41 protein-coding genes, 1 tRNA gene and 3 pseudogenes (1 of these 45 running past the window's edge) are annotated in these 57,671 nt (G+C 70.3%); 25 read left to right on the top strand and 20 right to left on the bottom strand.

What is annotated here, in order from left to right; translation table 11 throughout:
* Positions 1 to 1,048, top strand: partial view of a phosphatidylinositol-specific phospholipase C domain-containing protein gene (locus ACIQVD_RS18135; RefSeq protein WP_402290182.1) — the 3' portion only. Its footprint begins 5 nt before the window's first position; only the last 1,048 of its 1,053 coding nucleotides appear in the window; the start codon falls outside the window, past its left edge; its stop codon occupies positions 1,046 to 1,048.
* 54 nt (positions 1,049 to 1,102) lie between these two features.
* The gene (locus ACIQVD_RS18130) at positions 1,103 to 2,299 is read left to right on the top strand and encodes a spore photoproduct lyase family protein (protein WP_402290179.1); all 1,197 of its coding nucleotides are present in this window, start codon (positions 1,103 to 1,105) and stop codon (positions 2,297 to 2,299) included.
* 62 nt (positions 2,300 to 2,361) lie between these two features.
* On the opposite strand, the gene ACIQVD_RS18125 is transcribed toward ACIQVD_RS18130, so the two are convergent.
* The 8 genes and pseudogenes from ACIQVD_RS18125 to ACIQVD_RS18090 all read right to left on the bottom strand — a co-directional run.
* Positions 2,362 to 4,158 carry an acyl-CoA dehydrogenase gene (locus ACIQVD_RS18125; protein WP_402290177.1) on the bottom strand — a complete coding sequence of 599 codons (1,797 nt, stop codon included), beginning with the start codon at positions 4,156 to 4,158 and terminating at the stop codon, positions 2,362 to 2,364.
* Between the two features lie 280 nt (positions 4,159 to 4,438).
* On the bottom strand, positions 4,439 to 4,975 hold the full coding sequence (locus tag ACIQVD_RS18120; RefSeq protein WP_400681472.1) for a ferritin-like domain-containing protein: 537 nt from the start codon (positions 4,973 to 4,975) through the stop codon (positions 4,439 to 4,441).
* Between the two features lie 139 nt (positions 4,976 to 5,114).
* Entirely contained in the window at positions 5,115 to 5,831 is a 717-nt protein-coding gene (locus ACIQVD_RS18115; protein ID WP_400681474.1) for a glycosyltransferase, read from the bottom strand.
* Positions 5,828 to 6,493 carry a methyltransferase domain-containing protein gene (locus ACIQVD_RS18110; protein ID WP_400681475.1) on the bottom strand — a complete coding sequence of 222 codons (666 nt, stop codon included), beginning with the start codon at positions 6,491 to 6,493 and terminating at the stop codon, positions 5,828 to 5,830. The genes ACIQVD_RS18115 and ACIQVD_RS18110 overlap by 4 nt, the downstream gene beginning before the upstream one ends.
* Positions 6,490 to 7,302 (bottom strand): PIG-L deacetylase family protein, encoded by an 813-nt coding sequence (locus ACIQVD_RS18105; protein ID WP_402290173.1) that lies wholly within the window; start codon positions 7,300 to 7,302, stop codon positions 6,490 to 6,492. The genes ACIQVD_RS18110 and ACIQVD_RS18105 overlap by 4 nt, the downstream gene beginning before the upstream one ends.
* Positions 7,299 to 8,348 (bottom strand): acyl-CoA dehydrogenase, encoded by a 1,050-nt coding sequence (locus tag ACIQVD_RS18100; RefSeq protein WP_402290170.1) that lies wholly within the window; start codon positions 8,346 to 8,348, stop codon positions 7,299 to 7,301. The genes ACIQVD_RS18105 and ACIQVD_RS18100 overlap by 4 nt, the downstream gene beginning before the upstream one ends.
* A 559-nt stretch (positions 8,349 to 8,907) precedes the next feature.
* A complete protein-coding gene (locus tag ACIQVD_RS18095) occupies positions 8,908 to 9,762 on the bottom strand; it encodes an NAD(P)H-binding protein (protein ID WP_402290644.1) in 855 nt (284 codons plus the stop codon).
* Between the two features lie 213 nt (positions 9,763 to 9,975).
* Positions 9,976 to 10,629 (bottom strand): annotated as a pseudogene (locus ACIQVD_RS18090) (IS5 family transposase); the annotation flags it as partial.
* Between the two features lie 567 nt (positions 10,630 to 11,196).
* On the opposite strand from ACIQVD_RS18090, the gene ACIQVD_RS18085 reads away from it, so the two are divergent.
* Positions 11,197 to 11,649, top strand: a complete 453-nt coding sequence (locus tag ACIQVD_RS18085; protein WP_402290168.1) for a hypothetical protein — start codon at positions 11,197 to 11,199, stop codon at positions 11,647 to 11,649.
* 482 nt (positions 11,650 to 12,131) lie between these two features.
* Here ACIQVD_RS18085 and ACIQVD_RS18080 read toward each other — a convergent pair whose 3' ends face one another.
* Entirely contained in the window at positions 12,132 to 12,692 is a 561-nt protein-coding gene (locus ACIQVD_RS18080) for a hypothetical protein (RefSeq protein ID WP_402290165.1), read from the bottom strand.
* Between the two features lie 17 nt (positions 12,693 to 12,709).
* On the opposite strand from ACIQVD_RS18080, the gene ACIQVD_RS18075 reads away from it, so the two are divergent.
* Positions 12,710 to 13,252 carry a hypothetical protein gene (locus tag ACIQVD_RS18075; RefSeq protein WP_402290163.1) on the top strand — a complete coding sequence of 181 codons (543 nt, stop codon included), beginning with the start codon at positions 12,710 to 12,712 and terminating at the stop codon, positions 13,250 to 13,252.
* Positions 13,253 to 13,951: 699 nt separating this feature from the next.
* The gene (locus ACIQVD_RS18070; protein WP_402290160.1) at positions 13,952 to 14,590 is read left to right on the top strand and encodes a phosphotransferase; all 639 of its coding nucleotides are present in this window, start codon (positions 13,952 to 13,954) and stop codon (positions 14,588 to 14,590) included.
* On the opposite strand, the gene ACIQVD_RS18065 is transcribed toward ACIQVD_RS18070, so the two are convergent.
* Complete coding sequence (locus ACIQVD_RS18065; protein WP_402290159.1) at positions 14,493 to 14,861, bottom strand: VOC family protein; 369 nt, start codon at positions 14,859 to 14,861, stop codon at positions 14,493 to 14,495. The genes ACIQVD_RS18070 and ACIQVD_RS18065 overlap by 98 nt on opposite strands.
* Before the next feature lie 94 nt (positions 14,862 to 14,955).
* On the opposite strand from ACIQVD_RS18065, the gene ACIQVD_RS18060 reads away from it, so the two are divergent.
* Together ACIQVD_RS18060 and ACIQVD_RS18055 are read left to right on the top strand one after the other, a co-directional pair.
* A complete protein-coding gene (locus ACIQVD_RS18060; RefSeq protein ID WP_402290156.1) occupies positions 14,956 to 15,924 on the top strand; it encodes a helix-turn-helix transcriptional regulator in 969 nt (322 codons plus the stop codon).
* A gap of 9 nt (positions 15,925 to 15,933) precedes the next feature.
* Positions 15,934 to 16,671: pseudogene (locus ACIQVD_RS18055) on the top strand (transposase).
* A 132-nt stretch (positions 16,672 to 16,803) separates the two neighbouring features.
* Here the strand turns inward: ACIQVD_RS18055 and ACIQVD_RS18050 are convergent.
* Both ACIQVD_RS18050 and ACIQVD_RS18045 read right to left on the bottom strand, forming a co-directional pair.
* Positions 16,804 to 18,090, bottom strand: coding sequence for an IS256 family transposase (locus tag ACIQVD_RS18050; RefSeq protein ID WP_402290641.1), 1,287 nt, complete (start codon positions 18,088 to 18,090; stop codon positions 16,804 to 16,806).
* A 568-nt stretch (positions 18,091 to 18,658) separates the two neighbouring features.
* On the bottom strand, positions 18,659 to 22,558 hold the full coding sequence (locus tag ACIQVD_RS18045) for a LamG-like jellyroll fold domain-containing protein (RefSeq protein ID WP_402290154.1): 3,900 nt from the start codon (positions 22,556 to 22,558) through the stop codon (positions 18,659 to 18,661).
* A 499-nt stretch (positions 22,559 to 23,057) separates the two neighbouring features.
* Between ACIQVD_RS18045 and ACIQVD_RS18040 the strand changes: the two genes are divergently transcribed.
* Both ACIQVD_RS18040 and ACIQVD_RS18035 read left to right on the top strand, forming a co-directional pair.
* Positions 23,058 to 30,566 carry a polymorphic toxin-type HINT domain-containing protein gene (locus ACIQVD_RS18040; RefSeq protein ID WP_402290151.1) on the top strand — a complete coding sequence of 2,503 codons (7,509 nt, stop codon included), beginning with the start codon at positions 23,058 to 23,060 and terminating at the stop codon, positions 30,564 to 30,566.
* Between the two features lie 627 nt (positions 30,567 to 31,193).
* A complete protein-coding gene (locus ACIQVD_RS18035) occupies positions 31,194 to 31,478 on the top strand; it encodes a helix-turn-helix domain-containing protein (RefSeq protein ID WP_402290148.1) in 285 nt (94 codons plus the stop codon).
* Between the two features lie 47 nt (positions 31,479 to 31,525).
* Here the strand turns inward: ACIQVD_RS18035 and ACIQVD_RS18030 are convergent, their stop codons facing one another.
* Positions 31,526 to 31,831 (bottom strand): hypothetical protein, encoded by a 306-nt coding sequence (locus ACIQVD_RS18030; RefSeq protein WP_402290145.1) that lies wholly within the window; start codon positions 31,829 to 31,831, stop codon positions 31,526 to 31,528.
* A 148-nt stretch (positions 31,832 to 31,979) separates the two neighbouring features.
* Between ACIQVD_RS18030 and ACIQVD_RS18025 the strand changes: the two genes are divergently transcribed.
* The 5 genes and pseudogenes from ACIQVD_RS18025 to ACIQVD_RS18005 all read left to right on the top strand — a co-directional run bounded on the left by ACIQVD_RS18025 (position 31,980) and on the right by ACIQVD_RS18005 (position 36,809).
* Positions 31,980 to 32,747: a transposase gene (locus ACIQVD_RS18025; protein ID WP_402290142.1), complete on the top strand. Its 768-nt coding sequence runs from the start codon at positions 31,980 to 31,982 to the stop codon at positions 32,745 to 32,747.
* 78 nt (positions 32,748 to 32,825) lie between these two features.
* Positions 32,826 to 33,333 (top strand): annotated as a pseudogene (locus ACIQVD_RS18020) (DUF2199 domain-containing protein).
* A gap of 273 nt (positions 33,334 to 33,606) precedes the next feature.
* Positions 33,607 to 33,894 carry a hypothetical protein gene (locus tag ACIQVD_RS18015; RefSeq protein WP_402290140.1) on the top strand — a complete coding sequence of 96 codons (288 nt, stop codon included), beginning with the start codon at positions 33,607 to 33,609 and terminating at the stop codon, positions 33,892 to 33,894.
* 362 nt (positions 33,895 to 34,256) lie between these two features.
* Positions 34,257 to 34,721, top strand: a complete 465-nt coding sequence (locus ACIQVD_RS18010; protein ID WP_402290137.1) for a hypothetical protein — start codon at positions 34,257 to 34,259, stop codon at positions 34,719 to 34,721.
* Positions 34,722 to 36,437: 1,716 nt separating this feature from the next.
* Positions 36,438 to 36,809 (top strand): STAS domain-containing protein, encoded by a 372-nt coding sequence (locus ACIQVD_RS18005; RefSeq protein ID WP_402290639.1) that lies wholly within the window; start codon positions 36,438 to 36,440, stop codon positions 36,807 to 36,809.
* A gap of 691 nt (positions 36,810 to 37,500) precedes the next feature.
* Here ACIQVD_RS18005 and ACIQVD_RS18000 read toward each other — a convergent pair.
* The 3 genes from ACIQVD_RS18000 to ACIQVD_RS17990 form a co-directional block, all read right to left on the bottom strand.
* Positions 37,501 to 39,861, bottom strand: coding sequence for a caspase domain-containing protein (locus tag ACIQVD_RS18000; RefSeq protein ID WP_402290134.1), 2,361 nt, complete (start codon positions 39,859 to 39,861; stop codon positions 37,501 to 37,503).
* Positions 39,858 to 40,190, bottom strand: a complete 333-nt coding sequence (locus tag ACIQVD_RS17995) for a hypothetical protein (protein ID WP_402290131.1) — start codon at positions 40,188 to 40,190, stop codon at positions 39,858 to 39,860. Before ACIQVD_RS17995 ends, ACIQVD_RS18000 begins: the two co-directional genes overlap by 4 nt.
* Positions 40,191 to 40,532: 342 nt before the next feature.
* Positions 40,533 to 41,045 (bottom strand): hypothetical protein, encoded by a 513-nt coding sequence (locus tag ACIQVD_RS17990; RefSeq protein WP_402290128.1) that lies wholly within the window; start codon positions 41,043 to 41,045, stop codon positions 40,533 to 40,535.
* Between the two features lie 600 nt (positions 41,046 to 41,645).
* Here ACIQVD_RS17990 and ACIQVD_RS17985 point away from each other — a divergent pair.
* On the top strand, positions 41,646 to 42,716 hold the full coding sequence (locus ACIQVD_RS17985) for a hypothetical protein (protein WP_402290126.1): 1,071 nt from the start codon (positions 41,646 to 41,648) through the stop codon (positions 42,714 to 42,716).
* A 360-nt stretch (positions 42,717 to 43,076) separates the two neighbouring features.
* On the opposite strand, the gene ACIQVD_RS17980 is transcribed toward ACIQVD_RS17985, so the two are convergent.
* Positions 43,077 to 44,048 (bottom strand): LuxR C-terminal-related transcriptional regulator, encoded by a 972-nt coding sequence (locus ACIQVD_RS17980; RefSeq protein ID WP_402290124.1) that lies wholly within the window; start codon positions 44,046 to 44,048, stop codon positions 43,077 to 43,079.
* Between the two features lie 362 nt (positions 44,049 to 44,410).
* Between ACIQVD_RS17980 and ACIQVD_RS17975 the strand changes: the two genes are divergently transcribed.
* From ACIQVD_RS17975 to ACIQVD_RS17965, 3 genes are all read left to right on the top strand, one after another.
* Positions 44,411 to 44,575: a hypothetical protein gene (locus ACIQVD_RS17975; protein WP_402290122.1), complete on the top strand. Its 165-nt coding sequence runs from the start codon at positions 44,411 to 44,413 to the stop codon at positions 44,573 to 44,575.
* Between the two features lie 6 nt (positions 44,576 to 44,581).
* A complete protein-coding gene (locus ACIQVD_RS17970; protein ID WP_402290119.1) occupies positions 44,582 to 44,926 on the top strand; it encodes a hypothetical protein in 345 nt (114 codons plus the stop codon).
* Positions 44,927 to 45,783: 857 nt separating this feature from the next.
* Positions 45,784 to 47,058 (top strand): hypothetical protein, encoded by a 1,275-nt coding sequence (locus tag ACIQVD_RS17965; protein WP_402290117.1) that lies wholly within the window; start codon positions 45,784 to 45,786, stop codon positions 47,056 to 47,058.
* Positions 47,059 to 47,849: 791 nt separating this feature from the next.
* On the opposite strand, the gene ACIQVD_RS17960 is transcribed toward ACIQVD_RS17965, so the two are convergent.
* Positions 47,850 to 48,950 (bottom strand): Gfo/Idh/MocA family protein, encoded by a 1,101-nt coding sequence (locus ACIQVD_RS17960; protein ID WP_402290114.1) that lies wholly within the window; start codon positions 48,948 to 48,950, stop codon positions 47,850 to 47,852.
* A 92-nt stretch (positions 48,951 to 49,042) separates the two neighbouring features.
* Between ACIQVD_RS17960 and ACIQVD_RS17955 the strand changes: the two genes are divergently transcribed.
* The 4 genes from ACIQVD_RS17955 to ACIQVD_RS17940 all read left to right on the top strand — a co-directional run bounded on the left by ACIQVD_RS17955 (position 49,043) and on the right by ACIQVD_RS17940 (position 52,173).
* Positions 49,043 to 49,474, top strand: a complete 432-nt coding sequence (locus ACIQVD_RS17955; protein ID WP_402290111.1) for a winged helix-turn-helix transcriptional regulator — start codon at positions 49,043 to 49,045, stop codon at positions 49,472 to 49,474.
* Between the two features lie 353 nt (positions 49,475 to 49,827).
* Entirely contained in the window at positions 49,828 to 50,526 is a 699-nt protein-coding gene (locus ACIQVD_RS17950; RefSeq protein ID WP_402290108.1) for a DUF6234 family protein, read from the top strand.
* A 639-nt stretch (positions 50,527 to 51,165) separates the two neighbouring features.
* Positions 51,166 to 51,555 carry a hypothetical protein gene (locus ACIQVD_RS17945; RefSeq protein ID WP_402290637.1) on the top strand — a complete coding sequence of 130 codons (390 nt, stop codon included), beginning with the start codon at positions 51,166 to 51,168 and terminating at the stop codon, positions 51,553 to 51,555.
* Positions 51,556 to 52,102: 547 nt separating this feature from the next.
* Positions 52,103 to 52,173: transfer RNA gene (locus ACIQVD_RS17940), tRNA-Cys, on the top strand.
* A 157-nt stretch (positions 52,174 to 52,330) separates the two neighbouring features.
* Here the strand turns inward: ACIQVD_RS17940 and ACIQVD_RS17935 are convergent.
* A complete protein-coding gene (locus ACIQVD_RS17935; RefSeq protein WP_402290105.1) occupies positions 52,331 to 52,765 on the bottom strand; it encodes a hypothetical protein in 435 nt (144 codons plus the stop codon).
* A gap of 108 nt (positions 52,766 to 52,873) precedes the next feature.
* On the opposite strand from ACIQVD_RS17935, the gene ACIQVD_RS17930 reads away from it, so the two are divergent.
* Positions 52,874 to 53,482 (top strand): helicase associated domain-containing protein, encoded by a 609-nt coding sequence (locus ACIQVD_RS17930; protein WP_402290103.1) that lies wholly within the window; start codon positions 52,874 to 52,876, stop codon positions 53,480 to 53,482.
* A 5-nt stretch (positions 53,483 to 53,487) separates the two neighbouring features.
* Here the strand turns inward: ACIQVD_RS17930 and ACIQVD_RS17925 are convergent.
* Positions 53,488 to 54,740, bottom strand: a protein-coding gene (locus tag ACIQVD_RS17925; RefSeq protein WP_402290100.1) for an IS3 family transposase whose coding sequence is annotated in 2 segments (ribosomal slippage) — positions 53,488 to 54,458 and positions 54,458 to 54,740 — 1,254 coding nt in all. Because the reading frame shifts where the segments join, the coding sequence is not laid out codon by codon here.
* Between the two features lie 254 nt (positions 54,741 to 54,994).
* Here ACIQVD_RS17925 and ACIQVD_RS17920 point away from each other — a divergent pair.
* Together ACIQVD_RS17920 and ACIQVD_RS17915 are read left to right on the top strand one after the other, a co-directional pair.
* A complete protein-coding gene (locus ACIQVD_RS17920) occupies positions 54,995 to 55,750 on the top strand; it encodes a hypothetical protein (RefSeq protein WP_402290098.1) in 756 nt (251 codons plus the stop codon).
* A gap of 1,596 nt (positions 55,751 to 57,346) precedes the next feature.
* Positions 57,347 to 57,577 (top strand): hypothetical protein, encoded by a 231-nt coding sequence (locus tag ACIQVD_RS17915; RefSeq protein WP_402290096.1) that lies wholly within the window; start codon positions 57,347 to 57,349, stop codon positions 57,575 to 57,577.
* Positions 57,578 to 57,671 lie beyond the last annotated feature (94 nt).

Below are 57,671 nucleotides of genomic sequence, written 5' to 3'. Positions count from 1 at the left end.
CCTCCGCCGCACCGCCGCCGCAGCCGCACTCACCGCGGCCCTCACGGCCACCACCCAGCTCGGCGCCGCCGCCGGCGCCGCCACCCCCGCCGAACTGCCGTTCGCCTCCACCAGCTCCGTGGGCATCCACAACACCTACGACCCGGCCGCCTTCGGATTCCTGGCCCAGGCGCTGGACACCGGCACCTCGATGATCGAGCTGGACGCCTGGACCGACACCGTCACCAAGGAGTGGAAGGTCAGCCACTCCAACCCGCTGGGCAACTCAAACAACTGCGTCAACGCCTCCTCCCCGGCGCAGCTGTACACCGGCGGCGCCAACAAGAACCTGGAGAGCTGCCTGGACGACGTCCGGGTCTGGCTGGCCGCGCACCCCGCGGCGGGCCCGCTGACGGTCAAACTGGAACTCAAGGGCGGCTTCGCGGCCAACAGCGGCATGGGCCCCGCCCAGCTCGACGCGCTGATCGCCGCCCACCTGGGCAGCGCCGCCTTCCGCCCCGCCGACCTGCTGGCCAAGCCCGGCGGGGGGAGCTACCCGACCCTGGACGACGCCGCCAGGGCCGGCAACTGGCCCGGCCGGTCGAGCCTGGCCGGCCGCGCGATCGTCTACGTCATCCCCGGCACCGTGGAGGAGGGCAACCCCTTCGACACCCTGCACACCGACGTCGAGTACGCCCGCCACCTGCGCGACCTGGCCGCGGCCGGCCGGATCGGCGACGCCCGGGTCTTCCCCGCCGTCCACGGCGCCGCCGCCGGCGACCCGCGTACCGGGTACCCGGAGACGGACATCCGCCCCTGGTTCGTGGTCTTCGACGGGGACGCCGCCACCTACCTGAACGGCGTCGACACCTCCTGGTACGACACCCGCCACTACCTGCTCAGCATGACCGACGCGCAGAACGTCGCCCCCGCGATCAGCGCCACCGACCCGACCGCGGACCAGGCCCGCGCCCGCGTGGTCCAACTCGCCGGCGCCCACGCCACCCTGGTCTCCGCCGACTGGCGCCACCTGCCCGAGGTCCAGTCCATGGTCCTGCCGCGCGGCTGACACCCCGCCGGCGTCGCGTCCCCGCGCCCCGGCCCTCCTCCGTACACTGGTGACATGCGACAGCGTCCCGGAGGGCCGGGAGACGGGGCCGAGGGCCTGTTCGACCTGGACGAGCTCATCGCCGCCGCCGCGCCGCCCGGCGAATCCCCCGACGGCGAACCCCCCGAGCGGCCGTTCCGCGACGGGGAGCAGGCGCGCAGGCTGCTCGACATCACCGAGATCCACGCCGAACCCGCCGCCGCGCGGTCCTGGCGGGGCCGGCAGATCATCGCCCGCTTCCCCGGCGCCCGGATCGTCGAGACCGCCTCCCACTGGCGCATCCCCGACCTGCACGGCAACGCGGGCAACGTGGAGCGCTGGGTGCGGACCAAGCGCGGCACCCTGGTCCTCGGCGAGCGCAAGTCCTTCGGCATCCGCCCCAACGGGCGGTCGGCCGACTGGATCGCCCCCGGCCTCTCCAACGGCTGCGCCATGGCCTGCGCCTACTGCTACGTCCCGCGCCGCAAGGGCTTCGCCAACCCCATCACCGTCTTCACCAACACCGAGCGCGTCCTGGCCGCCCTGGAACGGCACGTCGCGGCCAACGGCCCCAAGCGCGAGCCCAACCAGTGCGACGAGCGCGCCTGGGTCTACGACATCGGGGAGAACGGCGACTGCTCGGTCGACGACCTGATCGGCGACGGCACCGCCGACCTGGTCCGGGCCTTCCGCCGCCTGCCCACCGCCAAGGCGTCCTTCGCCACCAAGTTCGTCAACCCCGACCTGCTGCGGCTCGACCCGCAGGGCCGCACCCGCATCCGCTTCTCCGTCATGCCGCCCGACGACTCCAGGCACCTCGACATCCGCACCAGCCCGGTCCCCGAACGCCTCGCGGCCGCCGCCGACTTCCTCGACGCCGGCTACGAGGTGCACTTCAACCTCTCCCCGGTGGTCATCCGCCCGGGCTGGGAGCACGACTGGGGCGAACTGCTGCGGGCCATGGACGACACGCTCCCGGAGCGGGTCAAGGACCAGGCCGCCGCGGAGGTCATCATGCTCACCCACAACCGGGACCTGCACGAGGTCAACCTCGGCTGGCACCCCCGCGCGGAGGAGGTCCTGTGGCGCCCGGACCTCCAGCAGCCGAAACGCTCCGAGAACGGCGGCTGGAACGTGCGCTACCGCACCGGCGTCAAGGCCGCCGCCCTCGAGACGCTGCGCGAGCTGATCGGCGCCCGCGCCCCCTGGCTGCGGATCCGCTACGCCTTCTGACACACCGTCCGCACGCACCGGGCCCGGCGGCCCGGTGCGTGCGCGTGCGCGTGCGCGGGCGCTCAGAACCAGTCGGGGCGGGTGTCGGCCGCCGTCCGGTCCAGGCCGGTCAGCAGGTCGAACTGCGGTCCGGTGCGGGGGAGTTCGACGCGGAAGAAGTAGCGGGCGGCCTGCCGCTTGCCCTGGTGGAAGGCGTCCCCGCCGTCGGGGAGGGCGAGGAACTGCTCCAGCCAGATCCAGGCGACCACCACGTGTCCGACCGCCTCCAGGTAGAGGGAGGCGTTGGCCAGCGCGGTGTCCGGGTCGCCGCCCGCCCACAGGGCGGCGGTGGTGCGCTCGACCCGGGTGGCGGCGGCGGCCAACTCTGCGGCCAGGACGGCGGCTTCGCCCCCGGTGTCCGCGGCCCGGCGGACGGTGGCGCCGATGGTCTCCAGCAGCAGCCGCAGGCCCGCCCCGCCGCCCATGACGACCTTGCGGCCGAGCAGGTCGAGGCCCTGGATGCCGTGGGTGCCCTCGTGGATGGGGTTGAGCCGGTTGTCGCGGTAGAACTGCTCGACGTCGTACTCGCGGGTGTACCCGTAACCGCCGTGGACCTGGATGGCGAGGTCGTTGGCGGCCAGGCACCACTGCGAGGGCCAGCTCTTGGCGATCGGGGTCAGCACGTCGAGCAGCAGCCGGGCCCGGTCCCGTTCGGCCTGCTGCCCGGCGGTGCGCTCCTCGTCCAGCAGGCGGCTGCAGTACAGGCTCAGCGCGAGGCCACCCTCGACGTAGCTCTTCTGGGCCAGCAGCATCCGCCTGACGTCGGCGTGCTCGATGATCGGCACCTGCGGGGCGGCGGGGTCCTTGGCGCCGGGCGGACGCCCCTGGGTGCGGGTGCGGGCGTAGTCGAGGGCGTGCAGGTAGCCGGTGTAGCCGAGCGCGGCGGCGCCCAGGCCGACGCCGATCCGGGCCTCGTTCATCATGTGGAACATGTACGCCAGGCCGTGGTGCGGCTCGCCGACCAGGAAGCCGACCGCGCCCGGCGCGCCCGCCGGCGTGTGCCGTCCCTCGCCGAAGTTGAGGAGCGTGTTGGCCGTGCCCCGGTAGCCCATCTTGTGGTTCAGGCCCGCCAGGACCACGTCGTTGCGCTCGCCCGGTGAACCGTCCGGCGCCACCAGGTACTTGGGGACGACGAAGAGCGAGATGCCCTTCACGCCCGCCGGGCCGCCGGGGATCTTGGCGAGCACCAGGTGGACGATGTTCTCGCTCAGGTCGTGGTCGCCGCCGGAGATCCACATCTTGGTGCCGGTGATCCGGTACGTGCCGTCGGGCTGCGGCACCGCCCGGGTGGTGATGTCGGTCAGCGAGGAGCCCGCCTGCGGCTCGGAGAGGCACATGGTGCCGAAGAAGCGGCCCTCGACCATGGGCCGCACGTAGGTGTCGACCTGCTCCGCGCTGCCGTGGGCCAGCAGCAGGTTGGCGTTGGCCACCGTCAGGAACGGGTAGGCCGCGGTGCCGACGTTGGCCGCCTGGAACCAGGCCGTGCAGGCGTGGGCGACCACCTGCGGCAGCTGCTGCCCGCCCACCGCGTGGTCCATCGCCGCACCGACCAGACCGGACTCGGCGAAGACCCGCAGCGCCCGCCCGACCTCCGGGATGATGTGCACCCGCTCGCCGTCGAAGGTCGGTTCCTGGGCGTCGTTCTTCTTGTTGTGCGGGGCGAAGTGCTCGGCCGCGATCCGCGCACTGAGGTCGAGCACCGCGTCGATCGTGTCCCGGTCGTGCTCGGCGTAGCGCTCGCGCGCGGTCAGGGCGGTGACGTCCAGCCAGTCGTGCAGCAGGAAGTCCAGGTCGCGGCGGGACAGCAGGAGGGAGGCCATGGCGGGTGCGTCCAATCGGGCGGCCGGTCTGCGGGCAGGCCCCATTCTCCGCCGTGCCCGCGCGCGGACGCGGGCGGGGTCGACCGGGCACCGTCCGCGACGACCCGGGCGCCCCGGAGCCCCCCGCCCCCGCCCGGGGCGGGCGGCTCCGGCCGTTCCGGGCCCCGCACGGCTTCGGCCCGACGTGCGGGCGCGCTCCCGCCCCCGTTCTCCACCGGAACCCGGCGGCGCGCGGAGACCGGCGGGCGGAGAACGGCGGACGTGCGGCCCAGGGACGCGGTCAGGTGGCGAGCAGGTCGGTGAGGTCGTCGGCGTGCTCTTCCTCCTCCTCGAGGATGGATTCGATGAGCCGGCGGGTGGTGGGGTCGTGCTCGCCGAGCCAGCGGGCGATCTCCTGGTAGGTGGAGATGACGATGCGCTCGGCGAGCAGGTTGTCCTCCAGCATCGTCTTGAGGTCCGTCTCGCCGGGAGTGGTGTAGTCGGTGTGGGCGCGTCGGACGAGGGTGGCGGGGTCGAAGTCGGGCTCGCCGCCGAGCTGGGAGATCCGTTCGGCGGCGCGCAGGGCGTGCTGCATCTCCTCGGCGGCGTGTTCGGTGAACTCGGCCGCGACCTGCGCGCGATCGATGCCGGTGGCCGAGATCGCGTGCCGGGTGTAGCGCAGCCAGCACACCACCTCGGTGGCGACCACGTCGTTCAGGACGGCGATCACCTTCGCGGCGTCCAGGCCGTAGGTGGCCGTCAGGGCGCCGTCGGACATCTTCTGCCGGGCTTCGTCCCGGATCCGGGTCACGTCGATGACGAAATCGTCGCCAGCCATGCGGTACTCCCAGGTGGTGGGGGGTGAGAACGGTTCTCCCACCGATTCCCGCAGCCGGCGGCGGCGACACGGACGGGCCCGCGACACCACCGGTCTGCACCAGCGCGAGCACGCGGACGCCCGGTCCGGGCGGGGCGCGTCAGCGGGCGAGGGAGTCGAGGCCGCGCAGGAAGTCGCCGAAGCCGCCGGGGGCGCGGGGGTCGCGTCGTGCGGAGGTGGTGACGGGGGTGTCGGGGGTCCGTTTGACGCGGTGGCCGGCGGCCTCCAGGGCCGCGACCAGGGCGCGGTCCTCGCCGACGGGCAGAGGTGCGAAACCGCCGACCGCGCGGTAGGCGTCGGCACGGACGGCGAGGTTGGCCCCGTGGACGTGGCGGTGGCCCCCGGCGCCCGCCGGGTGCCGGTAGTGCCGCCGGAAGGCCCCGGCGGTGGCCTGCCGGTGGCCGGTCCAGTCCGTGACGCGGACGGTGCCGACGACCGCGTGCCATCCGAGAGCCGCGTGGTCGAGCTGGCGGGCGAGCCACTCGGACGGCACCCGGGAGTCCGCGTCGGTGTGGGCCAGCCACACCCCGGCCGGGGCGAGGGCGGACCCGGTGGCGAGGGCGAGGTCCACGGCCCGTTCGCTGCCCGCCGCGCGGGCCGCCCCGACGTTGCCGGCCGCCAGCTCCAGCACCTGCGCGCCGTACCGGCGGGCCACGTCCGCGGTGGCGTCCGTGCAGGCGTCCGCCACCACGACCACCCGGTGCGGCAGCGCCCGTACCCGAGGGTGGCGCAGCGCCCGGTGCAGTGCGGTCAGGCAGCTGCCGAGCAGCCCCTCCTCGTCGCGGGCGGGGACGACGACGGCCACCGCGCGGATCACGTCAGGCCCTCGGCGGCGGCGACGGACAGGCCGGCGGCCGGGGTGCCGGGCCGGTCCGGGCGGACGAAGACGTCCAGCAGGAAGTCCGGTTCGGCGTGCGCGGCGATCCGCACGAGGGCCGGGTGGGCGCGGGCCTGTCCGTGGACGGCCTCGGCGCTGCGGGCGTGGTCCGGGACGGGGTGGCGCCAGTGGACCAGCAGGAGCGTGCCGCCGGGCTCCAACGCGTGCACGGCCCGCTCCAGGACGTCCGCGGCGTCGGCGGCGGTGAAGTAGTACAGCAGCTCGGACAGGACGACGAGGTCGAAGGCGCCGTCGGGCCAGTCGTCCGGCAGCCGGCGGTGCTCCACCCGCACGTGCGGCGCCCGCGCGAGGCGGGCCCGGGCCCGGGCCACGGCGCGCTCCTCCCGGTCGCACGCGAGCAGGGCGTCGCAGCGTTCGGCCAGCAGCGCGGACAGGACGCCGACCGAGCAGCCCGGCTCGAACGCGCTGCGGTAGCGCGGCTCGGGGAGCGCCGCGAGGGTCAGGGCGTACTTCCGCCGCTCGTACCAGCGCTCGGCCAGCCGCCAGGGGTCGTCCTGCTCGGCGTACATGCCGGCGAAGTAGGCGGCGGGGGTGGCGGCGCCGGTCGGGCGCCCTGCCGCGGGGCGAGGGGGGGTGGTCATCGCCAGATCACCTCGAAGTCGCGCTGGAAGTGGGCGAGTTCGTCCGGGGGCAGGATCGCCCCGTCGCCCGGTCCGTCGCCGAGCGGCTCGATCTGGCTGCGGAAGCACCGCAGTGCCGCGCGCTTGCGGGCCCGGGCGGCCGGGGGCAGCGCGATGCGCGCCGCCCGGCTCCAGGGCAGCCGCGGATCGCCCGGCACCGCCCAGTGCCACGCCCACACCGGGTACTCCCACACCGGAACCCCCCGCGCGGCCCCGGCCGCCAGCGCCGCGCGTCCCGCGGCTTCGTGGTCCGGGTGCAGGTCCGCGCCGAACGGCGCCACGCACAGGTCGCAGTCCGCGAGCAGCCCGGTCAGCTCGGCGGCCAGCGCCGGTTCGTGGCGGGCCACGCCGCTGTCGGGCAGCCCCAGCCGCACCGCCGGCACGTCCGCCCCCAACTCGCGTGTCGCCCGGCGCAGTTCCCGGGCGCGCACGGCTGCCAGGTCGCGGGCCGCGGCAGTGGTGCTGTGCGGATGGGACGCCTCGCCGTCGGTGACGGACACCAGGCGCACCTGGACACCGGCCGCGGCGAGGACGGCGATCGTGCCGCCGAAGCCGAGGACCTCGTCGTCGGGGTGCGCCGCCACGATCAGGACGACGGGCGGGCCGTCCGGACGGGCGGGCAGGCAGGCGAGCGGGTCGACGGCGGGGAGGCGGTGCAGCGGCGCCCACGCCCGCCAGTCCTGCTCCGGCGTCCCGGGCGCCTGGATCGGGTCGGCCGCGGCCCGCCGCCCGGGGCCGGGAGCCGCCGTCGGGACCGGACGGTCCGTCATCCGTCCTCCCACTCCAGGCGGGCGTCGCGGGCCGCCGCGCCGAGACCGGCCAGATCGCGCTCCGCGTGGTGCTGGCGCAGGTAGACGGTCAGGTCGGCGACGGCCTGCGCGTGCACGGCGTCGTGGCCCAGCGGGGCGGCGCCCAGCGACCGGCCGACCCGGGCCAGCACGTCCCCGGCGGCGTGCTCGACGGCGGCCCGCACCCGCATCGTGCGGCGGCGCGAGGTACCGGCCGCGTCGAGGGGGTCGGCGTCGACGGCGGCGGCCGCGCCCTCCAGCAGGGCGTCCACGGTGGCGAGGTGCGCGTCGACGGCACCGAGATGGGCCAGGGCGTGCGGGCCCAGGTCCCACTTGCGCGCGGCCTCCAGCAGCGTGCGGGCGACCGCTCGGGCCCCGCCGTGCCAGCAGGCGGCGACGCCGATCCCGCCGTGGTGGAAACCGGGGCGCTCCAGGTACGCGCCCGGCTCACCGACCGGGACGGCCCGGACGTCCTCCAGCACCACGTCCAGCGTGTCGCTGCCCGCCATGCCCGGCCCGGGCCAGCTGTCCGGCAGCGGGACGAGACCCGGCTGCGCCACCTCGACGGCGAACAGCCGCCGCCGCTCCCCGTCGCGGGCGGTCACCAGCGCGTGGGTGCACACCCGGGCCCCCGAGCAGAACGGCTTCACCCCGGACAACCGCCAGCCGTCCGAACCGCGGCGCGCCTCCAGGCGGTACCCCGGCGGCTCGGCCGCCCACACCCCCCAGCGCGACCCCGCTCCGCCGTCCAGCGCGAACTCCGAACTCCGGGCCCCGAGTTCGGCGAGGATCGCGACGGCGTCCGCATGGCCCTCACCGAGCCGGGCCAGGGACAGGTCCTGCTGCGCCCACCGGGTCAGCGCCGCCCAGCGCTCCGCGGTCCGCCCGGCACCGGGCAGCGGAAGGTCCAACTCCCCGTCGGCCGCCATCCGGGTGAACGCCTCGGCGATCGTCCGGCGGTGGCCCGCCGTGGCGCAGACCTCCCCGGCGGACCCGTCCGGGGCGCGGCCGTGCACGGTGGTGCTCACGGACTGCCGGCCCGGTCGGACGGGTGGGGGCCCTGCTGCCGCGGCACCCGGACGGGCCAGGGCGGCAGGGTGGAAGGCCGGAAGGACGGTCCAGCGAACACGTTGAGCTCCTCACCATCGCACCGGACGATTCGACGGCCGCCCGGCATCGCCCCCGACTCTGCCTCCCGCACCGGACGCCCGCACCCCGACCGCGCTCCCGGCCCGCCCCCGCCGGAGGACTCCCGGCGTCCGGCCGCCCGCGTCGACCACCTGCGTCGACCACCCGCTGACCAGCCCCGGCGGACCCTGCGGCCGCAGGGAGGAGGCGCCCACCCACGGGTGAAGGCCCTCCGCTCGACGGCCCGATCCTCCCGGACGTCGTCGACGCGCCCCTCGTGCCGGTCCGGCTCGATCCGGTCCCGACTCCGTTCCCGCGGTGCCTGACCGGGCACCGCGGACGGTCCGCGCCCGGGCCGTTCACGTCTCATCACGCCCGGAGGGTACGGGCCGGGCCGGGGGAGGCGGCCGGGGGAGGTGCGGCCGTCCGCTGCGGGGCTCTTCCGCCGAGGTGCCTGGGTCAGGGGCGCAGGGCGGTGGCGACGGCGTGGGCGAGGGGAGTGGTGGGGCGGCCGGTGAGGCGGGAGAGGTCGCCGCTGCGGGTGGCGCATTCGCCGTCGGCGACGTTCAGGTCGAGGGCGGCGACGGCGTGGGCGATCGGCTGGGGCAGGCCCGTGGCGGTGAGGAGTTCCTCGTAGTGGTCGGCGGTCACCGGCCGGTAGACGACGCTGGTGCCGGACTGCCGGGAGATTTCTTCGGCGAGTTCGGCGAAGCTCCACGCGGTGTCGCCGCCGAGTTCGTAGCTGGCGCCTTCGTGGCCGGTGCCGGTCAGGACGGCGGCAGCCGCGGCGGCGTAGTCGGCGCGCGAGGCGGAGGCGACGCGGCCCTGTCCGGCGGCGCGGACGATCGCGCCGGTGCGCAGGGCGGGGGCCACGGCGTCGGTGGCCATCTCGTGGTAGAGGCCGTTGCGCAGCAGGGTGTGGGGCAGGCCGCGGGCGCGCAGGGCGGCCTCGGTCCTGCGGTGGTTGACGGAGACGGGGCCGCTGATGGTGCCCAGCAGGCTGGTGTAGGCGAGCAGGGCGACGTCGGCCCGGGCGGCGGCGTCGATGACGACCTGGTGCTGGGCGACGATGTCGCGGTGGAACTCGTTGCCGGAGATCAGCAGCACCTTGTCGCCGGCCCGGAGGAGACCGTCGAAGGAGGCGGGGTCGTTGTAGTCGCCGAGTACGACAGTGACGCCCCGCCCGGCGAGGTCGGCCGCCTTGCCGGGGGTGCGGACCACGGCGGTGATCTCGCGGGCGGGTACGGTGCGCAGGAGTTCGGCGACGGTCAGGCGGCCGAGCCGGCCGTTGGCGCCGGTGACGACGATGCTCATGGTGCGGGGTTCCTCCCCTGTACGGGCGGGTGGGCGGCTGCGGTGCGCGGAACGGGGACGCGACGGCGGCCCGTGGGCCGCGCTTCGCCGGCGTGGGGGCGCTGGTCGGCGGTGCGGCCCGCCAGGGGCCGGGCGGTGGGGCCGGCGACTCATGACCATGGTCATCGACCAGCGGCTCACCGCCTCGGAGGCGTCGGTGCGCCTCTCGTAGTCGCGGGCCAGACGGCGCGAGTGCACCAGCCACGCGAATGTCCTCTCCACCAGCCGCCTTTTCGCCAGCACCACGAAGCCCGTCGTGTCATCCGTCCGCCTGATCACGGTCAGCGCGATCCGCAGCACGTCACGGGCGATGTCGACCAGGCGTCCGGTGTAGCCGCCGTCGGCCCACACCAGCGAGATCCGCCAGTGCCGCATCCGCAGCCGCTCCAGGAGCGTCCGGCCGTCCTCGCGGTCAGTGACGGATGCGGCGGTGACCATCACGGCCAGCAGCAGCCCGACGGTGTCCACGACGATGTGCCTCTTGCGGCCGTTCACCTTCTTCCCGCCGTCGAACCCCCGGCTCGTGGCCGGCACCGACGCCGCCGCCTTCACCGGCTGGGCGTCGATGATCCCGGCGGTCGGCTCCGGATCACGGCCCGCTGCCTCGCGGGCCCGCTCCCGCAGCCTGTCGCGGAACTCGCCGACCAGGCCCTTGTCCCGCCAGCGCCGGAAGAACGCGTAGACGCGGTCCCAGGCGGGGAAGTCCGCGGGCACCGCCCTCCAGGCGATGCCGCCCGCGACCAGGTAGCGCACCGCGTCGACCAACTGCCGGTGGCAGTAGCCCTCCGGCCGCCCACCCCTTCCCTCCAGCCAGGCGGGCACCGGCATCGCGTCCCGCACGACGGCCCATTCCGCGTCGCTCATGTCCGAGGGGTACCTCGGTCGCCTGTGCGGGCGGTCCCCGGCGTTCCCGAACCGGTGAGCGAGGCAATCACACGACAGGGAACGGAGTTGGACGACAGCGGCACGGACACGGAAGACTGCAGCACCAGGGGCCTCCTGTTGCTCGGCTGGATTCGACACCCACGAGCTGCACGGACCCCGCCTTCATGCCCAGCCGACCAGAAGATCACCCGACCGGGTCGGCAACGTCGAACTCACGCCCACGAAGTTCGATGGAGCAACGGCTGGTAAGGCACGTAGTCGGGCCTCCGGTGAGTGCTGTCCTGTGCCACCAACCTTGCTCGATTGCCGCTGAAGTTGGACTACTGCCCGGTTCGTGTTGTCGAACCTTGACCGCCCTGGTCGGACCGGCTCTGAACTTCCCCGGCACTTGGGGGCATTCCGCGCTTCCCACCCGGATGGCCGGCACCGGATGCATTTGACAAGAGCACGCAACAGCCTGGAGCCATGAGGAACACAACGGGACGAAGGATAGCCTTCAGTGGCGTATCGGTGATCGCCGCGCTCGCCATCGGCGCCTCAAGTGCCGGCTGTTCCAGTAGCAAGACCGAGTCGAGCGGCGCTTCGAACAGCGCGCCAGCGGCGACCACCTCATCTGCGGCGGCGAGCACCAGCAGTACGGCAGCGGCGGCGAGCTCAAGCGCAGCAGCGACGACGGAGGCGGCTTCTCTCAAGGCTTTCGTCGCCAGCTCGTCGAGCGCAACCTCCGCAATGAAAACCGCAGTTGCCGACCATGTCGCGAAAGTCGATGCCTCTGACGGCCAGGTGAACATCTACACCGACCTGACCGGTGATATCACGTCCAGCGACACCGGCACGGCCAAGCTGATCGTCTCAGCCGCAACTGACTGGGCAACGCAGAAGCACAAGCCCATTACTGCGGGAGCAGGTTTGATCACGGTCTACAACCAGAGCGGTACCATCCTCTCGAACGGCAACTACTGACCCTGAACTCCACCCGCGACGGCAGCCCCGCAATTCCGGCGCTGCTGACACGGCTGACGTGCTGTTCGATGTGGTGGCCGGGGAGACGTGCCTGCGGCCGGGGTGCGGGAAGCCGGTGCCGGCTGCGGAGCCCGGCAAGCGCGGGCGCCGCCCGGAGTTCCGGATCAGTGAGCCTTCTCAGCTGCCACCCGGTGGGTGAGGCCGCCTCTGCCGTTGACGGTTGCCCGGACCGGCGTGATCTTCGTCGCTCGTGTCGCCTGCAACCGTGGCCCCGCCACCCGCTCGGTGGTCGATCCGAAAGGGCTCAGTGCTTGGTCCAGTCCCGGCCGCGCGCAGTCGGTCATGTCCTCGACGGTCGTGCAGCGGTCCTTCTTCGGCAGCCGGCCGCACTTGGACCAACTCGCCGATCAGCGTGTCGAGTCGACGGCATCGAAGGCCGGTGGGGAGGTGAGGGGACGAAGCCGTGCGGCCAAGGTGTCGCGTCACAACAACACCCAATCCGTATGGCCCTCTTCATGCCACTCCGTGTTCAACGGCCGTGACAGAGGGGGCATCAACTCGCCCGCTGCCTCTTCCGGCCGGGGTGACGTGGGCGGACGAGGGCATCGAGCCCGCCCACAGCTGCGCGGGATATGGGCCGGGCCGCGGCGCAACCGCTCTCCCGCGCACCACCAGGACAACTGCCCGTCCGCATCCCGCGGATGCATGCCCAGGCCGTGTTCAGCGCACAGGGGCCACGCCTGTCGCAGACGCTCGACGACGGTCTCCTGCGTGGCATCGGCGATGATGGCCAGCACAGAAGCAGGGTCGTCCGCCGGCCCTGGATGCAGGTGATTGCCGTGCCACTCGCCGTTGGCCAGCGCGACGTGGACGTTCTCCGGCCCGTCCCCATCGTCAGGCGGAAGGGCCAGCAGCTGCAGGGGGTCCTGCTCGGGAAGGGTCGCCGCCACGTCCCGATTCAGGAGGGCGAGAGCCTGATCCCATGTGGGGTACTCGCCTGGCGAGACGCGCCGGGGCTCGGAGCGGTCGAAAAGGGTGTGCATGGACACCATGCTCCGTCATGCTGCGACGGCTGTCACGACGGCTCCGTCGCGGCGAGCGCTCGCTTGGCGGAGCATGCCGGGCAGGCCCGCGTCGAAGCCCGCCGCGGCGGCATCGCCGTCCCACCCAGACCCAATCCGCCGAACTGCTGGGCCAGATCGTCTCCTGCGTCGCGGCCGACGAGACCGCGCACGCGGCCCGGCTGCTCGACTCCCTCGGCCCCGACCCCACCGCCGAGCAGCCGGTCACCACCTCGCACGCCGCGGGACTGGCCATCCTCCTCCTCGGCGCCTGGTCCACCAGCCCCGCGGGCGTCCCGGCCGGCCTGCTCGCGGCCACCGCCCTGCCCGCCGGCCACTGGCGGGGCGAGCGCGCCGCCACCGACGTCCTGGCCCTCGTCCGCAAAGGCCGCGCCCACCGCTCTGTCCAGAAGCTCATCGTCCATCCCGGCGGCTGCCACGTCACCGCCGGCACCGCGTTCGCCCTGGCCGCCGCCGTCCTCACCTGGGCCCAGCGCACCAGCACCCCGCCCGCCGACATCGCCCAGGCGCAGATCGGTTGACCGGCCACCGACCCCGCGCTCAACGCGAGGACCGCCCGCACCCGACGAGGGGGACCCGCCAGGTGAACGCCATCACCGAAGCCCTGTAACCGCTGCACGAACTCGCCGTCGACCTGGCGGCCGAAGACATCGAGAAGGGGGCCGGCCGGTCCAGCGACTTCGAGAGCTTCGGCGCGGTCCGCTCCGACCTGCTCGAAGCCCACCAGCACCGGCGCCGTACCCCAGGTGCAGGGAGTGCAGCCCGGCTACCACGGTGACGCGGAGTTGCGCCTGCCCCCCGCAGGAAGCCCAGGACACCGTCACGCTCGCCGAACTGGTCCGCGACTTCAACGAGGTGACACGCCTTCGCCTGCGCGTGGTCACCTCCGGCAGCCTCAACCTTCCGCAGAGCGAAGCCGGGGCGCTGGACGCGGCCGCCACGGAGATCAACGCCCTGGTCCGCGACATCCTGCATTACCTCGGCCTCGCAGTCACCGGCGGGACCGGCGGCGGCTTACCCGGCCGGGGAGCTGTTCCGCAACGCCCAGGCAGCTCTGGCGCCCCTGCTGGACCGCCCCCGCGCCTTGGAGGCGAGCGCCGCATCGCTGGAAGGCCGGCGCCAGGACCTGACCGTCGCGCACCGCCTGCCGGAGCACCCCCCTCGCGACAAGGGAAGTTTCCGCGGCTTCGCTCCCGTGTGCCGGTGCCGGGCACGAGAAGATGGGCGACATGGAGAATGAGGTACCGCTGCCCGGCGGGCGGATCACTCCCGACGTCGTCCGGGTCGGCCGCACCATTCGGCGACCGGCCACCGCGTCGTCAGCGTTCGTCGCCCAGTTGCTCGGTGAACTTCAGCGGCAGGGCTTCACCGGTGCCCCACGCCATCTCGGGTTCAACGAGGCCGACCGCCAGATCCTCAGCCACCTCCCGGGTCGAGCGCCCGCCCGCTTCCAGCGCTGGACCGACCCGCAGGTGAGCGCCGCCGGCGCCCTGCTCCGCGCCTTCCACGAGGCGACGCGCGGCAGTGTCCTGGCCGACCGGCACCCCGTGGTCTGCCATCACGACCCGGGACCGGACAACACGGTCTTCTCCGACGACGGCGTCCCGGTCGCGTTCATCGACTTCGACCCTGCCGCCCCCGGCGATCCCCTCGAAGGCCTCGGCCACATGCTAGGCAAGCGGAACGTGTGTCCGAGTGCTCTGTGTCTCAGAGGGCGGCAGGCACGACACCTGTCGTGCGCGCCTGCCGCGTGGTGGACTTTCAGCCCCGCGGTGCGACGCGGATACGGTTCCCGTCAGGATCGGCTGCGAGGAAGGTCAGCCCGAACCCCAGATCATGAGGCTCGTGCAGGATCGTGACGCCCTTGGACTGCCACTGCTTGAAGATCGCGTTGATCTCGTCGGGCCCACCACCGGGAACGGCCAGGCACACCTCACTGGTGCGTGGGACGTCCGCTGACAGATCCTCGAACTGACCGGACCACACAGCGAGGTCAGCGCCCGGCCCGAGGTCGAAGGTGATGTATCCCGGAGTCTCGAACGACGGCCTCATGTCGAGGAGGTCGCCGTAGAAACGAGCTGCGGCGGGCGCGTCGTTCACATAGACGATGGACACGACGGATGTGGTCATTGGGAAGTTCCTTCTTGCAGGTCGTAGATACGCGTCCACCAGCCTGACCGGGATATGCGCCACATCGTGTCCTAATTCCTCGCAGACTTGGGGTGTGACCCCAGACCGCTTCTTCTCCCTGATGCTGCTCCTCGAATCGAGGGACGGTGCGACCACGCAGGAACTCGCCTCGGCGCTCGGGGTGTCCCTTCGCACCATCACCCGGGACCTGAACTGGCTCCGCGACGCCGGTCTGCCGGTGACCGCGCAACGGGGCCGCCTCGGCGGCGTGACCCTGCTGCCCGGGGCCGGGCTCGACCTCATGCGACTCACGCCGGGCGAGCGTGATCACCTCTCGCTCACCGGGCTGGACGACAAGCAACGTGCGGAACTCGACGCATCGGTCGAAAGCCGGCGCGCGCTCTCCAAGATCGTCGCCACACAGTCACGTCGAGGACACGATCTCCTGCCGCTCACAGACGTCGTGCACGTGGACAGCCGTCCCTGGCTCCGGACACGGGCTTCCGGCACGACTCCGGCTTCGCTGATCGGCACAGTGCGGCGAGGTCGCCGGCTACGGATCGAGTACGACAGCCCACGCGAGTCATGCCCACGCGACCTGGTCGTGGATCCCTACGGGCTGTTCGCCAAGGCCGGCATCTGGTATCTCGTCGCCGACCGTGCTCGAGTGCCACGGATGTACCGACTCGAGCGGATCACGGCGTGGAAAGAAGTCGACCAGCCACGACGGATCCGCGAGAACCAGACCCTGGTCACCGTCGCTGCAGCGCTCGTTGATCAGTGGGAACACAACCATGCGATAGAGGTCAGCGCCACCATCGATCAGACCCAGTTCGAGCGAGCGCAACGGATCTTTGGCCAACGACTCGTCCAAGACGACCATGAAGAATCCGCCACCGGCCGCAAGGTGACGATCCGCTTCCTGCACCTGGAGGACGTGCGAGCACTCCTGCCGTTCGGCAGCGCCATCACTGTCCACGGCCCCACCGAAGCCAGGGCTCACCTCCGCGACCTCGCCACCAATCTCGCGCTCCACTATGAACTCGTAACACGATCTTGGTGATCGTTACTGGTGGGGTGTGACCGATGTGACGATTCGTCCGTCCGTGATGGTGTGCGCAAGAAGCCGTGGATCGTGGACGACGAGCTGTGGGCCGGGATCGAGCCGCTTCTGCCGGCCTGGCCGCAGCGGTCGCCGGGTCCGCGTCCGGTGGACGACCGGCTGTACCTGCAGGGCATCCTGTTTCGTGCTGTACACCGGCATCAGCTGATAGCAGACCGGGGTGTTCGAGGCCCTGCACCGCATGCTCCTGGCCGAGTTGAACGCGGCAGGGCTGATCGACTGGACGCGCGCGTGCGTGGACGCCTCCCCCGTACGCGCCAAAAAGAGGGCGAGGAGACCGGCCCGTCGCCGGTCGACCGCCGCAAGACCGGCAGCAAGCACCACCTGATCAGCGACGGCGGAGGCATCCCGTTCCATGTGATCACCACCGCCGCCAACGTCAACGACGTCACCCGGACCCTCGACCTGGTCGACGGCATCCCACCGGTCGCCGGCCGGGTCGCCCACCCACGCAAACGTCCCGACGCCCTGCTCGGCGACAGGGGCTACGACAGCAACCCCAACCGCCGGCAACTGCGCAAATGCCGGATCCTGCCCGTCATCTCCCGCCGCGGCGAGCCAGACATCATCGGCCTCGGCAAGCTTCGCTACGTCGTCGAGCAGACCTTCGCCCAGCTCCACAACGCCTTCGTCCCACTCGCCTGCGGACTCATCTGCTGGCGACGTCTCGACAAGTCGGCACCGTGAGGGTCTGTACGGTGACCGGTGTCTCTCCTGATCAAGGAAGAGCACCTGATGAGCGACGTGACTGCCTCGGTTGAGGCGGTTGAAGAAGTCCGGGGGTCTGTACAGCCAGCGGTGTAACTCGGGTGGTGTGAGTTACCGGCGGCCGACGGAGAGTCGGCCGTCGAAGGCGATGTCGAAGGCCTGGAGGGCGGGCTTCCAGCGCATGGTCCAGCGTTTCCGGCCGGTACCGGTGGGGTCGAGGCTCATGACGGCCATGTAGACGCACTTCAATGCGGCGGCCTCGTTCGGGAAGTGCCCGCGGGCACGGACGGCCTTGCGGATGCGTGCGTTGACCGACTCGATCGCGTTGGTCGTGCAGACGACCCGCCGGATCTCCGTGTCGAACTGCAGGAACGGCACGAACTCGGCCCAGGCGTTCTCCCACAGCCGCACGATCGCCGGGTACTTGGCGCCCCACTCCTCCTGGAACTCCAGGAACCGGTCCTCGGCGGCCTTCGCGGTCGGTGCGGTGTAGATCGGCTTGAGCGCGCGGGCGATCTTGTCCCAGTCCTGGCGGGCCGCGTATCGAAACGACGCCCGCATGAGGTGGACCACGCAGGTCTGCGTGATCGCCTGCGGCCAGACCGTGCCGATGGCGTCGGGCAAGCCCTTCAGCCCGTCGCAGACGACCATGCACACGTCCTCGACACCCCGATTGCGGATCTCGGTGAGTACCTGGAGCCAGTACTTTGCGCCCTCGCCACCGTCGCCGGCCCACAGGCCGAGAACGTCGCGGGTGCCGTCGACGGTGACCGCCAGGGCCACGTAGATCGGCCGGTTCGCGACCTGACCGTCGCGAACCTTCACGTGCACGCAGTCGATGAAGATCACCGGGTAGACCGGGTCCAGGGGCCGGTTCTGCCATTCGGACATCCCGTCCATGACCTTGTCGGTGATGGTCGAGATCGTCGACTTGGACACGCTCGCGCCGTAGACCTCGGCCAGGTGGGCGGAGATGTCACCGTGCGTCAGACCCCGTGCGAACAGGGACAGCACCATCTCGTCCACGCCCGTCAGACGCCGTTGCCGCTTCCTGACGATCCGCGGCTCGAAGCTGCCGTCGCGGTCGCGGGGCACGTCGATCTCGACCGGACCGACGTCGGTCAGCACCGTCTTCGAGCGGACGCCGTTGCGGGAGTTCCCGCTGCCCGCTCCGGCCGGGGCGTGCTTTTCGTAGCCGAGGTGGTCGGTGATCTCGCCCTCCAGGGCGAACTCCAGTACGCGCTTGGTCAGCTGCTGCAGCAGTCCGCCCTCGCCGGTCAACTGCAGGCCGCTTGCGCGGGCCCGATCGACCAGCTGCCCGATCAACTGGTCGTCCAGCAGATCCGCCGACAGTTCCACCGGCCGAACCTCTTCAACCGCCTCGACCGAGGCGATCACGTCGCTCATCAGGTGTTCTTCCTTGATCGGGAGTTACACCGATGACCGTACAGACCCGTGCTGATCGACGGCCACGACATCGAGGCAGCGGCGAATGTGCCGGTGCTGCCGCCCGCGCGGCCAGGAAGCTAACCGGTCGGGCGGCTGGCGACGGGTTCGTCCCTCGAGCGCTGTCGCCGCCGACTCGCGGGGTAGGCCTGAGGACCTCGGGACCTGGGGGCCAACTATCGCTCCAGTGGCCAGCTGTCGGCTCTGTCGCACATCTGGTGGTAACGGAACGTTACCTGAGCGGACGACGGCGCGAGTTCCGAGAATCTGAAGGTCAGCCGGGTTGATGGTCATGTCTGGGAGCATTCTGTAGCCGCTATGTTGGAGCGGTCCAACCGGGCTTCCGTGTGCCATCCGGCGAGCCGCTACTTCCAAACGGCCCGCCGACCTGCGGCTGTCACCTACTGTAAAGTTGGCCACGCTCTGCTACCACCGGGTATGCGACAGAGCCGCTGGCTGTACAGACCCGCAGACCCCGCTCACCCGGCCGGGTGAGCGGGCAGCCGCGTCGCTGTTGCTGTCAGCTGGTGTAGAGAGCGTTGATCTGGTCGGCGGTAAGGACGTATGGATAGGTGCGAACGTCGCTCGCGGAGCCGGTGACCTGGCTGTCGACCGGATAGTCGGCTGTTGCGGCGGCGCCGATGGTGGTGGCGTGGGTGGCGTTCCACGGATTGGGGTTGGTGCTGCCGCCAACGAATTTGCCGTTGACGTAGAGCGACATGGTGCGGTTTGGGGCGTCGTAGGTGGCTACGAGGTACGTCCACTTACCGATTTCAGGCGGGGTAGAGGCGGTGGCGGCGTAGTAGGTCGCGGTCGCGATGTCGTCTGTGGAGGGGGAGACGAAGGCCCAGGCGTTGAAGGCTCTCGAGTACTGAAGGTAGTAGGACCCGCGGGCGTTGCCGTTTTGGGTGACGAAGGTCTGGTAGTTGTTGAGGTTGCTGATCTTTGCCCAGACCGAGACGGAGTAGCTCTGGCTGGTGTCGACCGATGGGTTGGTCGTCTTGAAGTAGGAGCTGCCGTTCAGGGTGGATGCCCCGTTGGTAGCGCCCTTGTGGTCGGCTTCGTAGGTGATGCTGCCGTTGATCGTGGCGGGGTTGATGCTGCTGGTGTCTGTGGCGGTGCCGTTGTTGGTGCTGGCCCCGCTCAGTTGCCACTGGTCGGCACCCCCAGTCGTGCTCAGGACGATGTTCGGCGCGGCAGCGCCCTGGTAGACACCGGGCGAGACCGTGGCCGTGGTCGGGGCGCCGGTCCAGATTTGAATGCGATGGTCGGTGGTGATGCCCCAGAGGGTGGGGTGGCCCGTGCCGGTAAGGTCTCCGTCGGACCCGACAGTGGGCCAGGTGGCGGCGGTGATGCCGGTTCCGATGACTGTGCTGGTGGCGATGCCGGTGATGGTCGGGTAGTTGACCGGTACCCCGATGGGGGGTGTGACGGTGATGGTCCCGGTGTTGAAGGTGTATCCGCGTAGTTCGCCGTTGCCGGCGTTGCGCCTCCACAGGCCGGGGTGGCCCTGGCCGGCCCAGTCTCCGGGGGAGATGAGGTTCCAGCCCTTCCAACCGGTGGCGGCGATCTTGGTGGGGGAGCCGAAGGTGGCGTCGCCGACTGCCGGGTAGAACCACAGGGCGCCATTGCCATCGGGGCTGGTCTCAACGGTGAACAGGCCGGTGCGGTTGAGGAAGTTCTTGCTGGTGTCGAGGTTGGTCGTGCTCGGGTCGCCGCTGGCGGCGATTTCCAGTGTGGTCGCCCAGTCGGTCGGATTGTAGCCGCTACAGTCGGTGATGGCTGAGTCGCAGGCTGGCTTGTTTAGCATGCTGCGTTTGTCGAAGACGCCCGGGATCCCGGTGCTGCCAGGATTCCAGTACACATACAGGTTTTTACTGCCGGGCTTGTGGACGATCAGGTCGTCGACGTTCTTGCCGCCGCTGAGGCTGCCGCGGTGGGTGGTCTGGTAGTTGGCCCATGAGTCGCCGGCGGAGTTGGTTCCCCCGTCGGTCGGCGGGGTGGTGGCGGGCTTGGCGGCGAGGGTGGTGGCGGGCTTGGTGGCCAGCGGGTTGCCCGGGACGGTGAAGGCGCGCAGGTTGCCGCCAGTGTCCGGGGCGACGATGTCTGCCGCGGTGTCGCCGGTAACGTCACCGAAGACCGGGGACGGGCCGTTGGGGTTCCAGGGGGCGTAGAAGGCGTACTGCGCGACGCCGGAGGGGTTACCGGCGTTGTCCTCTGCCTGGATGTAGAGGATGTTGGTGCCCCAGTGGGTGGCGGTGATGTTGGGGATCTGGCCTCCGGTGGGCATTGCGGTGCCGCATTGCCAGGCTGCGCCAGCGAGTTGCGGGTCCCAGCCCCAGCGCAGGCAGGCGAGGCCGGAGGTGTGGAGGCCGGACGGGTTGGAGTCGGTGACGGTGACCGGGACGGCACCGCTCTGGCCCGCGTAGATCTTCGGGGTCTGGCCGTTGCCGGACGGTGGGAACTGCTTGGTGGTGTCGGCCGCTATGGGCGGGAACGACACGGTGGGCGCAGTCAGGTCGACCTTGAAGTAGCACGTCGGAGTGGGCTGGGACCACGGTGTGCCGGGCAACTGGTCGGTGGCCATGATGCTGTAGCCGTAGGAGTGGCCGTCCATGATCACGTTGCCGGGGACGGAGAAGCTCGCGGTGCCGCCGTTGGGGGTGAGGGCTGAGTACCCCAAGGCGACATCGGGTACGCCCTGTTGCTGGTAGTCCCAGATGTGGTTCCAGGTGTAGAGCTGGCCCTGGGTAGTGCTGGAGACGGTGGCGTTGAGTTGGACCGCGCCGTTCTGGTTGGTGCCGGCTCCGAGCCAGGCCCAGTCGTTGGAGTTGCCGTCACCGCAGGCCTGTGTGGTCTGCGAGGGGGTCACTGTCTTCGGCAGTGGCCACACACCCTGGCCGGTCGGCGTCGAGGGCGTGCGGTCGTATTCGATGTACAGCGAGGGGCGGTAGTCGAGACGTTTGAAGGCGTACTGGTTGCCCTCGTCGCCGTAGAGGCCGAAGGTCAGCTGTCCGTTGTTGGTGTACTGCTGGAGCGTGCCGGTGATGTCGTATGAGAACGGCACGTTGTTGTAGCAACCGGAGTGCCCGGAACCGCCGATGGTTACCCGGCCGAGCGGACCTCCCATTTCCCAGGGCTTCTTGTTCCATGTGGTATCACCGGCGATAGCGCTGGTGAGGTAGAGATCCACCGGGTAGGAGTTGGTGCAGGACCAGTCGGCCGACACGTACTCCTGCAGGTTCATCGTCGCGTAGTGGACGACGGCTCCGCTTATCGGGGTGATGTCGAACTGGAAGAACGAGCGATATGTGTCGGAGGGGCTGCAGCTGCCTCCGTTGGGGTAGTACGCGCACAAGCCGACACCTGGGTGGTCGGAGTCGGCGCTGCCGGAGCGATTCCAGTTGGAGGTGCCCGGGTGGGCCGACTGGATCCATGTCCACGAGCTGTTCGACTGGTTCCACGGCACCCATGCCGGATCGATGTAGAACGGCGCGGTGCCATGCGCGATCAGGTCTTGATCGAGTGTCAGGTCGATGCCGTCCTGACCGGCCGTCACCGGCATCGCCGACACCTTGGCAGAGCTGCCGGGGCCTGACGCGTCGCTGCGCTCCCGTGCCTGCCGTGGATCTGCCCCCGTGTCTTGCGTCAGGGCTTGTGCCTTCGGTGCCGCGGTGGCGATGGTGCTGTCCCACATCTGCGGGGTCGGCGCTGTCCAACGGGCCCGGCCGTCGCTGCCCCTGGCCGCCAGGTTGCCGCCCTGGTCGGCCTCCACCGTCACCCCGTCGACGACGGTGCCGAAATGCAGGTCCTTCACTGCCGGATCTGCCGCGGCCGCCTGCGTCTTCAGCACTAGTACGGTCGTCAGACCGCCGGCCTTGGTCGCGGTCACCTTCAGGTCGGTGTCCGATGCCACCGACGAGTACAGCAGGCTGTCCCCGTCGATGTTGGGGGCCGGCAGCTTGAACGGGGTGGTGAGCGCCAGCTTCTTGCCGTCCGAGCTGATCATCGTCGCCAGCGGGCCGTCACCGCCCTTGGACAGCACCAGCGAAGACGCGGACGCCCGTGGTGAGTACGTCCCGTCTGCATTCGCAGCAAGGGCTGCGTCCAGCACCGCCCACGAGCCGTCTTTCTTGGTCCGCTGCTGTTCTGCGTGGTTGGTCAGGGCGAGGTGGCCGTCCGGTGTCGCCGCCGTCTCGCTGAACTCTGTCGTCAACGACTCGATCGGCACGTTCTTGCCGGTGGCCTTCGCCTGGGCGAATGCGGTGTCGGTCTCGTTCGCAGGCGGGCGCTCCTGTGCGCGTGCTGCTGTGGCGGCGTCGATTTCCGTCTGCGATGGAAAGGCTGACGGGCTGTCGGCGAAGGCCACCGGAGTGGCAAGAGCCGCGACGGCGGCGATGGCCACGGCTGCGGTCGCCACCCGGCATGAAGCACCGTGATAACGGCGTCTAGGCAAAGGAATCCCCTCGGGGTGTGGAAGGCCTCAATGCATGCGTGCAGAGGCCAGAGCAACGCTCACCAGCTCTCCCGGAAGGAATCAAGTGAATAAGCAGTCGGCGCGCCTGAATTGAGCAGAGGTGTACCGATATCGCTCTAGAGTGAGATGCGTCACTACATCGAAAATCCGGGAAACGCCACACTCGAGGCCATCGGATCGCTACTATCCGCCAGTCCTCGCCACAGATGCGAGGCACTGTGATGTCAAATCAGGAGGGGATTTTACCTTGTCTTTTATGTCGGGGGTGGGCGCTTCTCCCGGTGCTATGCAGAGGGCAAAGCGGAGATTGGCGACAATTACCGCTGCCGCCGTGATCGGATCACTGCTTGCACCCGTATCGGTAGCCGCTGCAACAGCGGCAGGACCGGACTATTCGCGAAAGTGGTCGCCGCCCAACACGGCGCTACCGAGGACACCGTCGGTGAAGGGTCAGAAGGCTTCACCGGTCGCGGTCGCCAAGCCTGAGCACCCGGTGCCGCCTGTGTGGCAGCCTTCGAAGATCTCGCATCAGGTTCAGGGCGGTCACGCATCCGTGCAGTTGGGCGCAGCGCCTGGTGCGCGGGCGCTGGCAGTGGGTGAGAGACCGGCCGCCGGTGGGGACGTCGGGGCCTCGGGCTTGCCGGTGTCGCTGGCCCCACTGGCGGGTTCGGCCGTTACTGGGCAGACGGTCCAGGTCGACGTCTCAGACGCCAAGTCCACCGCCGCCGCCGGTATATCCGGTCTCGCGGTGACGTTGTCGCGCTCCGCTGAGGGTGAGGCTGGCGCGGTCCGGTTGTCAGTCGACACGTCAGACCTCGACGCGTTGTACGGCGCGGACTGGGCGTCGCGCGCACGTCTGGTGCTGTTGCCGAACTGCGCGGTGACAGCGCCTCAGACCGCCGGCTGTCTGAAACAGACGCCGCTGCCCTCGTCGAGCTATGACCCCGCGACGAAGAAGATCACCGCCGACGTCACGCTGCCCGCCAGCGGCGGAACGGCGCACACCAGCATTCAGGCCCTGACGGACACGGCAGTGGCCGGGTCGACCACGGTCGGCCTCGTGTCCGGCTCCTCCGGTGGCGCCGGGACGTACTCCGCTACCAGCCTGAGCCCGTCGCAGGACTGGGCCGCAGGCGGCTCGTCGGGCGCCTTCACCTACGGCTACCCAATCCAGGCCCCGCCGGCGCTGGCCGGCTCCGCGCCGCAGGTAGGGCTCTCCTACGACTCGTCGTCGGTGGACGGCAAGACCTCCTCGACGAACGCGCAGGCATCCTGGATCGGCGACGGCTGGGACTACCAGCCGGGCTTCGTGGAACGCTCGTTCCAACCATGTTCGAAAGACGGCATCACCGACTCCGGTGACAAATGCTGGGCAGGCGCGAACCTGACCATGTCACTGGCCGGCCACTCGGGCGAACTGGTCCCCGACGACTCCTCCTGCCAAAGCGGTGCGCCCGCAACGACGGAGCAGTCGAACTGCACCTGGCGGATCAAGGGCGACGACGGCACGAAGGTGCAGTTCCTCACCGGTGCCACCAACGGTGCCTGGAACGGCTCATACATCAAGGTCACCGACACCACCGGCACGGTCTACTTCTTCGGCTTGAATCACCTGCCCGACACCAACGGCAATCCGACCACGGTGGGCCCTGACAGCGGATCGGCCTGGACCCTTCCGGTGTACTCGCCCAACTCCGGCGACCCGTGCTACGACCAGGCAAAGGGAAAGGGGTCCTGGTGCCAGACGGCCTGGCGCTGGAACCTCGACTACGTCGTGGACCCGCACGGCATCCTGACCACCTACAGCTACACGCCCGAGACCAACTCCTACGCCCGCGGCGGCGGTCAGAACGGCGGAACCGGAACCAACACCTCCTACACCCGTGCCGGTGTGCTCGCCTCGATCGGCTACGGACAACTGCTGTCCGACCAGGTGAGCGCCAACGGCTCCTACAAGCCGGCGGCGCAGATCCTTTTCGGGGTCACCGAACGCTGCGTCACCTCGGCTTCAGCGTGCGACCCGGCCAACCGGACTGCCGCGAACGCCTCGAACTGGCCCGACGTCCCGTTGGACGAGCAGTGCGCCCAGGCCAGCTCCTGCACCAACTACGGGCCGACGTTCTGGACCACCAAGTGGTTGGACACCGTCACCACCCAGGTCCGGGTCAACGGTGTCTACCAGACGGTCGACTCGTACGCGCTGAACCACATATTCGTCAATGTGCAGAACCCGACGGAGAACACCAAGGTGCCGTGGCTGGCCAGCGTCAAGCGGACTGCCCAGGACACCCAGGCCACCGGCGGCCCGGTTCCCCTTCCGCCGGTGCTGTTCACCTCAATGCTTCTGCGCAACCGTGTTGACGGCAGCAGCCTCGTGCCCGCGCCACCCGCGTACAACAGGCCGCGAATCCAGCTCATCACCACTGAGACCGGCGGCACCATCGGTGTGGACTACAAGCCTGCCGAGTGCTCCCGGACTGGCAGCACCATGCCGAGCACTGCCGACAGTGACACTCTGTCCTGCTACAACGTCAAGTGGTACCCGCCTGGCTCGATGGCCGGAGCGTCCCCGGTCGACGACTGGTTCCTGAAGTACCCGGTCCGCACGGTGACCGTCACCCCGGGCATTGCAGGCTCGATCCCGATGACGACCACCTACACGTACGGCAAGGCGGCCTGGCACCGCAACGACTCGCCACTGACCGACAACCAGGTTCGCACGTGGGACCAGTTCCGCGGCTACGCCTCTGTCACCACCGTCTCCGGCAACGGCAACGACGGAATCCAGTCACAGGTAGCAACAAGCTACTACCAGGGTATGGACGGTGACCTGCTCAACAGCGGTACCACCCGCGGCGCGCGGGTAGCAGGCCCGATGAGCGGCCAGGTGACCGACTCGGACTGGCTGTCCGGCAAGCCCTTGGAGTCCGACACTTACAACCAGGCCAACGGCACCATCGTCGCGTACACGCTGAGCACCAGCTCCGGCCCGATCGTCACGGCGACCCACAGCCGGGGCGCGATGCCTGCGCTGAAGGCCCGCTACGCGGCCACCAGCGCGACCTCGACATCGAAGGCGCTGAAGGCCGACGGCAGCAGCTGGCGAACTACCACCAACACTGCGACCACGGACCCCGCGCACGGCAACCGTGTCACCACTTCGCTGAACAGCGCCGACGGCCTCCCTGACATCTGCACTCGCACCAACTACGCTGTCGGCTCCGACCCGCAGATCCTCGGCCTGCCAGCGGAGTCGATCACACTCAACGGCGCGAACGCCTGCAGTGCAGCGCCCACCCCTGCCAACACCAGTTCCTGGAATCGGACGTACTACGACGGCCAGCCTTGGGGCCAGCTAGACAAGGCACACAACCCCACGTCGCTTCTCACGCTCGATCACTTCGACAGCACCGGCGCCGCGCAGTTCACCGCCACCACGGCCGTATTCGACAACTACGGTCGGCCCTCAAGTGTCACCGACCCGAACAACACCGACAAGGCGCATCCAAACGGCACCACTGTCACCACCTCCTACTCGGCGCCGCAGGTTGGCGAACTACCGAACAGCACAAGCGTCACCACCCCGGCCCCGGACGGCTCCAGCGACGTAAGCACCGGCCGGACCACGACCACCGCCCTCGACAGCGCACGCGGAATGCCCACCGTGGTGACCGACCCGAACGGGCGTACCACCACGCAGGCGCATGACGCGCTCGGCCGCCTGACCGCTCTTTGGCTGCCCGGCCGGGCCACGAACCTGAGCCCCAACCAGAAGTTCGCCTACGCCATCCCGGAAGTCGCCAACGGCAACATCGTACCCTCGACAGCCACCACCTCCACGATCCGCTCCGACGGCTCCTACTCCGTCGCCATCCAGATCATGGACGGCCTGGGGCGCACTGTTCAGACACAGTCCACCCCTGCGAGCTCCGCCTATAACGGACGCATGATCGCCGACACGGCCTACGACTCCCAGGGCCATGTGACCCGCTCCAACGCCAGCTGGTACAACAACGACACCGCGCCGGACACCACGCTGTACCAGACCACCACCCAGCAAGTACCGGCTCAGACCCACACCGTCTACGACGGTCTCGGGCGCCCGGTAACCAGCCAGTTCATCGCCTACGGAACCTCCCAGAGCACCACAACCACGGCATACCCGGGCGCGGACCGCACCGACGTGACACCGCCCACCGGCGCCTGGCCCACCTCCGTCGTCACCGACGCGCGGGGAAACACCATGCAGCTGTGGCAGTACCGCACCGCCACCGCCACCGGAAACCCGGCCGATGCCGACATCACCGGCTACACCTACACCGCCGAAGGCAGACTGGCCACGCAGAAGGACGCGGCCGGCAACACCTGGACCCACAGCTACGACCTGCGCGGCCGCGAGACCGCGACCGCCGACCCCGACACCGGAAACAGCACCCGAACCTACGACGCAGCCGGCCGCCTGTCCACCGTCACCGACGCCCGCAACCAGACCACCGCCTACACCTACGACATCCTCGGCCGTGTCACCGGCTCCTACGCCGGCACCGTCAGCACGGCCAGCCAGTTGACCGCCTTCACCTACGACACCGTTCTCCACGGTCAGCCCGCCGCCTCCACCCGCTACGTCGGCGGGGCTGACAGCGGCACGGCCTACACCACTTCCGTACAGGCGTACGACACCGCCTACCACGCCACCAAAACGACCACCACGATCCCGGGCACCGAGGTCAACCGGGGAGGCACGCCCTTCACCTACACCTACCAGGCCATCTACGACCCGATCACCGGCGCACTGCAGTCCGACGACCGTTCCGCCGTCGGAGACATTGCCGAAGAGACCGTCAACTACACCTACGACACCCACGGTTCACTCACGACCTTCGGCGCATTCGGCGGTGCCACCTACGATCTGTCGAACGACTACGACGCCTACGGCCACAACATCCGCTCCACGATGAACCCGTGGGGCACCCAGATCGTCGTCACCAACACCTACGACGAGCCGACAGGTCGACGGCTCCAGCAGTTCGTCGACAAGCAGACTGCCAGCACCGGTTTGGTCCAGCAGAACACCTACACCTACAACCCCGCTGGCCAGATCACCGCGGTCCGCAGCATCCCGGACAACCAGCCCTCCTCCACCGACCTGCAGTGCTTCAGCTACGACTACCTCGGCCGACTCATCACTGCCTGGACCGACACCGGCGCGCTAACCCAGACCGCACAGCCCACCGTCGGCGGCATCGGCGCCTGCAGCAACTCCACACCGACCAGCGGCACTACTGCACCGGCCCTCACCACCGTCGGCGGACCCGCCGCCTACTGGCAGGACTACACCTACGATCCGGAGGGCAACCGCAAGTCTCTCACCCAGCACGATCCAGGCGGGGACACAACCAAGAATGCCATCACCTCTCCGACCTTCAACGCCGCCGGAAGCGTCAACTCGGGCAATGGCAACGGTGGTCCGCACGCCACTACCAGCACCGCCACGAAGGTCAACGGCGCCACCACGGCCTACGGCACGACGACCTACGACGCCGCAGGCAACACGACAATGCAGTACGCCAGCAACGCAGGGATGACCGAGCTCAACTGGACCGCCGAAGGCAAGCTCGACACTGCCAAGCTGCCCGTTCAGATCCAGGGCATCGGCGGCAAATGCCTTTACATGCACAGTGGCTCCAGCGCAGACGGCACCGTTCCCGAGATCAGCGCCTGCAGCTCCACCGGTGCCCAGAAGTTCGCCACCGGCGGCAACCGCCTGCGCATCAACAACAAGTGCCTGACCGCGATGGGCACCACTACCGGCTCCGCGATCCAGCTCCAGCCCTGCAACGGAACCGGCGCGCAGACCTGGACGGTGCAGCAGAACGGCACGATCCTCAACGTCGGCACAAACCTCTGCCTGACCGTCCCCGGCGACGTCACCACCAGCGGCACCGCAACCGTCGTCGCCACCTGTGGTACAACCGTCCCGTCCGGACAGAAATGGGCCGTCCCCAACAACAACACCACCTACATCTACGACGCCTCAGGCAACCAACTCATCCGCCACGACCCCGGCAAAACCACCATCACCCTCGGCGGCGACGAGCTTCTCTACGACACCACCACCAAGACGTCCACCGGAGTCCGCTACTACCAGATCCCCGGCGGCATCACCTTGGTCCGCCAGGGCGGTAAATCCACGTACCAGCTCGGCGACAACCACGGCACGGGCACTCTCGCCCTCGACGGCACCACCCTTGCCGAGACCCGTCGTCTGACCGACCCCTTCGGTAACCCCCGCGGCACCCAGCCCACCGGCTGGGCAGGCGATCACGGCTACGTCGGCGGCACCAAAGACGACGCCACCGGCCTCACCAACCTCGGCGCCCGCGAGTACCAGCCCACCACCGGACGCTTCCTCAGCCCCGACCCGCTGATGACCCCCGCCAACCCCCAACAGTGGAATGGCTACGCCTACAGCAACAACGACCCCGTCAACCTCAGCGACCCCACCGGCATGTGCCCTCGCGACCTCTGCGACGGCTACGGCCAGAACCCCGCACCAGCCGCACCTCCGGCGCCTGACCCTGACCAGGACCCAGTCACCGTTCTCCTGAACACCCCGGCACTCGGTCACTCACTGCCCAGCAATACCTACAACTACATCACAGGTTCCGGGCACAACTACCACGGTTCCCAGGCATACACGATCGGCGAGGCCCTGCAGTGGGCATCGGAGAGCGAGGACGGCTGGTACTTCCTCTGCAACATGTCCGGCCACGACTACAAGGAGTGCCGGAAAGATCCCTTCAACGGAAACGACCACGTCGGCGAAGTGAGGACGACCGACTTGCTCAAGGCCGGAGCAATCGGCGTTGGCATCGGCATCGCCAGTGCAGTAGCCGCTGTCGTCGTTACCGCAGCCGTCGAAGCCGGAGCCAGCGTCGCAACCACTTGCGCTGCCGCTGCAATGGCCTGTGCGACCGGCATCATCGGAGGAATCGGCGACGCCATGGCCGGCGGCAGTCAGGCAGCCGAAGTCGCCGCCGGGGTCTCTGGAGCGGCCGCGGTCGCAACGGTCCTCAAGAACTTCTTCGGACGCCAGCTCGGCGAAGCCGTCGACGCAACAGTAGCGGCGCGTGCAGGTTGCCTGACACACAACAGCTTCCCCGCAGGCACCGAAGTCCTGATGGGCGACGGCACCACCAAACCCATCCAGGACATCCAGGTCGGCGACACAGTCATGACCACCGACCCACAAACAGGGGAGACCCAGCCCGAACCCGTCATCGCCACCATCACCACTCCTGACGACAAGGAATTCACCACCCTCACCCTCGCCACCGAAGCCGACCCCAGCACCCCTCCTATCACCGTCACCTCCACCCAACACCACCCATTCTGGGACACCACCACCAACCAGTGGACCAACGCCGCAGACCTCAAACCCGGCGAAAAGCTCCACACCGATGACGGCACCAACCTCACCATCACCACCGTCACCAACTACCGCACCGCCCCCACCACTGCCTACAACCTGACCATCGCCAGCCTCCACACGTACTATGTACTGGCAGGAAATACGCCAGTGCTCGTGCACAATTCGGACGGCCCTTGCGGCACCCATCTCGCACTCGGGCTAACGAAGGAGACGGCAAGCGGCGCAAACCTGGCGCAATTCGCTGGGGAGCAGGGGGCGGTGATATGGAAGGACCCTCAGTTTGCGGATCTATTTCCCAATGGCTCCTGGAGTGACACCGCACTTCGATCCATGATCGACAGGGTCGTTTCGGGGGGTGGCAAGATTAGCTTTAATCTTCAAGGCGTACAGGATGTTGAAGGAGTAATCGCCGGAAGAACGGCGCCTGGATTGCCGACATCAATTGAGCTGCAACATATTTGCGGTAGCACGGGAGTGCGAGCGGCGACCACATTCCTCAACGGGTCGGCGCCATGCTAGCGATTGGGAAGGATCTAATAGTGACCACAGAAGGTCCGGAGTCCGACTGGAGATATCTACTCGATACGCACAAGCCGCCGCATAGCGAAAACGACTGGTTTGGTCCGCTTTTTTGGCCGCTTCTGCGGGCGGCTGCAGAAATGTCGACTCTTCGCGGGGTGTTTCCTAGTACCTCTGTAAATAGTCTTGTAGTGTTTCGTAATGATGAGGCATGGAAAGCCCCGGAGTGGGATCAGTGGCCAGCTGTCTCGGTTGGATCTGATGGGTCGTACACCGTGCGCTCGAAAGCATGGTCCCGTGGCGCTCGGGAACTCTTGGTTACACGGGATCCAGGAGAAGCCGCCAGGTTTCTTGAAGGACTTATCGAAAGAATTACGAGGGAGTCCGGCTAAAATCTAAACTGTCAATAGGCTGGGATGGGCCGTGCGCGATGCGACGGTCCATCCCAGCTTATTTGGCGCGTCGATGATGTGTCCCGGGCCCCGTGGAGTCGTGTTGCGTGGTTCTACTCAGGTTGAACTCACCTTGTCGTAGGCGCTGAGAGCTGTCGATCCGTGGGTATGCCCTCGTCGTGCGATACGCGCAGGGGGCGGGTTCACTGCCCAGGAACAGCAGCGCCGGGAGCGGGTGCGGCTTGATGCCGCTGAGCGGTTCGAGCGTGGTGACGGCAACAGAATGATCGCGGCTGACCTGAGAGTCACGGTGCGATCGGTCGAGCGGTGGCGCCGGGCCTGGCGGGAAGGCGGCGCGGTGGCTCTGGAATCGAGCGGACCGCAGTCGCCGCCGCGACTGGGCGAGCGACAGTTCGCTCAGCGGCGTGGGGGTGAGCAATGCTCAGGACTTGTGGATCGGTGCGGGGAGGGACGCGGAGGGCGTACCTTCCCGAATGATCCTTTGAAGGTCTGCGAGTAAGGGCTGTCCCGTAAGCGGCTGGACGAGGCGGAGGCATCGACTGGTGGTCAGCCGAAGAGCAGGTCGACGTCCTTCTCGATGCAGACCTGCAGGACGACTACGAGTTGGCGGACATCTTCGATGCGACGCTGCCAGATGGGATCACCCGGGTCGTGTGCCATCGCTGCGATCTCGTTGAGACGGGGCAGGATCGAAGCGCACTGCGCCGGCGTGAGATCGGGGCCGTCACAGTCCGAGTGGTCGAGAAGCGGTGCCAGCGTCGTGGAGACGTCACTCCAGGCACGCGTCCCTCCGAAGCCGCGCATCCCGTCAAGGGCGATGCCCTCGATGTCCGCCAGCCACTCCTGGAACATCCCGAAGCCCGTGTAGGATCAGCAGATGTCCGGGCTGTCCGTGTTGCCGTCTCCGGGAAACAGCACAAGCCCCACCACGTACTCCTCGTCGGTCGAACACACAGGATCGGCCACCGGCGGGGAAGGCCGCAACTGAGATGATCATCGCGTGGCTGGTGTGATCACGGCGTCGGAGCCGTCATGGATAGGCCCGTTCACCGAGCTGGGCCCGCGCGACTTTCGGAAGCTGGTCACGATGCTCCGCCGCGAGGGCGTCGACACGGTGCGCCGGGGCCGCCCGTGGAGCCTGCCGTTGGAGGACCGGGTCCTGCTGGTCGCCGCCTACTGGCGTACGAACCTGACACTGAGGCAGCTCGCGCCATTGTTCGGGGTGTCCAAGTCGGCGGCCGGCAGGATCATCGACCACGTCGGGCCCCTGCTCGCACTCAAACCCCGGCGCCGGTTCCGCGAGGGCACCGTGCTGATCGTCGACGGCACCCTGGTCCCCACCCGCGACCACACGATCGCCGAGCAGTCGAAGAACTACCGGTACTCCACCAACCACCAGGTCGTCGTCGATGCCCACACCCGGCTCGTCGTCGCTGTCGGCAAGCCCCTGCCAGGCAACCGCAACGACTGCAAGGCATGGGAGGAGTCCGGGGCGAAGGCCGCCGTCGGCAGGACGACGACCATCGCCGACGGCGGCTATCCGGGCACGGGACTCGTGATCCCGCACCGCAGGCCACACGGCGGCGAGCTTACCGAGTGGCAGACCGAACACAACCGGGAGCACAAGCAGGTCCGCGCCCGCGTCGAGCACGTCTTCGCCCGGATGAAGACCTGGAAGATCCTTCGCGACTGCCGCCTCAAGGGCGATGGCGTCCACCACGCCATGCTCGGCATCGCCCGCCTCCACAACCTCATCCAGGCCGCATAGGAGACGCCCGCCCAGAGACGGACCAGCTTGCCGCGGTCCATCGGAGATCAATTACGGGACAGCCCTTAGGCTCGCGCCATGTCTGACGATCTCGGCTTCACATGCTCCAGCTGCGGTGAGTATCACGCAGAGGTTCCCATGGGCTACTCAACCATGGCACCCGACGTCTGGGACCCCGGCTTCAAGACTGATGCGGACAGCATGCTGTCGCCTGACCAGTGCATCATCAAGGGCCAGCACTTCTTCGTCAGGGGCTTGATCGAGATACCGGTGATCGGCAGCGGTGACGTCTTCTCCTGGGGTGTCTGGGTCTCTTTGAGCAGGGACAACTTCGCGCGCGCTTGAAGTGTGGAACACGGAGGGACGGGAGGCAGAGGAGCCGTACTTCGGCTGGCTCAGTACCGAGCTCGCGCTCTACTCGCCCAGCACCATCAACCTGAAGACCAACGCCCACACGCGACCGGTGGGCAAGCGCCCCTTCATCGAGTTGGAGCCCACTGGCCACCCGCTCGCTGTGGAGCAGCATGCCGGGATCACGCGAGACCGCGTGCGTGAGATCGCCATGACCGTGCTGTACTCGGCCTGACCGTCGGCGAGTTCCAGCCGGACCTCGCCGACAACGCCGTTGCGGGACACCGGCCCGCTTGCCGGTCGAAGGGGCACCAGCGGTCAAACTTCGTTGAGACGCGTCAAACTAACTTGAGACGGGTCACCCGCCTGCTGACCTTTGACGGGTGACCTTGACCGTTTGCCAAGCGACCTTGACCGATGCCGGGTTTCTGCCACCTGATCTTGACCGGTGTGAGAGCTGTGCCAGCAGGGCGCCGACTTCTGGTGCACGGGCAGGGATAATCCCTGGGTGAAGACCTGGATAGACGACCTCCCGAAGGTGCCCTTTGCCTACCGCGAACTCCCGCCGGGCGGTGAGTGGATGACTCGCGAGGAGGCCGCTTCCTGCCTGGGGATCGGCGAGTTCCACCTCAACTCGCTGATGGGCAACACCCGCCGCATCGATCCAGTCTGTACGACCGACAGGAAGCTGGTCCTTACCCGCACCAGTGTGGAAGCAGAGAAGCACTGGCGCGCCAGCGCCTCCCGCTGGCGCAAAGTCCTGCGCCTGTTCAAGGACATCGCTCGTTCGTTCTGACGTCTGGCCCCGACCACCCGAGGGCGACCGGCCGGTCAAAGTCACCTGACAATCGGTCAAGGTCACCTGTCGAAGGTCACCTGCTGACCCGTCTCATCGAAATTTGACGAGTCTCAGCGAAGTTTGACGGTGGGCTGGTTGTCTCGGCGAAGTTTGACCGACCACGTCGTGTACGCGGTCCTGGTTGCCTGCCCTCCGGCACTGTCCGGCGGACCTTTGCGACAAGGCTGTTCGCGTCCGGCACCAACATGGTCACGAGAGCTGTCCGCCGGGTCGCAGGTGGGTCATGCTCCAGTGTGTCGGAGCGGGTAAGCGGAGGGCAGTTGCCGATGAGGATCAGACGGCCGGGAAGAGTGGCGGGGGTGGCGATCGCATTCGCCTTCCTCCTGGGCGCCGAACTCTTGGTGCAGGTCGAGGGGGCGATCTGGGAGAACAAGCTGATGTTCTCGGCCGTGCCCCTGTTCGGGGGATACGTGCTGTGGCGGCTCTGGCTGGTGCCCTACGTCGAGTTCGGCGACAAGGCCCTTCGGGTGAACAACAGCTACGCCCTGCACGAGGTCCCCTACGGGATGATCGAGGGCGTCGAGGGAAACCTGGCGATCGTCCTCGAAGTGCGCTCCCGATCCGCCCTCCAGGTAAGGGCGTTCGACCCTTCGCCCTTTGGGCGGAGGCGCACGCAGACGGTGCGGGAGGAGATACGTCAACGGGCTGGCGCGGTCGGGCGCAACCCCGAGGCGAGGATCGCAACGACGTACACCTTCGGGGCCGCAGAGTTCATTCCGGTCCTGGCCATGGTGGCCCTCCTCGCTGGAAGGCTCTTCTTCTGACCCCGCGCCTACTCCAACGAACCACCGTTGTGATACTGCAGGCCGCGGTCAAACTTCGCTGAGACGGCGTCAAAGTTCGGTGAGACAGGTCAGCTGCGCCGCTTCCGATGACGCTTCCGACGGCGGTTCCGATGGCGCTTTCGATGGCGGTTCCGGTGGCGCTTCCCCTCTCCGGTCGCCGAGTCGGGTCCCTGCCCAGGTCGAGGGGTTGGTGAAGGCCGCCCCGCGGTCTGACATCCCTGTCCCTGGCCCCTCTTCCTGCTGTGGTGGTGGGTGGTGGTGGCGTCGGACGGGATCGGCGGCGCTGCGCGGGCTGTTTCTGGGCGCCTGCGGCTGGCCGACGGCGCCGGGCGGGCCGCCGGGCACGGGGTCGCGGGCCCGGCCGGGCTGGTTGCCTCTGAGGTTGCTCCTGGGGTTGCTCCTGGGGTTGCGTCTGAGGTTGTCTCAGCCCTGCCGCCTGGCAGGGTGTCCGTGCAGCTCAGGGGCTGTTTGTCCATCGCCGGGCCGTGCCGACAACTTCTCCCTGGGCACCTCCGGGCCCGGGTGAAGTTCCCGGGGCGGAGTTCGGCGGCGCAGCGGGCGGCGGGCACCAGGCGAAGCGCGGGGTCGGTCATCCTGGTGCCGCGCTCCGCGCCGGGGGAGTTGTCCGCCTGCCGCCCGGCCGGGCGGGCCGGCACGGCGGCCATGAGGGCCGTCCCCGGTCGCTGCGCGGGCCTCGGGGCGGGCGGCGCTGCCCCGGGCCGCTGGCTGCCGACCCGGCCGGCCCCGGCCTGCCGGTGGCGGCCTGGCCGTCGAGCGCGCCGACCGGAGCCGGTTTTCCAGCGGCCCGGCCGGCTCATCGGGTGCCGGGGCCGGTTCGGTCGGGGCAGCGGCGCAGGTCCCGACCCAGGTCCCGGCCTGGGGCCTGGCCTGGGTCCTGACGCCGGTCCCCCGAGTCCGACGCAGGACCGGCGAACGTGCAGCTCACAGGCCCGTCCAAGGCTCCCGGAAATTCCGACATCCCTGTCCCGGCCCCTCTTCCTGCTGTGGTGGTGGGTGGGCGGTGGTGCCGGACGGGACGGACGGGCGCTGCGCGAGCCTTCCCCGGCGGCCCGGCCGGGCCGGGGCGCGACGTCGGCCAGGCCGCCGGGCACCCGCGCCCGCGGGCTCGTTGCACCCGTCGGCCGGCCCCGGGGGCGGTTTCGTATCCGGTTTCGTCTCTGGTTTCGTACCTGGTTTCGTCTCTGGTTTCGTTTCCGAGCACCCCCGTCCCGCCGCGCCCGGCCTGTTTTCGCAGTCAGGCCCGGTTAGTTCGGCCCGGCCGGTGCCGGCTTACCCCTGGGAGCCCCCGACCCGGCCGACGAAGGAGGAAGGGAAGGGTGGTGGGCGGCGGCACTCGGGGTTCGGGGGGCGCTGCGCTGGGCTGTTCTTCTTTCTCCTCGACCGGGCGGCCGGGCCGGTGGCCGGGCGGTGACCGGGCGGGGCCCGGGTCGCTTGGCGGGCCGGCAGCTCACTTCGTGACTGGTCCGTCCGGGCTGTCGCGGGCCCTTGTTGCGCCCTCGTTGGAGAGGGCGCGACAGGGGCCGCTGCCGCGCCCTGCGGCCTGCATCAACCCCCCTCGGCCCCCGTCCGCGGCCCATCGCGGCAGCACCGCCGGGACACCGCCCACTACCTGGGCCCACTACCTGGGCCCACTACCTGGGCCCGCCGCTGTGGCAGGCTGTCCGCGTGTCAGCCATGGAACCCCGCCATCCCCTGCGCGTCACCGCTGTGCCCGCTCCCGGCTCGGTCCGTGTCCTGGGCCTGGCCGGCGAGATGGACTACGACAGCCGCGACCAGTTGCGCCGGGCTCTGGCCGCCGCGCTCGAAGAGGACCCGTCCCTGCTGGTGCTCGACCTCTCCGGCCTGGACTTCTGCGACTCCAGCGCCCTGGACGAGCTGTTCAGGGCCCGGCACGACAAGCCCGGCGTGCCCATCGTGCTGGCGGCCCCGCGTCCTCAGGTGAGGCGCCTGTTCGACCTCACCGGAATAGGCCAAGTGTTCGTGATCGCCGAGAGCGTCGCCGCCGCCATCGAGCACCACGGCCTGACCGGCACCGGGCAGGGCTGAACCGCACCGCCCGCCGCCCGGCCCATTGCGACAGCAGTACCGGAACAGCCCCCGCCCGGGCCCGCCCGCGGGCCCGCCACCGCTGACGGTTAGGGTCGCTGTCCGGAGCGCTGCGAGGTCATCGACGCGTTCCGGTGCTGCGCCCCGGCCGGCGGCATGGGAGTGGTGCCCGGTCGGGGTGCATGCACTGCCGGGCACGGGTCATACGGGCGGTGCGGAACCCTCGCCCAGTCCTGTGGGCGCATCCGATCCTCCAGATCCGGGTTCCGCGCCGACGCCGTCCCTGCGGTGACCGGCCGCGCTTCGAGCACGCGGCCGGGGCCGACGCAGCAGGGGCGGCGTCGGCACGCCCGGCCCGGTCCGGCCTGCCCGGCCTGCGACTGGTTGATGGAGAGTGACTTCACCGACGGCGAGTACGTCGAGGCCGACCACCACTGCGCAGGCGACCGATAGCTCACCACGGGGGCGGCTCACCAGGCCGTCCCCACCGTCATCCCGCCGGCCTTGGGTGGTCGGTTGCTTCGGCGGTGCGTGCCCCGGCCGCTGCCGGGGCCGTGCGGGTGTCCGGCGCCCCGGCCCTGGGCCGCATCGGGCGCCGTCCGGGGCGGTGGTGGCCGGGGCTGCTTTCCGTGGCCGGGGGCGGCCCGCCGTGCCGGCCTCTGGCCGCCTTGGCCGCCGTTCCCGGCGCGGGTCACTCGTCCTGGTCAGCCCACGGCATCCGGCCGGACGGGCCCACCAGGGTGGTGCGGTGGCCGGCGAAGCGAGCCACCGCCCGCTCCAGCCGCCTGGGGTGGACGTCGACGTACTCTCCGTCCCGGGTGAAGCGGCACAGGATGAAGCCGCCGCCGAGGCCCGCCATCCGCTGGAACGCACTGCTGAGCGCGCCTTCCCTCGAGGGCCACAGGACGACACGGCCCTTGCCCACCTGGACGCTGCGCACGAGGGCCCAGCCGATGGCGGGCCTTCGTCGGCCGCGGCCGGTGACCGTGATGCCGTCGGTGTCCATCCGCAGGGTGAACCGGTCCAGGCACGGCCCCTGAAGGAGGAGGAAGCCGATCGTCACCTCGGCCTGCAGCACGCACAGCGCGAGGAAAACGGCAGCTGCCCCGTGCGCGAGGCCGCCGAGGCCGCTGAGCCACCGGCCGGCGGTGAGGACGAGCAGGTCGATGCCGGCCAGAACGGCGATGGTCCGGGCGCCGTTGTACCTCCCTTGCAGCACCAGCGCCTCGGCGTCGTCCCGCAGCACGCCGTCGTCGCAGTGGAGGTCCGGGCTCCAGCGGTGCCCGGCGAAGCGCTCGAGGGCTTCGTCGATCCGGTCGGCCGGGCCCCGGAGGCGGCGCAGTGGCAGTCGGAGCGCAGGCGGGTTGTCGGACGACTCCGTGGTGCGGATCACCAGGTGGCCGGGGCGGTTCTCCCAGTCGTGGGATCGCTCGCACCCGACGGATCGGACACAGCTCCAGGGCCAGAACCGTGCGTCGGCCCTGCGGCCGGCGCCCACGCGCAGGCCGGTCGCGTCGATGCGCAGGTCGGCGGGGACGACCTTCTTGACGAGGCTGGTCACCGGGAGGGCACTGCCGAGGGACAGCAGCAGGGCCGGGGGCAGCGCGCCCCACGTCCCGGCCGCCACCAGGCAGCCGACGAGCCCGAGGGGCAGCACGAGCAGTCCCGCGATCCCGAGGACGGCGATGGGTGCGGCGGGGCGGGTGTAGTGGGCGGGCCGTCTGCCGGCCACCGGTCGGCCCGCGGGCGGGAGCCAGCGGTTGCCCGCCGCCGTCCGCAGCGCGGAGTCGAGCTGGGCGATCACCGACCCGCTGAATCCGAACAGCGGGGTGAGCCGTACCTGGTGGCCGTCTCCGGCCCGCCGGTTGTAGCGGCGGAGCGGATTGCGTCCCGGGCCGTGCGCGCCGGGTTCGAGGGTCAGCCACAGATCGCGCCTGCGGCCGCCGGGCCGGCGGGTGCGGATCTGGACCTGCGCCACCGATGTCCACGCGTACGCGGCGACAGTGAGCGTCGCGCTGCCGATCCGCACGCCGTCGGGGCCGACGTACACCTCGATCTTGTGGCGCAGCACGGCCACCAACGCCAGGAAGCCGTATGCAAAGGTGACTTGGAACGTCAGCAGCGGGGACGGGTGCGCGACCCGGGCGGCCTGCACGTAGGCGGGGACGCCGAAGGCGAAGCCGGTGCAGAGCAGCGTCCAGGTCCGCCACAGGGCCAGTACGGACCCGCGCTGGACGAATTTGTCCTCGCCGGCTCCGGTCTCTTTGTCGCCGTCCCGCGGTGTTGGCGTCGGGGAGGGTGATGCCGAGGACGGCGGGGCCGCGCGGTTGACGGTCAGGGCGATGGCGTTGCCCATCTCGGTATTGAGCTGGCGCGGTGGCGGCCGTCTGGCCGCGGTCAGCCGTCTCCTGACCTCGGGGAACACCTCGCCCAGGGTCAGCGGGTCGCCGGCGCCCGGGATCCCTTCCCCGAGGACGGACAGCAGCGTTCCGGTGAAGGCGGTGTAGGTGGCCCCCGGCGGTGCCAGGGCGGCCTGGTCCGCGTGGGCCGAGGCCATCACGTACGTACCCTCGATGTCCAGGTCCGGTGACGGCGCGCCCATCCGGGTCCGCACGGCCAGTCCGCTGAAGCAGCAGTCCAGGATCAGGACGCGCTTGCGCGCGCGGCTGTTGTACAACGCCCGCCGTAGGAGCTCAAATGGCAGCGCCGTGACCTCAGGGTAGTCCTCCTGCGAGCTGGACACTGTGAGGTAGAGATCGTCCAGTCTCCCGTCCGAAGGCCGCAGTCCATGCCCGGCGTAGTACACCAGGAGCAGGTCCTCGGCGGTGCCGGCGCCCTCCTCGATGGACCTCAGCATCGAGCGCGAGTCGGCCGGGTCCTCGACCACGACGACTTCTTCGGCGCGCAGCGCGGCGCCGTGGCCACCGGTCAGCATCGCGTGCAGGGCCCGCACGTTCGCCCGCACCGAGGGCAGGTCGGCGAGGGCGGCCTGCTGGTAGGAGGCGGTCCCGATGATGACGGCCGCGCTGCGCGGCCGACCTCCCGCATTCATCGCGGCCCGGTCTCCTCGAGCAGCGCACGGAGCTGGCGCCTCGCCTCGTCGGGATCGTCGGAGCTGACCGTCACCCGCCGGTGGTCAGCCGTGGTGACTTCGATGGTCGTGCGGCTACGCCGACGCCCCGCCAGCCAGCCCCAGAGCCCGGTCACCAGCGCCGGTCCGGTGCCGTCGAGCAAGATGTGCAGGGCCTCCGCGCCCGCCCCCATCTCACCCGGGCCGGGACGGCCGCGCACCACCTCGCACCGCCCGCGGAACTCCGGCTGCTCGGTCAGCCAGTCCAGCAGCGACGCCAGGTCCTCTATGCTCTTCGAGCGGACGAACACTCCCACCGTTCCCCCCGGGATCCGGACTCCCCTTCCGTGTTCGAAATGATGCCGCAGGGGTGACCCGGTCCGCCAGGGCGGGGATGCGCACTCGGCCCGACCACCAGGCCGCAGCCGCACCCCAGTTGGCCGCCTTGCACGAACCGCGCACCGCCCTGAGCCGGTGCGGCCGGCCCGGTGACCGCGAGTCTTTCGAGCACGCGCTGGTGGTGCTGTGCCGCTGCCGCGATCGGGTACCACGGCCTGACCGGTGGCGGGCAGGGCTGAACCGCACCGCCCGCCCTGTGTCCCTCTGGCGCGGGCGGTGCTGCCTGGGGCCGTGCCCGCCCAGCTGTCGGCCGGTCAGGTGCTTTGCCCTGCGCGGATGGCGGCTGTCAGTGTGTGGGCGAGGGTGTCGAGTTCGGGTGGGTAGTAGCCGAGGACGGTGTCGGGCATGGCGGCGGCCAGCGCGCGCACCGCCACCACCGTGACCTTCTCGGCGGCGGTCAGCTCGGGCAGGGTCTGCCGGCCTTTCCCCTCGCCGCGGTCGTAGTCGTAGGCCGGGCCGATCACCGACGGTGCCAGCAGCCGGGAGCGGTGCGGCCCGTCCAGGGCCTCCCCGTCCCCGCCGGGCACGATCGCCTCGGCGGCGCTCGTGAGGGCCCGGGCGTGGGCCTGTTCGGTCTGCCTTCCGGCCGGGGTGCGCACCCAGCACGCGGCCTGCCGCCCGGTCTCGGCGGCCCGCTGGAGCGCGTGCCGCTCCCGCTCATCCGGCTCGTACGGGGTGTCCTGGTGGTCGAGGCGCAGGGCCTGGCGCTGTTCCTCGTCGGAGTGTGGGGCGAGACTGACCGGGCCGGGGGCGGGGAGAGAGCCCATGCCTTCCCAACTCCTGTCCGGCCCGGCCGGTCACGCCGTCCGTCCGGTCCGTCGGGGCTGCGGTCCGCCGGCCCGTTCGCTCTGGTGCGTGCGGGCCGCCCCGGCTTGTGTGGGCGGGGCCGGGGCAGTGTGCGGGGTGCGGTGCCGGCGCCCGTCGTTCACCGCGAAGGGAGCGGGGGCGTCGGCACCGGGAGGGAGAGTCCGCTGTCTGGGCTGGCTCATCCCGCCGGCCCGTGCGGTGCGCGGTCCGACAGGAAGGACCGTATACGCGGCCGATGTCCGCCCCGCATGTGACACGCACGCCGTACCGGCTGTCTCCCGGTCTGCGCCGCTGCTGGTGCGCGCCGGGTCTGACCGGCGTCTGGTGCCTGGTTCGGGCTGTGGGCGTGGTGGGCGGGTCTCCGGTTCGGGTCGGGGGATTGGTCCGCTCTCCTGGGCAGGGCTGGCCTGGTGCGGGATAGCGGGGTGGACTGGTCGGCCGGGTCGGGCTGCTCGGGTAGTCCACCCAGGCCCGGCCCGGCCGCCGAGGATGCCGGGAAGGGGCTGTGAAGGCCTGTCATGAGCCCTGCGGGGCATGGACGTGGCCGCTGCCCCTGGGGCATGCTGGCGCTCACGTGGGCGCGCGGGCGGCGGGGGCCGCAGGACCAGGTCGTGGCGGCGCTGATGAGCGCGTTCTTCGACAAGCTGACCAGGGAGCAGCGGGCCGATCCGCGGGAGGTGGCCAGGTGCTACGCCACCGACCTGGCGTGGCACCGCAGCCGGCTGCTGGCCGGCAAGCAGGACAGCCGCTCGCCCTACTACGTCGGTCTGTCCGCCGGCGCCGCGGACTTCACCCAGGTCACCAAGCGGGTCACGCTGGTCACCGACACCATGCTGCTGACCGAGCACCGCGGAGCCGCCCACGATCTGGGCTTGCGTTCCGCGTTCCCGCACGCGCCCGGCAATGCCCCGGCCATGGTCCGGGCCGCGCGGGAGCGGTACGGGGTCGTCTCCGAGGACCTGGCCGCGCTCGGCCGCTGGCTGCTGGACGCCGAACCCCTGCTGCGCACCGGCCTGGCCTGGTTCTGCCCGCAGTACGTCACGGGCCGGGCCCTGCTCCATTTCCGTTCGGAGCAGTTGCCGATCGGGCCGGTGGAGGTGGCCGACTACCTGGTCGAGCACGGTCGCGCGGTGGACCTGTCCTCGGCGAAGCCGCTGGCGAGCCGGGTGGTGCGGCCGGTGCTGGAGATCGACCTGCCGTTCCTGGACGGCCTGAGCCTGGCCGACTTCGCCAAGGTGACGCGCGAGGAGTTCGACTCCTACCGCCTGTTCCGCGACTTCATGCGAGCCCGCCTGCTGGAACTCGACAGCGCCCTGGAAGCCGAGGACTCCCAGGTGCAGCTCGAACGCCTCGCCCTGGCCATTCGCGGAGAGATCGAGACGGCCCGCACGAGCTTGAGCACCGCCTCCCGCACTCAGGCACTCACCCGCGCCGGAGCCGTAGTGACCTCCACCAGCGCGCTCCTGGCCGCGGTGCGCCCCGACGCGCTCGCGGGCGCTCTCGCCACCACGGGAACCGCCGCGAGCGGCCTGGCCGGCCTGTGGCCCACCATCCAGGCGTACGCGGACCGTAGTCGTGGCCGACAGGACAAGTGGCACTACGTATGGGTCTTGCAGCGCAAGGCGCGCTGAGCGCGCTGCGGCGAACCGGTCGGTGCGCGACACCTTGGGCTTCGCTGCGGCCGCCGCCCGCGCCGCCGCCAGCTCCCCGCCCATCCTTGATGCCGAGTGCCAGTACCAGGTGCTGCTGCTCCTGGTCGAGCTCGGCGAAGCCCGCCCGCTGCGCCCGCACCAATCGCCCGAGCTGCTCGCCCCCGAAGTCGGTCTCCACGTCCAAGCCGGCCCAGTCGACCTGGCCATCCGACTCCAGCCACCGCTGCCGCGCCATCGCATACGAGTGCTGTCAAGTGATCGGCCGGCGCGGGCACCGCCACGGATCGATCTCCTCCAGCGCCGCCCTGGGCTCGGGGGCGCCGCCGTGGTTCACGGGTGTCAGAGCCAGCCTTGTTGGGCGGCTTTGATGCCGGCTTCGAAGCGGCTGGTGGCGCCCAGGCGTTCCATGATGGAGGCCATGTGGCGGCCGGCGGTGCGGGAGGAGAATCCGAGGCGCTGGCCTGCGGCGTCGTCGGTGAGGCCGGTGCCGAGCAGGCGCAGGAGTTCGCGTTCGGTGGCGGTGAGGCCGGTGGCGGGGTCCTCGGGAGCGGGGGAGCCGAAGGGGACGGCGGTGTTCCAGGCCTGGTCGAACAGGTCGGTCAGGGAGTGCAGGAGGCCGGGTTCGGTGACGTGCAGGGCGCCTTTGCGGTTGTCTCCGGGGTCGATGGGGACGAGGGCTTCGCGGCGGTCGACGATGACGATGCGCTGGGGGACGGTGGGGGAGGTACGCACTTCGCCGCCGTGGCTGTGCAGCCAGTGGGCGTAGGTGACGGTGTGGGGCTGGTGGCGGGTGGAGTCCTGGTAGAGGGTGCGGATGGCGATGCCGCGGGCGAGCGCCGCGGCGTCGTTGGGCCGGGAGGCGTCGAGGTCCTCGGGGCGCTGGTTGCCGGGTTGGATGCTGATGACTTCGCGGGTGGTGTCGCGGCCCATGCGTTCCAGGCGGTGCAAGATGGCGTCCATGCCGAGCAGCCGCTCTCCGTGCCCGGCGCGGTGCTCGGCGCGGTCGGCGACCATGCGGGTGACGGCGGCGCGGGAGGCGGCCAGGGTGGCCTGGCGTTCGGCGAGTTCGGCTTCCTGGCAGGCCAGCAGGTCGGCGAGGCCGACCGACGGATCGACGGCGCGCATCCGGCCGGGGTGTTCGGCGGAGGCGCGCACCAGCATGAGGTTGCCGAGTTCGTCCAGGCAGCCGTGCACCTCGTTCTCGCCGATTTCGCAGTGGGCGGCGATCTCGGCGATGCCGTCGGCGGGTCGGTCGAGCAGTGCCCGGTAGACCCGGCCGGCCGTGGCCGTGAGTCCCAGAGCCTCCAGCATGGTCCCCCTCATGTGGTGGTTCGCGGGTGATGTCGTGTGCGGTGGCATACGAAGCGTCACGCATCCTGGCAGACCGGCCCGTTCGATCACAAGATCGATTCTGTACCTTATGGGGCATCCGCAGGCCTATGCCCAAAGAGTGCCCGACCTCAATTCATGATGTGGACATGGCGTCGTGTCTGGTGTCGGACAGTCCGGTTGGCGACATCCGGAACCCCTTCCGGCGGGGTTCCGGAGCGGCGAAAGTAGAGCTCGCCGCCAGGGAGAACGACAACCGGGCGGCGACCGGAAGAGGGTCGACCGCGGGACTCCTCCACCGGACCGGCCACCTGATCCCCCGTCACGTCCGAAGGAAGACCACCATGACCAGCACCCGCATCGCCAAGACCGCCGCGGTCCTCGCCGTCTCGCTCGGCGCCCTGCTCCTGACCCCGGTCACCGCCTCCGCCACCGACACGGCCGCGGTCCCCACCACCCCCGCCCCGCCCGCCACCGTCACCACCGACAGCCTGGGCTGGGGCGGCTGACCGCGGGTGGACGTCGTCTACGCCTCGCTGCACCGCAAGGACACCGCCGGCCGGCCCCGAGACGGGGAAGCGGAAGAGATCCAGGCGGTCCTGTGGGCGCACGCCCGGCCCACCGACGCCGTCCAACACATCACCGTCCGCTGCGAGTCGGAACGGGTCGATCTACTGCTCTACCTGCTGACCCGCCCCACCACCGACGCCGCACCCGCCACCGGGCACCCCGCAGCCCCGGCCGAGGCCACAGCGAAGGACTCGCTGGCCGTCGCACACAGCCTGATCACCCGCAGCCACCGGGCATCGCCGATGCTGCAACGGCGCTACCAGCCGCCGACCCCGCCCACTGCGTGCTGACCTCCCGTTCCACACCACCCCGCGGCCGCATTCCAGGGGCCCGCACACCGTTCTTCCCGGCGCCGCCGTACCACCGTCCTTCCGACGGACACCCGCTGCCCGCTTGAACCCCGCCTCACCGGCCCGTGCCGACCCCGGCTGCCGACCACGCAGCGCCCGGTGTTCACGCTCCGGCTGTTCCTGCAGGGCAGCCGTCCGCCGACACCCCCGCCCCGCCCGCCACCGTCAACCACCGACAGCCTGGGCTGGGGCGGCTGACCGCGGATGGACGTCGTCTACGCCTCACTGCACCGCAAAGACACCACCCCACACACCCCAGCCAGCAAGGCGGACGAGGTGCCGGCGCCCCTGTGGCGCACGCCCGGCCAGCCGACGCCCTCCGGCACATCACCGTCCGCTGCGAGACAGACCGGATCGACCTGCTGATCTACCGCGCCGCCCCGAACTCCCGCGCACCGACCCGCAGGCCGTCCTGCGCTAACTGCTCACCCGCGCCCCGCATGCCTCGCCACCGCTGCGCCGGCGCTACCTCCGAGACACCGACAGACACCCGCTCTCGCCCTGAACCGATCTCCCCGGCGACACCCCGCCCCGGTGCGCAACCGCCGCGGCCCACGTGCTGCGCCGGCCACCGGCATACAGGCGCCCGGGCCCTCGGCCGTCTCGCGGCCCTACAGCCCCCTGCGTCACCTGCCCGCCGCCCACCAGCGTCTGCTGGACCGCCGCCATCCCACAACGCCCGCCCGGGTGCCCTGACCGCTGTTCCTGCAGGACAGCCGTCCACCAGCACCACCGAGCCTTCTCGCGTGCCCGGCACGCCACATCGCCACCCGAACCGTTCCGAGGAGAACTCCGCCATGCCTTCCTCCTGCAGCTCCAAGCTCGTTGGCGTCGCCCTGGCCGCCGCGATCGCCGCCTCCGGCGCCGTCGCCACCACGGCGCTCACGGTAGCCACCGCGGCCACCGCCCAGGCCGCGTCCTCGGTCGGCGGCCAGATCACCCGCTCCGAGGTCCTGGCCCGCGCCAAGTCCTGGGTGGACCAAGCCGTCCCGTACTCCCAGGTCAGCTATCACACCGACGGCAGCGGCACCCTGTACCGGCAGGACTGCTCCGGCTTCGTCTCCATGGCCTGGCACATCAACACCTCCGGCACCAACAGCGGCTTCACCACCAACTCCGCCGTCAACTACTCCACCCGGCTCGCCGGCCTGGACAGCCTCAAGCCCGGCGACACCCTCAACAACATCAACACCCACATGGTGCTGTTCGTTGGCTGGAACGACTCGGGCCACACCTCCGCCACCATCTACGAGGAACCCAACTCCGACTCCACCGCCCGCTCCCGCGTCATGACCCGCTCCGATATGACCAGCGGCGGCTTCCTCCCCTACCGCTACAACAACATCGTCGACGACCCGTCCGCTCCGGTGTACAGCGGTGATGTGCCGGTGTCGGGGAAGTGGGGCGGGTCGGCGTCGACGATCGGCGTGTTCCGGGACGGTGTGTGGGCGCTGCGGAACTCGAACTCGGCGGGCAGCGCGGACGTGGTCGCGGGGTTCGGTAAGGCCGGCGACGTGCCGATCACGGGGGACTGGGACGGGTTGGGGCACGACCAGCTCGGTGTCTACCGGCCCAGCACCCGCGAGTTCGTGCTGCGGCACGACGACGCGAGCTCGAACTCGCTGGTGTTCGGCAACGCCGGGGACGTGCCGGTGCCGGGGATGTGGGACCACAACGGCCACGCCCAGATGGCGGTCTACCGGCCCAGCACCGCGACGTTCACCGTCCGCCACGACGACGGCACTACCACCAGCGCTCCTCTGGGCAACCCGGGCGACACCCCGATCGTCGGCGACTGGGACGGCGTGGGCCACACCCAGATGGGCGTCTTCCGCGCCGGCACCAACCCGGGCGACGCCAACACCTTCGCCCTGCGCCACGACGACGGCACCGTGACCACCGCCACCTACGGCGAGAAGGGCGACCTGCCCGTCGTCGGCGACTGGAGTGCCAAGGGCCGCACCACCTTCGGCGTCTACCGGCCCGGCACCGCGACCTTCGCCCTCTCCAACGCCTACACGTCCACCGCCGACTACGTCTTCAAGTTCGGCAACGGCGGCACCTGGTCCTGACCCCGCCACACCCGGCAGCCCAGCACCTGGCCGAGCAGCAGCGCGACCAGGGCTGGGCCGTCTCACCCACCCCGACACCGGCCTCACCTACAGCGCCCACTTCGACCGTGTCGAAGACGCCCCCGCCGCCCTCGCCGCCCTTGCCGACGCCGAGGCCGTCAATGCTCGCCTTCCTACGGCCCAAGCGGCACAAGGCCAGCTCAACAGGCCGGTCCGCATACCGGAACGCCCCATCCAGGACAGCCACTTAGCTTGCCGTTTAACGTTCGGCTTCGAACGGCCGGGTGGGATGGCCTGCGGTTCCGGGCCATCCCAGCGCAGTGAACCGCTCTTCCGGCATGATCAGTGCATGGAGCGAGTTGTTGATCTTGACGAGGCTGTCCTTGAGGTCGAACGGCGGAGCGGCCGTTGGGAGGCTGCCGGGCTCACCGTGGAACCGGTCACCTGGCCCTTCGAGGACTGCAGCGACCTCCCCAGTTCCGTGCCGTCTCGAAGCACTCTGAAGCGGCTGCCTGAGTTGGACGCTGCCGGCCATTGGATGTGGCGGGGCGGCATCTCGTGGTCGCGAAGGCGGCGATGCTGCCGATCCGGCCGACAGTGAGCCTACTGGCCTCCAGGTCTGCCGGGCAGTTGAGGTCCCGCTTGAGGTCCGCTTCGCGCAGTTCGTTGCCCTCGTCGTGGAAGTAGCGGGTCAGCACGGTTTCTCCCCTTCGCCTGGCCCGGCCGAGTGCGGTTCGGCACGAGAGCACCCGCCCTGTTGCCGCACGGGAGATCCCTCGCCCGCGCGGGAATCAGCCCAGGCGCCGGCGCTCGCCCGTGGCGGCGGAGTCCTTGATCGCGTCCAGCAGGCGGTGGGTACGGACCGCGGTGGCGAAGGAGGGGTCGAAGGGCTCGCCGGTGCGTATGGCGTGGGCGAGGTCGGCGTAGACACGGTGGACGTTGCACGCCGGGGCAGGGGCGGCGGCGAGGGCCGGGAGGTAGCGCGACGGAAGCACTAGCGTCTCGGCGGGAGCACCGTTCGCCTTGGCGAGGGTGAGGACGAACTCCGGGCCCACCAGCGAGTCGTCGGTGGAGTGCAGTACAAGCCGGCCGGCCCGGCCGTGCACCTCGATACGGAAGCCGTCGCCGCGCGGGCCGCCCGTCATCAAGTGGACGGAGGCGGCGGCGCCGGAATCCAGCAGGCCCGACACCACGATCTGGTCCGGCGAGGTGACCGTGAGCGGCTCGCCGGTCTCCTGGAGGGTGATGGCGCCGATCCGGGTCGTCAGGGTCGCGGAGAGTTCGGCGAAGCCGCCCACGATCGAGCCGTACATGTCGAGCGAGTGGCCGCCGACGACCGCGAGGTGGTTGACGCCCTTGGTGGCGTCGAACAGCGCCGCGTACCGCTGCGACCAGACCTCGGATGAGGCGATCGAGTAGCTGAGCGAGCTGGAGAGAACCTCGCCGACCGTGCCCTTGGCGACCAGGTCGCGCAGGTGGCGGACCATCGGGTGGTGCCGGGACTGCAGGCCGACCGCGGCCTGCACCCCGGCCGCCTCCGCACCGGCCCGGAGCCGCTCGGCGGTCCCTGCGTCCAGGGCCAGCGGCCACTCGCTGTACACGTGCTTGCCGGCCGCGATCGCCGCGTCCACCAGGCCTTCCCGCTGGGGCAGTTGGACAGCGATGGTGACCAGGTCGACCTCGGGGTGCTCCATCAGCGTCCGGGCGTCGGCGAAGGCGTGCCGGGCGCCCCAGACACCGGCTGCCGCGTCGGCCGACTGCTGGCTCGTGCCGGCGACCGCGACGATCTCGTAGTCGTCCTTGGAGGCCGCTAGGGCGGGCAGGTGGATCGCACGTCCCCAGCCGCGTTCGGCGTGCGCCCCGACAACCCCGACCCGAATCCTGTCCGCCATGGTGGAACCCCTTGCTCCGCGTTCGTACGACCCGTCTTGTTGCCGGGATCATGGTCTGCGATCATGCCCCGAATGCGGAAGGAGGCACTTTCATGTCCCAGAGGAACACCGGTGTGACCATCGAGGTCAGCGCATTGAGGGAGTGCGAAACTCCTTCCGCCCAGGCAGCCTGCTCGGTGCTCGACGTCCTCGGCAGGGTCAGCGGGAAGTGGAGCATCGCCATCCTGCTGGTGACCACCCAGGGCCCGGCCCGCTTCACCGAGTTGGAGCGCCAGGTCAGGGGCATTAGCCGCCGGATGCTGACTCTCACCCTGCGCAAGCTGGAGCGCGATGGCCTGCTGTCCCGGACCGTCTACCCGACGGTGCCGCCGAAGGTCGAGTACACGGCGACTCCGATGGCGCGCGAGCTGTACGCCTCCCTGGTCGAACTGGCCGGCTGGGCCGAGCGGCACGTCGAGGCGATCGACCGGGCCCGCCTCGACTACGACGTCGCACTCGCCGCCGCCGGGCGAGACGCGACGTAGGGTCCTGCACATTGCGGCGACTGCCCGGCGCGATCCGAAAGATACGCCCTGGCTGTCATGCCGGTCGGTGGTGGATTGCGGTTTCGGGTGACAGGTAGCGTCCTGCCACGTCCTGCCTGGGTGGGCAGGACGATGACGTTCGAGAGCCAGGGCTCCGACGCGGTCCGGGCCCGGGACATCCACCTCAACCTTAGCAGCGACCGGCTCGGCGCCCTGGTCCGCGCCGAGGATGAGAGCGAGGTACGCGAGGTGATCCGCCTGGCCCTCGCCGAGCACTTCAACCAAGGCACCTACGGCACCATCCGGCCCGAGGACTTCACCTTCGCCACCAGTCCTACCGTCTGCTTGTCGCCTTGGGTGGTCGGCGCAGGGTGCGTCCGGATGCGGTGCTGGAGGCTCCGGAGGTCGGGGTGTCGGTGTTGATGGTGGAGGTGGACCGTTCCACGATGTCCTCGGCGTGGGTGGCGGCGAAGTTCGCCGGCTACCGCGAGCTGTTCCGGACCAGGACGCGGGACAACGACCCGGCGCTGGCCGGGGAGACGGCGGCGGCGGGGCCCACGGGCCCGGTGCGGTGGCTGAGTACGCGTACTCATGCCCTTCGTCGGCGTGTCTGCCATGGTGCTGCCATGACGGATGCGCCGCACGTGCCTGCTCGCCCGCGCAGGCGGCCGTGGTCGAGCCGGACGGCTCTGGTGCCGGACCTGTGTGTCGGCTTCGCGCTGTTCGTCGTCGAGGCGATCGGCTTCGCCTGGAACACCTTCATCTACGGCGTGGGTGTGTGGGAGGCGCGTGACAGCGCCGTGGAGGACGCGGCGCTCCTGCGGGAGATCGCCTGGACATGGCGCCTGCTCGTCACCGCCCTGGTCCTCGCGGCTCTCGCGCTCATCGCCCGCGCGCGGTGGACGGCGGTACTCCAAGTCCTGGCCGCCGCGGGCTTGGCGGTGGTGCTTGCCTTGTCCCAGCACAGCTACGACCGCACTCATCCAGTGCCCGGCCCGACCCCGGAGCCCGGGTACTCGCCCTGCTACAGCGGCAGCGGCACCTGCTTGTGAGCCCGGCGCCCGGCCGTTGCGCCCGAGCCGCTGCCGCCGCTGCGGGTCGTGCTGTCCACCGGCCAACTGTGCCGCCACGGTACCGGCCCCCCTATCGCCTGCCCGGTCGCCGTCCCGTCCCGGCCGCCCGGTCCGCCCGCCCCGCCTCGCCGTCCCCGCCCGCCTGCCGGTCCGTTCACCGGCCCGGCGGCCCACCGTCCGGTCCGCCCGGCGGTTCGCCCGCCTGTTCACCCGGCCGCTGGCCCGGTGTGGTGGGTGGTGGGGGCTATGGGTGGTCCGCGCGTGGCGGTGGGGGCCGCCCTGGGCTGGCGGGCGGGGGTGGACGACCGGGTCGGGAGTCGGCGCCTGGTCGTCCACTGGCCCGGTGGTCCGCTCCGGCCTGCCCGCCTGCCCGCCTGCCTGTCCGGCCTGCTCGTCCTGCTCGGCTCGTCCGGTCCCGTTCGACCGGCGGCTCGTGGGGCGATGGTGTCTGCGGCCCGGGTGCCGCTGTGCTGTCCTCTTCTCCGACGGGGCGGTCCGCCTGTTTGCGGGGTTTCCCCATCCGTTCGTTCGTCGGCGTCGAAGGGTTCCTGCCCGGTGATGTTGACTGCCTGGTGTCAACCGTGTTCCGGGCGGGTGGGGGAGAGGAACGGCGTGGAGATGTTCGGCGGCCTGCACGGGCGGCCCTGGCCCGAGCTGATGCCCGACCAGAGCCCCGTTCTGGTCGTCCCCTCCGACCCCGGGCGGCCGGTGCTCGCTGCGGACGGCTGGGCCGACCGCGACAGCGCCCTGAGCCGGAGCGCCGATGCGCACCCCGGCTGGTGCGCCGACCTCGAGGGCCACCACCTGGTTGTTTGCCGCACCGGCGGGGCGCTCTGGTTCGAGGGCGAGGTGGCCGCCACCCGTGAGTGGCGCCGCCGCGTGCGCGACCGCCGCCGTCTGCTGCTGGTCACTGGCCCGTTCACCAGCGTCTTCGACTTCCGGCCCGCCGCCGCCTCGGGCCGGCTGTTCTTCCTCAGCACCGCGGTCCGGCTCCTGGGCGACCTCTGACCCGATGCCCCCGGCCTCCGCCTCGCCCGCATCGCAACCCTGGCCCCCTGGCCCGACTCCGTACCGTCTCGAGGCGCCCTGGAGGTGGCTGTCTGAGTCAGGCCTGCTGGCCGTCTTGGGGTGTGTCGGGTGCCGGGGGTGTAGTCGACCAGTAGTGGGTCGACTTCGATTTCGAGGACCTCGATCCAACTGCTGGGTGCGGCCCACCATCGGGTGCCGGGTGCCGGGTGCCGGGTGCCGGGTGCCGGGGTGCCGGATGGCGGGGGCGAGCTGGCGCACCAGCACCCCGTGGGCGTCCTCGTCGATGTACTGGCAGGTCTCGATCCAGGCTGGGTCCTACGGATCGAGCCGGACCCTGCTGCCCATGGTTTCCCCTCTCCTCAGTCCCGTACGGCGTCCGCGTGCACGGGGTCTTGCCGTCGGCCTCTTCTTGCTGGTGGGTGGTCGGTTTCCTGCCCGGAGGGGCCGGGTGGGTGAAGTCGGTGTGTGGGCCGGGTGTCGTGCTGTCGGTGGGGTGGTTGTGGGCCTGCGGTGTGGTTGATGGCCCGGTGGAGTGGCCGAGTGACGAGGCGGCGGCCCGCAAGACCGTACACAGGGGTGCGAATCCTCTCTCCACCTCGACCGGTGGCGGGCCGCGGGCTGTGCGGCCCGCCACCGCCGCGTCTGCATGGGCAGGCGCTCCGCCGTGACCGGTCCCGGGGTCACGCGGCTGTGACGCTCGCCGCCCGCCCGTCAGGATGAACCCAACGGTCGGTCGGGCGGGGTGGCCGGCGGGTCAGCTGAGGGGGTGCCGGTACTCCTGGCGTACTTGGGCGGAGACCGCGCCGCCTTGGTCGAGTTCTGATCGTCTTGCCGCCTGGGCTCTGAGCAGCGTTCCCGCGCCCGCTCCGAGCAGTAGTGGCAGCGTGTACAACATCGTGCTTATGAATGCCAGGACCGGGATCAAGGCGGCGAGTGCTCGATGCGGGTCCGTCAAGGCGGCGAGCAGGAAAAGCGCCATGACTCCCGCCCCGGCTGCCACCGACAGCGCCGCTCGCGCGCGTTCGCGTTCGAGGAAGACTCCCAGGAAGAGGCCTGGAACCGAGCCGCAAGCGAACGCCCCGGTTCCTTTCCACAGGAGTGTGCCCACCATGGCAAGCGCCAGCCAGCCGGCCGCCCCCGCCCATGTGAGCCCCGCCCGCCGCTTCTCATCCGTAAACGAATTTTTCACTTCCGCTCCCCGCACCCGCAGTTGAGGATGGCATCGTGCCATAGAGCCGAAGTGCGGGTACTGAGCTCCTGGACGTCGGGGTCCGCCACCGTTCGCCATGCCGCCTCCATGCAGGCCGCCGGTTCGGCCGGGATCACCGACGCCAGCGGCGCGGTGAAGACGGAGGCCGACGAGAAGATCGAGGCGTCCTCGTTCCGCACCATCTGGCGCGTCCTGCGCGCCTTGGCCGCCCACGACGCCCAGGTCGTCGGCCGGATCACCGAGCTGCGCACCAAGCGGGCCGGGGAGAAGGACCAGTACCTCACCACCTCCGAGGCCGGTGAGGAGTCAGGCGAGGCCGCCGACGACGGGCAGCCGGACCTGGAATCGCCGGTGGAGTGGCTGCGGATCAACGCCCGCCGCCACGCCGCCCGGATCCTGCAGACGGTGAAGCTGCGGGCGTTCAACCCGCGCGCTTCGGAGTGGCAGCGCATGTTCGAGACGGCCGTCGCCTTCCACAGCGGGTACCGCCACCTCGACCCCGCCGACAGGGCCCGGGACGGCGCGCTGATCTCGTGGCTGGACCGCCAGCGCTACCTGCGCGGCGCCGGCATCCTTTCCCCGGTCCGCGTCCACGAACTCGACCAGCTCGGCATGGTCTGGGACAAGCACGCCCGCTCGTGGGAGCGCGGCTACGCCCACGCCTGCGCCTGGGCTGAACCGCCCCGGGTTCGGTAGAGATCTCAGGTTGTGGCTGTGACCAGGGGTTTCGTGGTCGCCAGGTAGTAGTTGGCCTCGTACTCAACGGGCGGGACGTGGCCGATCTCACCGTGAAGTCGCCGGTGGTTGTACCAGTCGGTCCACTCGGCTGTGGCGAGCTCGACGTGGGAGAGGGTCTTCCAGGGCCGCTGGGGCTTGATCACCTCGGTCTTGTACAGTCCGATGGCGGGTTCCATCAGGGCGTTGTCGTAGGCGTCGCCGACGGATCCGATCGAGGCTGCGATGCCGGCGGCGTCCAGGTGCTCGGCGAGCGTGAAGGACGTGTATTGCGAGCCGGCGTCCGAATGATGGATCAACTCACCGGGCAGGGGCGGATGTTGGTCGCGGTCCCGTTGCCACAGTCCCATGTCCAGGGCGTCCAGGACGAGCCGGGTCTGTTTCGTGGTCGAGGCGGACCAGCCGACGATCCGGCGGGAGAAGATGTCCACGACGAAGGCGACGTAGACGACGCCCGAGAACGCGGCGACATGGGTGAAGTCGGCGACCCAGCACCGGTTGGGGGCCGCGGCGACGAAGTCCCGGTCAAGCAGGTCCGGTGCCCGTGGCGCAGTGGGGTCAGGGACCGTGGTGATCACCTTCTTGCCGCGGACGGTGCCGGTGATCCCCAGCTCGCGCATGAGACGCTCGACGGTGCAGCGGGCCACGGCGTGGCCCTGGCGGTTCAGGTGCCGCCAGATCTTCCTCGCGCCGTAGACACGGTAGTTGGCGTCGTATGCCTCCTGAATCATGATCTTCAGCTCGGTGTCTCGGACGGTGCGGGTCGAGGGCGCCTGCCAGCGTTTGTGGTGGGCGTAGTAGGTGGACGGGGCGATCTTGCACGAGTGCTCGATCAGAACACGGCAGATCGGCTCGACTCCGCCGAAGCGGTCCCGGTGCTCGTCGATGAACGCTACGAGCGCAGGTGTGGCCGGTCGAGATCGGCCGCGAAGAAACTCGCTGCGGCCTTCAGGATCTCGTTGGCCCGCTTCAGCTTGGCGTTCTCCTTCTTCAGTCGCTTCAGTTCGGCCGACTCCTCCGTCGTCGTCCCGGGCAGGGATCCGGCGTCGATCTCGTCCTGGCGGACCCACTTGCGCAGTGTCTCGGTCGTGCCGATGCCGAGTTTCTCGGCGACCGCCTTCATCGCGGCCCACTCGGTGTCGTAGTCGGGCCGCACCTCGGCGACCATGCGCACCGCACGACGGCGCAGCTCAAGCGGGTACTGGCAAGGACGTGCCATGACTCGATCCTCTCAAATGATCGAGTCCCTACCGAACCCGGAACGGTTCACCTCTGACAGGAGACCTTGACCGTTTGCCATTCGGTCTTGACCATCAGCAGGTGTCTGCCACCTGATCTTGACTGGTGAGGAAGCAACGGACATTGGTGCGCGAGCATACGGCGATGCCGTGCTGGCAGCGGTTCTGCCGGATCCGGGTCCGCGGGCGAAAACCCTGCAGGTCGGAGCGGGTAAGTATGCCAGAATCGCCTGCCATGGAGAGTTGGGATGGACTGACTGTCACCGAGCAGGTGCTGGTCCGGCGTGCTGTCGCCGACCATTCCCCGCGCGGCAGCGAGCGGCACGTCACGGCCGTGCTGCGCTGGGCGGCCTCGCCGGAGGAGCAGCCGCAGCGGGTGCCGGAGCTGGCGGAGGCGGTGCTCCGGTTGGTCGCGGGCGGGTGGTTGACGGTGCGCCGGGCCCTCGATACCAGGTTCGTCCAGGAGGACAGCCCGGAGGTGACGGGCACGGAACTGGAGCAACTGGTCGCCGACCCGCAGACGTGGGTGTGGCCGTGGGACGAGTGGTCCGGGTTGCCTGCCCTTTCCCTGCGGGCGACCGATGAGGGGCGCCGCCGCTGGGAGTCCCGGGCGTATGCTCCGGAGGCCCAGCCCACCGCCCATCAGGTGGACCTGACGGAGGACGAGCAGCGGGTCTGGGCGTGTGCGATGGAAGCGAGCGGCTGGTTGACCGGACCGTTTGGGATCCTCGGCGATCTGCCGTCCGGGCTGGAGGGCGAGGAACTGCGAGCGTACGTGGCGTTGGAGCTCGCGCCACTGGTCCGGCTCGTCCGCGAGGGAGCGATCGAGGTGCTGCACGTCGCGGAGCCCGCCGCCGAGGGCACCGTCGTCCCGCTGGAGGACCTGCTGGATGCCTTCAGCGACCGGGGGTTGCGCTGCGACGACCGTGACGACTGGGGCGTCGGGTTCACCTGCATCCTGATCCAGTCGCTGGCGAACGCGCTCCGTTAGCGTCCTGAGCCGGAAAATCGGCAGAGGTTCAGGAAGAACACCGAGGCCGAGCGGTCAAAGTCACTTGGCAATCGGTCAAGGTCGGCTGTCAGAGGACATCTGCTCCCCGGCCCGGCGGGCCGCCGGCCATCCCGCCCGGGCCGCGGCCGCCGCGTTGACGGTGTGCCGGGTGCGGTGTCGGGCAGCTGCTCCTGGCCGCCGTCCCCGGGGCCACCACCGCCGCTCACCGCCCACCGTCGCCCACCGCCTGCCGCCACGGCACGCCTGCCGTCCCGGGTCGGTGCCGCACGCCACCGGCCCGTACCGGCCCGTACCGGCCCGCTGCGGGGCTGTCAGGCCCCGGCCCCGGCTACCCGCCGGTGCGGCCGCCTGGCCGGCACCCCCGCGCGGCCGTAGGCCGCCCGCTCGACCGGGAAAACCAGGAGCAGGAGGTGGAGGACCAGGCGGTGGAAGAGCTGGGGGACCAGGCGGTGGTGGTACCCGGCTGCGCCCCGTCCCGCCGTCCGTCCTGCCCGGCGTCCTGCCCGGCGTTCCGCCCTGCTGGGTCTTCTCCTGTCCGGCCCCGTGCTGTGCGGCGTTGTGGGGGTTTTGGGGACCGGTCCCGGATTCCACTGTCCGCGCCGCTCCTGGATTTCGTTGACTTGCCGCCGGGCCGGGTGGTGCTGCGCCCGCGTGCGGTGTTCTGCGGTGTTCTCCGGTGGTCCTGGGTTTCGCAGCACGGGGCAGCGGCGGATAGCACTCCTTCCGGTGTCGGTCATTCCGCCCGCTGGACCGGCTCCGGTGGTTTCCGGAACCCACCCGGATTTCGCTGTCCCGAATTCCTGGGTTTCCCGGCCAAGTGGTCATCCGGGACGGCTCCGATAATTCGCCTGATTTCCTGTCGTGTTTCACTGCCGATCGGGTCGTGTTCGCTTTTCGGAGGCTGTCCCACCTGTCTCCGGATCGAGTGCCGAAATCACGTCTGCTTTCCCGCCCGCGACCCTGGCCGGTTTCCCTTGCGGGCGTTCTTCGGGGCGGCCCGATTCACCGCCCGCCGTCCCGCCACTGCCCGCCGCCCCGTCCTGCCCGCTGCCTCGCGGTCCCGGTGTGCTGCTGCTCCCCGGAGGGGGGCCGGCTCCAGGAGGTGGTTCCGGGGCGCGCCCCCGTGAGGGCGCCCACTGGGGTGTGCTGTCGCCGCCAGGGGGCCGCAGGCCTCCCTTCCGGCTCCCACCGTCCCGGGCACCGGTGCCGCGCCACCACCTGGCCCGGTGCCGCCCGGTCCCGACCGGTCCCGGCTGTGCCCGCCGTACCCCGGCCTGGGGGCCGTGGGCCACCGTCCCGGCCCCGCCTGCCGTCCCGGGCCTGCCGTAGGCCCAACCCCGCACCAGCTCCGCTGCCGGGCCGCCAAGCTCCACCCCCCCCCGCACGCCCACCTGTCTAGGACGGTGTTTTCTGGCCCAGGGGTGACGGCTGCAAGCGGCCCCACCGGGGAACGGTGAAAGTTGGCCCCGGCCTGTGTCCGTTCGCTTGGACTCTCGCTCTTCCTGGACGGCTCCGGGGCCTGTCATGATCGCCTTGCCCGGCGTGGTGCACGCTTCTGGAGAGACGAGAGATGCCATGTTCACTGCACTGCTGGTTGCCGTGCTGGTGCTCACCGTTGTGGGTGTTGCTTGCGTGGTCTGGGCCGACCGGGGTGGGCCGCGCTGGGTGCAGGGCGCGGCGTCAGTGACTCGGGCCGTGGGTGAGATGGTGCGTGAGAACGAGAAGAAGCGTTCTCGGAAGGCTCTGCGAGGCATGGGCGGCATCAAGGGAAACACCGGCGACGGAGGGAACAGCGGCGGCGACTAACGAGTTGGTGCGTGATTGCGGCGGAGATGTGCTGGCCTGATCTGGGGCCTTGTTCAGGCGGTGGCGGTGCGGTCGGAGACCAGTCCGGCGATGG

Origin of the sequence: Kitasatospora sp. NPDC090308 (assembly GCF_044769485.1) — a bacterium.
Lineage (GTDB): Bacteria > Actinomycetota > Actinomycetes > Streptomycetales > Streptomycetaceae > Kitasatospora > Kitasatospora fiedleri.
Note: the sequence above shows the minus strand (reverse complement) of the source record. Positions and strands in the feature narration are given on the sequence as shown.

Coding starts and splice junctions, on each gene's coding strand:
- ACIQVD_RS18030 (WP_402290145.1), bottom strand. CDS start 31,831: ATGTTCCAGGAGTGGCTGGCGGACATCGAGGGCATCGCCCTTGACGGG.
- ACIQVD_RS17980 (WP_402290124.1), bottom strand. CDS start 44,048: ATGCTGGAGGCTCTGGGACTCACGGCCACGGCCGGCCGGGTCTACCGG.
- ACIQVD_RS17955 (WP_402290111.1), top strand. CDS start 49,043: ATGTCCCAGAGGAACACCGGTGTGACCATCGAGGTCAGCGCATTGAGG.
- ACIQVD_RS18105 (WP_402290173.1), bottom strand. CDS start 7,302: ATGACGGACCGTCCGGTCCCGACGGCGGCTCCCGGCCCCGGGCGGCGG.
- ACIQVD_RS17945 (WP_402290637.1), top strand. CDS start 51,166: ATGTTCGGCGGCCTGCACGGGCGGCCCTGGCCCGAGCTGATGCCCGAC.
- ACIQVD_RS18000 (WP_402290134.1), bottom strand. CDS start 39,861: ATGAATGCGGGAGGTCGGCCGCGCAGCGCGGCCGTCATCATCGGGACC.
- ACIQVD_RS17975 (WP_402290122.1), top strand. CDS start 44,411: ATGACCAGCACCCGCATCGCCAAGACCGCCGCGGTCCTCGCCGTCTCG.
- ACIQVD_RS18110 (WP_400681475.1), bottom strand. CDS start 6,493: ATGACCACCCCCCCTCGCCCCGCGGCAGGGCGCCCGACCGGCGCCGCC.
- ACIQVD_RS17965 (WP_402290117.1), top strand. CDS start 45,784: ATGCCTTCCTCCTGCAGCTCCAAGCTCGTTGGCGTCGCCCTGGCCGCC.
- ACIQVD_RS18130 (WP_402290179.1), top strand. CDS start 1,103: ATGCGACAGCGTCCCGGAGGGCCGGGAGACGGGGCCGAGGGCCTGTTC.
- ACIQVD_RS17990 (WP_402290128.1), bottom strand. CDS start 41,045: ATGGGCTCTCTCCCCGCCCCCGGCCCGGTCAGTCTCGCCCCACACTCC.
- ACIQVD_RS18125 (WP_402290177.1), bottom strand. CDS start 4,158: ATGGCCTCCCTCCTGCTGTCCCGCCGCGACCTGGACTTCCTGCTGCAC.
- ACIQVD_RS17985 (WP_402290126.1), top strand. CDS start 41,646: ATGCTGGCGCTCACGTGGGCGCGCGGGCGGCGGGGGCCGCAGGACCAG.
- ACIQVD_RS17920 (WP_402290098.1), top strand. CDS start 54,995: ATGGAGAGTTGGGATGGACTGACTGTCACCGAGCAGGTGCTGGTCCGG.
- ACIQVD_RS17915 (WP_402290096.1), top strand. CDS start 57,347: ATGTTCACTGCACTGCTGGTTGCCGTGCTGGTGCTCACCGTTGTGGGT.
- ACIQVD_RS17930 (WP_402290103.1), top strand. CDS start 52,874: ATGCAGGCCGCCGGTTCGGCCGGGATCACCGACGCCAGCGGCGCGGTG.
- ACIQVD_RS18095 (WP_402290644.1), bottom strand. CDS start 9,762: ATGAGCATCGTCGTCACCGGCGCCAACGGCCGGCTCGGCCGCCTGACC.
- ACIQVD_RS18075 (WP_402290163.1), top strand. CDS start 12,710: ATGCTGCGACGGCTGTCACGACGGCTCCGTCGCGGCGAGCGCTCGCTT.
- ACIQVD_RS18070 (WP_402290160.1), top strand. CDS start 13,952: ATGGGCGACATGGAGAATGAGGTACCGCTGCCCGGCGGGCGGATCACT.
- ACIQVD_RS18005 (WP_402290639.1), top strand. CDS start 36,438: ATGGAACCCCGCCATCCCCTGCGCGTCACCGCTGTGCCCGCTCCCGGC.
- ACIQVD_RS17960 (WP_402290114.1), bottom strand. CDS start 48,950: ATGGCGGACAGGATTCGGGTCGGGGTTGTCGGGGCGCACGCCGAACGC.
- ACIQVD_RS18120 (WP_400681472.1), bottom strand. CDS start 4,975: ATGGCTGGCGACGATTTCGTCATCGACGTGACCCGGATCCGGGACGAA.
- ACIQVD_RS18065 (WP_402290159.1), bottom strand. CDS start 14,861: ATGACCACATCCGTCGTGTCCATCGTCTATGTGAACGACGCGCCCGCC.
- ACIQVD_RS18080 (WP_402290165.1), bottom strand. CDS start 12,692: ATGCACACCCTTTTCGACCGCTCCGAGCCCCGGCGCGTCTCGCCAGGC.